The sequence below is a fragment of the Tepidanaerobacter acetatoxydans Re1 genome, from assembly GCF_000328765.2.
Classification (GTDB): Bacteria; Bacillota; Thermosediminibacteria; order Thermosediminibacterales; family Tepidanaerobacteraceae; genus Tepidanaerobacter; species Tepidanaerobacter acetatoxydans.
This window is the reverse complement of record NC_019954.2, coordinates 656,200-713,870: the sequence shown is the minus strand read 5'-3', so window position 1 is coordinate 713,870 and position 57,671 is coordinate 656,200. Positions and strand designations below refer to the sequence as shown.

The 57,671-nt window shown below is 37.9% G+C and carries 51 protein-coding genes and 1 pseudogene (2 of these 52 only partly in view); 1 reads left to right on the top strand and 51 read right to left on the bottom strand.

All coding sequences use genetic code 11. The features are described from left to right. Window positions 1-40 carry the beginning of an alpha/beta hydrolase family protein gene (locus TEPIRE1_RS03330; protein WP_013777768.1) on the bottom strand. Its footprint begins 1,205 nt before the window's first position, so only the first 40 of its 1,245 coding nucleotides appear in the window; its start codon is at window positions 38-40; the stop codon falls past the left edge of the window. A gap of 67 nt (window positions 41-107) precedes the next feature. Beyond that, window positions 108-731, bottom strand: a complete 624-nt coding sequence (locus tag TEPIRE1_RS03325) for a TetR/AcrR family transcriptional regulator (protein ID WP_013777767.1) — start codon at window positions 729-731, stop codon at window positions 108-110. 241 nt (window positions 732-972) lie between these two features. Between TEPIRE1_RS03325 and TEPIRE1_RS03320 the strand changes: the two genes are divergently transcribed. Next, window positions 973-2,328, top strand: a complete 1,356-nt coding sequence (locus TEPIRE1_RS03320) for a phosphomannomutase/phosphoglucomutase (RefSeq protein ID WP_013777766.1) — start codon at window positions 973-975, stop codon at window positions 2,326-2,328. Window positions 2,329-2,436: 108 nt separating this feature from the next. On the opposite strand, the gene TEPIRE1_RS03315 is transcribed toward TEPIRE1_RS03320, so the two are convergent. The 49 genes and pseudogenes from TEPIRE1_RS03315 to lonB all read right to left on the bottom strand — a co-directional run. Then, window positions 2,437-3,243: a sugar phosphate isomerase/epimerase family protein gene (locus TEPIRE1_RS03315; RefSeq protein ID WP_013777765.1), complete on the bottom strand. Its 807-nt coding sequence runs from the start codon at window positions 3,241-3,243 to the stop codon at window positions 2,437-2,439. Window positions 3,244-3,254: 11 nt separating this feature from the next. Next, window positions 3,255-4,262: an inositol 2-dehydrogenase gene (iolG, locus tag TEPIRE1_RS03310; RefSeq protein WP_013777764.1), complete on the bottom strand. Its 1,008-nt coding sequence runs from the start codon at window positions 4,260-4,262 to the stop codon at window positions 3,255-3,257. Window positions 4,263-4,390: 128 nt separating this feature from the next. Beyond that, window positions 4,391-5,512, bottom strand: coding sequence for a 3-dehydro-scyllo-inosose hydrolase (iolN, locus tag TEPIRE1_RS03305; protein ID WP_013777763.1), 1,122 nt, complete (start codon window positions 5,510-5,512; stop codon window positions 4,391-4,393). A gap of 98 nt (window positions 5,513-5,610) precedes the next feature. Next, a pseudogene (iolM, locus tag TEPIRE1_RS14405) lies at window positions 5,611-6,794 on the bottom strand (scyllo-inosose 3-dehydrogenase). 80 nt (window positions 6,795-6,874) lie between these two features. After that, a complete protein-coding gene (locus TEPIRE1_RS03295) occupies window positions 6,875-7,879 on the bottom strand; it encodes an ABC transporter permease (protein WP_013777762.1) in 1,005 nt (334 codons plus the stop codon). A gap of 5 nt (window positions 7,880-7,884) precedes the next feature. Continuing rightward, on the bottom strand, window positions 7,885-9,384 hold the full coding sequence (locus TEPIRE1_RS03290; protein WP_013777761.1) for a sugar ABC transporter ATP-binding protein: 1,500 nt from the start codon (window positions 9,382-9,384) through the stop codon (window positions 7,885-7,887). A gap of 63 nt (window positions 9,385-9,447) precedes the next feature. Next, entirely contained in the window at window positions 9,448-10,455 is a 1,008-nt protein-coding gene (locus tag TEPIRE1_RS03285; protein ID WP_041591417.1) for a sugar ABC transporter substrate-binding protein, read from the bottom strand. 769 nt (window positions 10,456-11,224) lie between these two features. Continuing rightward, window positions 11,225-12,247: a LacI family DNA-binding transcriptional regulator gene (locus TEPIRE1_RS03280; RefSeq protein ID WP_013777759.1), complete on the bottom strand. Its 1,023-nt coding sequence runs from the start codon at window positions 12,245-12,247 to the stop codon at window positions 11,225-11,227. Window positions 12,248-12,685: 438 nt separating this feature from the next. Next, the gene (locus tag TEPIRE1_RS03275) at window positions 12,686-14,068 is read right to left on the bottom strand and encodes a glycine--tRNA ligase (RefSeq protein ID WP_013777758.1); all 1,383 of its coding nucleotides are present in this window, start codon (window positions 14,066-14,068) and stop codon (window positions 12,686-12,688) included. Between the two features lie 287 nt (window positions 14,069-14,355). Next, window positions 14,356-15,756, bottom strand: a complete 1,401-nt coding sequence (locus tag TEPIRE1_RS03270) for an aspartate ammonia-lyase (protein WP_013777757.1) — start codon at window positions 15,754-15,756, stop codon at window positions 14,356-14,358. A 372-nt stretch (window positions 15,757-16,128) separates the two neighbouring features. Beyond that, the gene (lpdA, locus tag TEPIRE1_RS03265; RefSeq protein WP_013777756.1) at window positions 16,129-17,511 is read right to left on the bottom strand and encodes a dihydrolipoyl dehydrogenase; all 1,383 of its coding nucleotides are present in this window, start codon (window positions 17,509-17,511) and stop codon (window positions 16,129-16,131) included. A gap of 13 nt (window positions 17,512-17,524) precedes the next feature. Further along, window positions 17,525-18,844, bottom strand: coding sequence for a dihydrolipoamide acetyltransferase family protein (locus TEPIRE1_RS03260; RefSeq protein WP_013777755.1), 1,320 nt, complete (start codon window positions 18,842-18,844; stop codon window positions 17,525-17,527). Between the two features lie 12 nt (window positions 18,845-18,856). Next, on the bottom strand, window positions 18,857-19,834 hold the full coding sequence (locus TEPIRE1_RS03255; protein ID WP_013777754.1) for an alpha-ketoacid dehydrogenase subunit beta: 978 nt from the start codon (window positions 19,832-19,834) through the stop codon (window positions 18,857-18,859). 36 nt (window positions 19,835-19,870) lie between these two features. Further along, window positions 19,871-20,830 carry a thiamine pyrophosphate-dependent dehydrogenase E1 component subunit alpha gene (locus tag TEPIRE1_RS03250; RefSeq protein ID WP_013777753.1) on the bottom strand — a complete coding sequence of 320 codons (960 nt, stop codon included), beginning with the start codon at window positions 20,828-20,830 and terminating at the stop codon, window positions 19,871-19,873. Between the two features lie 117 nt (window positions 20,831-20,947). Further along, window positions 20,948-22,237: an NAD(P)H-dependent oxidoreductase gene (locus tag TEPIRE1_RS03245; RefSeq protein ID WP_013777752.1), complete on the bottom strand. Its 1,290-nt coding sequence runs from the start codon at window positions 22,235-22,237 to the stop codon at window positions 20,948-20,950. Window positions 22,238-22,279: 42 nt separating this feature from the next. Further along, the gene (locus TEPIRE1_RS03240; RefSeq protein WP_013777751.1) at window positions 22,280-22,645 is read right to left on the bottom strand and encodes a PTS glucitol/sorbitol transporter subunit IIA; all 366 of its coding nucleotides are present in this window, start codon (window positions 22,643-22,645) and stop codon (window positions 22,280-22,282) included. Between the two features lie 78 nt (window positions 22,646-22,723). Beyond that, the gene (srlE, locus tag TEPIRE1_RS03235) at window positions 22,724-23,719 is read right to left on the bottom strand and encodes a PTS glucitol/sorbitol transporter subunit IIB (protein ID WP_013777750.1); all 996 of its coding nucleotides are present in this window, start codon (window positions 23,717-23,719) and stop codon (window positions 22,724-22,726) included. A gap of 16 nt (window positions 23,720-23,735) precedes the next feature. Then, window positions 23,736-24,263 (bottom strand): PTS glucitol/sorbitol transporter subunit IIC, encoded by a 528-nt coding sequence (gene srlA / locus TEPIRE1_RS03230; protein ID WP_013777749.1) that lies wholly within the window; start codon window positions 24,261-24,263, stop codon window positions 23,736-23,738. 52 nt (window positions 24,264-24,315) lie between these two features. Next, complete coding sequence (locus TEPIRE1_RS03225) at window positions 24,316-24,708, bottom strand: transcriptional regulator GutM (protein WP_013777748.1); 393 nt, start codon at window positions 24,706-24,708, stop codon at window positions 24,316-24,318. A 6-nt stretch (window positions 24,709-24,714) separates the two neighbouring features. Continuing rightward, window positions 24,715-25,659, bottom strand: coding sequence for a sugar-binding transcriptional regulator (locus TEPIRE1_RS03220; RefSeq protein WP_013777747.1), 945 nt, complete (start codon window positions 25,657-25,659; stop codon window positions 24,715-24,717). Window positions 25,660-25,967: 308 nt separating this feature from the next. Continuing rightward, the gene (locus tag TEPIRE1_RS03215) at window positions 25,968-27,506 is read right to left on the bottom strand and encodes a coiled-coil domain-containing protein (protein WP_013777746.1); all 1,539 of its coding nucleotides are present in this window, start codon (window positions 27,504-27,506) and stop codon (window positions 25,968-25,970) included. 89 nt (window positions 27,507-27,595) lie between these two features. Then, window positions 27,596-30,373 (bottom strand): Spy0128 family protein, encoded by a 2,778-nt coding sequence (locus TEPIRE1_RS03210; protein WP_013777745.1) that lies wholly within the window; start codon window positions 30,371-30,373, stop codon window positions 27,596-27,598. 49 nt (window positions 30,374-30,422) lie between these two features. Continuing rightward, window positions 30,423-30,980 carry a TadE/TadG family type IV pilus assembly protein gene (locus TEPIRE1_RS03205; protein WP_013777744.1) on the bottom strand — a complete coding sequence of 186 codons (558 nt, stop codon included), beginning with the start codon at window positions 30,978-30,980 and terminating at the stop codon, window positions 30,423-30,425. Between the two features lie 25 nt (window positions 30,981-31,005). Then, a complete protein-coding gene (locus tag TEPIRE1_RS03200; protein ID WP_231848316.1) occupies window positions 31,006-31,557 on the bottom strand; it encodes a TadE/TadG family type IV pilus assembly protein in 552 nt (183 codons plus the stop codon). 25 nt (window positions 31,558-31,582) lie between these two features. After that, complete coding sequence (locus TEPIRE1_RS03195; protein ID WP_013777742.1) at window positions 31,583-32,125, bottom strand: TadE/TadG family type IV pilus assembly protein; 543 nt, start codon at window positions 32,123-32,125, stop codon at window positions 31,583-31,585. Between the two features lie 71 nt (window positions 32,126-32,196). Further along, on the bottom strand, window positions 32,197-32,541 hold the full coding sequence (locus TEPIRE1_RS03190; RefSeq protein ID WP_013777741.1) for a DUF192 domain-containing protein: 345 nt from the start codon (window positions 32,539-32,541) through the stop codon (window positions 32,197-32,199). After that, window positions 32,541-33,464, bottom strand: a complete 924-nt coding sequence (locus TEPIRE1_RS03185) for a type II secretion system F family protein (RefSeq protein ID WP_015294998.1) — start codon at window positions 33,462-33,464, stop codon at window positions 32,541-32,543. The genes TEPIRE1_RS03190 and TEPIRE1_RS03185 overlap by 1 nt, the downstream gene beginning before the upstream one ends. A gap of 34 nt (window positions 33,465-33,498) precedes the next feature. After that, a complete protein-coding gene (locus tag TEPIRE1_RS03180; RefSeq protein WP_081460102.1) occupies window positions 33,499-34,434 on the bottom strand; it encodes a type II secretion system F family protein in 936 nt (311 codons plus the stop codon). Further along, window positions 34,434-35,798: a CpaF family protein gene (locus TEPIRE1_RS03175; protein ID WP_013777738.1), complete on the bottom strand. Its 1,365-nt coding sequence runs from the start codon at window positions 35,796-35,798 to the stop codon at window positions 34,434-34,436. The genes TEPIRE1_RS03180 and TEPIRE1_RS03175 overlap by 1 nt, the downstream gene beginning before the upstream one ends. A gap of 6 nt (window positions 35,799-35,804) precedes the next feature. Beyond that, the gene (locus TEPIRE1_RS03170) at window positions 35,805-36,986 is read right to left on the bottom strand and encodes an AAA family ATPase (RefSeq protein WP_013777737.1); all 1,182 of its coding nucleotides are present in this window, start codon (window positions 36,984-36,986) and stop codon (window positions 35,805-35,807) included. A 37-nt stretch (window positions 36,987-37,023) separates the two neighbouring features. After that, entirely contained in the window at window positions 37,024-37,827 is an 804-nt protein-coding gene (cpaB, locus tag TEPIRE1_RS03165) for a Flp pilus assembly protein CpaB (protein WP_414929843.1), read from the bottom strand. A 204-nt stretch (window positions 37,828-38,031) separates the two neighbouring features. Beyond that, on the bottom strand, window positions 38,032-38,214 hold the full coding sequence (locus tag TEPIRE1_RS03160; RefSeq protein ID WP_013777735.1) for a Flp family type IVb pilin: 183 nt from the start codon (window positions 38,212-38,214) through the stop codon (window positions 38,032-38,034). 80 nt (window positions 38,215-38,294) lie between these two features. Then, window positions 38,295-38,489 (bottom strand): Flp family type IVb pilin, encoded by a 195-nt coding sequence (locus tag TEPIRE1_RS03155; protein WP_015294995.1) that lies wholly within the window; start codon window positions 38,487-38,489, stop codon window positions 38,295-38,297. A 33-nt stretch (window positions 38,490-38,522) separates the two neighbouring features. Next, on the bottom strand, window positions 38,523-39,194 hold the full coding sequence (locus TEPIRE1_RS03150) for a prepilin peptidase (protein ID WP_013777733.1): 672 nt from the start codon (window positions 39,192-39,194) through the stop codon (window positions 38,523-38,525). A gap of 351 nt (window positions 39,195-39,545) precedes the next feature. Beyond that, window positions 39,546-40,142 (bottom strand): recombinase family protein, encoded by a 597-nt coding sequence (locus TEPIRE1_RS03145; RefSeq protein ID WP_013777732.1) that lies wholly within the window; start codon window positions 40,140-40,142, stop codon window positions 39,546-39,548. Window positions 40,143-40,940: 798 nt separating this feature from the next. Beyond that, on the bottom strand, window positions 40,941-41,972 hold the full coding sequence (locus TEPIRE1_RS03140; RefSeq protein WP_013777731.1) for a zinc-binding dehydrogenase: 1,032 nt from the start codon (window positions 41,970-41,972) through the stop codon (window positions 40,941-40,943). A gap of 17 nt (window positions 41,973-41,989) precedes the next feature. Next, window positions 41,990-43,030: a galactitol-1-phosphate 5-dehydrogenase gene (locus TEPIRE1_RS03135; protein ID WP_013777730.1), complete on the bottom strand. Its 1,041-nt coding sequence runs from the start codon at window positions 43,028-43,030 to the stop codon at window positions 41,990-41,992. Window positions 43,031-43,176: 146 nt separating this feature from the next. Continuing rightward, the gene (locus TEPIRE1_RS03130; protein WP_013777729.1) at window positions 43,177-44,526 is read right to left on the bottom strand and encodes a PTS galactitol transporter subunit IIC; all 1,350 of its coding nucleotides are present in this window, start codon (window positions 44,524-44,526) and stop codon (window positions 43,177-43,179) included. Continuing rightward, complete coding sequence (locus TEPIRE1_RS03125) at window positions 44,519-44,842, bottom strand: PTS sugar transporter subunit IIB (RefSeq protein WP_013777728.1); 324 nt, start codon at window positions 44,840-44,842, stop codon at window positions 44,519-44,521. The genes TEPIRE1_RS03130 and TEPIRE1_RS03125 overlap by 8 nt, the downstream gene beginning before the upstream one ends. 23 nt (window positions 44,843-44,865) lie before the next feature. Further along, window positions 44,866-45,339: a PTS sugar transporter subunit IIA gene (locus TEPIRE1_RS03120; RefSeq protein ID WP_013777727.1), complete on the bottom strand. Its 474-nt coding sequence runs from the start codon at window positions 45,337-45,339 to the stop codon at window positions 44,866-44,868. A 141-nt stretch (window positions 45,340-45,480) separates the two neighbouring features. Then, window positions 45,481-48,468 carry a sigma 54-interacting transcriptional regulator gene (locus TEPIRE1_RS03115; protein WP_015294993.1) on the bottom strand — a complete coding sequence of 996 codons (2,988 nt, stop codon included), beginning with the start codon at window positions 48,466-48,468 and terminating at the stop codon, window positions 45,481-45,483. Between the two features lie 545 nt (window positions 48,469-49,013). Then, on the bottom strand, window positions 49,014-49,637 hold the full coding sequence (locus TEPIRE1_RS03110) for a class II aldolase/adducin family protein (protein WP_013777725.1): 624 nt from the start codon (window positions 49,635-49,637) through the stop codon (window positions 49,014-49,016). A gap of 45 nt (window positions 49,638-49,682) precedes the next feature. Further along, complete coding sequence (gene ligA, locus TEPIRE1_RS03105) at window positions 49,683-51,710, bottom strand: NAD-dependent DNA ligase LigA (RefSeq protein ID WP_013777724.1); 2,028 nt, start codon at window positions 51,708-51,710, stop codon at window positions 49,683-49,685. A gap of 212 nt (window positions 51,711-51,922) precedes the next feature. Then, entirely contained in the window at window positions 51,923-54,094 is a 2,172-nt protein-coding gene (gene pcrA, locus TEPIRE1_RS03100) for a DNA helicase PcrA (RefSeq protein WP_013777723.1), read from the bottom strand. A gap of 45 nt (window positions 54,095-54,139) precedes the next feature. Then, on the bottom strand, window positions 54,140-54,442 hold the full coding sequence (locus TEPIRE1_RS03095) for a YerC/YecD family TrpR-related protein (RefSeq protein ID WP_013777722.1): 303 nt from the start codon (window positions 54,440-54,442) through the stop codon (window positions 54,140-54,142). 76 nt (window positions 54,443-54,518) lie between these two features. Continuing rightward, window positions 54,519-55,904, bottom strand: coding sequence for a dipeptidase PepV (gene pepV, locus TEPIRE1_RS03090; protein ID WP_013777721.1), 1,386 nt, complete (start codon window positions 55,902-55,904; stop codon window positions 54,519-54,521). A gap of 186 nt (window positions 55,905-56,090) precedes the next feature. Continuing rightward, window positions 56,091-56,504 (bottom strand): adenine nucleotide alpha hydrolase family protein, encoded by a 414-nt coding sequence (locus TEPIRE1_RS03085; RefSeq protein WP_013777720.1) that lies wholly within the window; start codon window positions 56,502-56,504, stop codon window positions 56,091-56,093. Between the two features lie 199 nt (window positions 56,505-56,703). Further along, window positions 56,704-57,387 (bottom strand): BsuPI-related putative proteinase inhibitor, encoded by a 684-nt coding sequence (locus TEPIRE1_RS03080; RefSeq protein ID WP_013777719.1) that lies wholly within the window; start codon window positions 57,385-57,387, stop codon window positions 56,704-56,706. A 204-nt stretch (window positions 57,388-57,591) separates the two neighbouring features. Then, window positions 57,592-57,671, bottom strand: the end of a protein-coding gene (lonB, locus tag TEPIRE1_RS03075; protein WP_013777718.1) for an ATP-dependent protease LonB. It continues 1,564 nt past the right edge of the window; the window shows 80 of its 1,644 coding nt (coding positions 1,565-1,644); its start codon lies off the right edge, out of view — the gene reads right to left on this strand; it ends in the stop codon at window positions 57,592-57,594.

Below are 57,671 nucleotides of genomic sequence, written 5' to 3'. Positions count from 1 at the left end.
TTTCCTTTATAAGCTCGTCAATTCTTTTATTTACTTTCATTACTAAAACCTCCTCAATTATTTATATAATTTATACTAACTACTTAGTTAGTGATACGCAAAATTTTTTACCACCGCAAATGAGCCTCTAAATGAGCTTTTTTAAAGGCCTGATAAAAGTAATTCTGCAATACTTCTTCGCTCATACCGTATTGATCTTCCCATTGATCTTTGTATAATGCATAGCTTAGGAAAGGAGTCAGACCTGTAAAGAACTCCATCACCAACAGCTCTTGTTTATCTTCGGGAAAATGTAGACCTTTCTTTTCATATTCTTTCCGAAGAGCATCAATCTCTGCATTAATAATTAAATTGCCAAGTTCCATTATAATAGAGCTTGATACATTTGTTTTAGCAGACTCTGCAACAGCTACTTTAATAATTTTTCTTTTTTGAGATACAAACCGGATGTATATATCAAATAGCTTTCTATACCCGTCATTTCCAGATACATCTGGTGTACCTTCCATTGATTTGACAAGCATTCTTCTAGCATCTTCAATAAGGCTTGAAAAGAGCGTTTCCAGTATTTCATTTTTACTTTTAAAATAGTAATAGATTAGCGCCTTATTTACACCGGCTTCCTTGGCAATATCATCTACTCTGGCACCATCAAAGCCAACCTTTGAAAAAATGTCTTCTGCAGCGGATAAAATCCTTGCTTTGGTTTCTATTGCGTCTCGCTTATTCATAAAATCCCCCAAATATAACTAAGTATTTAGTTAAGTATAACATCAAATTTGGATTTGTCAATACATGAAGTAGGTAAAATATAGTTATTCTATGATAATATCATGTTGAATTTATTCTAGTAAAATGTCATCTATGTGAGATGAGATATTTTGCTTCAAAAAAGTTTTATGATATAATTCAGATACATTACAATTACAAAAAATTAAAATAACTTGCCTGGTGCCAAGGAGGAAAGTGTTAATGAAAATAAATCCTTACATATTTCGGCAGTATGACATAAGAGGTGTTGTTGGTGAAGATTTGGATGAAAATTTTGCAAGGAGGCTTGGTCAGGCTTTTGGTACCTATACCTTAAAAAATAACGAAACTTCAGTTATTGTTGGGTGTGATAATCGCATTTCTTCACCATCTTTAAAAAAAGCTGTTACAGAAGGTCTGCTGTCTACCGGATGTAATGTAGTCGACATAGGTACGGTTGTAACTCCTATATTTTATTATGCTAGAATACATTTTAATATAAATCCAGGAATAATGGTAACTGCAAGTCATAATCCCGCACAATTTAATGGTTTTAAAGTGGCATTTGGTCCGGGCACTATATATGGTGACGAAATTCAAAATTTAAGGATTATGATGGAAAAAGGAGATTTCCTGTCAGGTCAAGGTTCGCTTACCTATAAGGACCCTTCAGAGGATTATATTGATATGATTTGCGAAAAAATACACCTTTCAAAAAAGCTCAGAGTCGGAATAGACTGTGGAAATGGCACTGCTTCGCTCTTTGCCGAAAAACTTTTCCGCCGATTGGGTGTTGATGTTTACCCTCTATACTGCGAGTCTGATCCCAAATTTCCAAATCATTTTCCCGACCCGGTCAAGCCTGAAAATCTAACAGACTTGAAAGAATTAGTTTTAAGGGAAAAACTGGATTTAGGAATCGGATTTGATGGTGATGGGGACCGCATTGGCGTAGTTGATGATAAGGGAAATATAATTTATGGCGATATGTTGATGATTCTATATTGGCGCGAGATCATGCCAAAATATCCCGGGGCTGTGGCTATTATTGAAGTTAAGTGCTCACAAGCCCTCGTAGATGAAGTAAAAAAATTAGGCGGTAAACCTATCTTCTATAAAACAGGCCATTCATTAATAAAGGCAAAAATGAGAGAAATCGGTGCCGTATTTACGGGTGAAATGTCAGGCCATATGTTCTTTGCAGACGAATATTATGGTTTCGATGATGCTCTATATGCTGCTGCCCGGCTTTTAAGAATTTTGTCAAATACCGATAAAAAGCTTTCCGAGCTGCTGGCAGATGTGCCCAAATATTATTCTACACCTGAACTTCGCGTGCCGTGCCCGGATGAAGAAAAGTTTGATAAGGTCGAAGCTGTAAAACGCTACTTTCAGGATAAATACCCTATAATAGATGTAGACGGGGCGAGGGTAATCTTCCCCGATGGTTGGGGACTTGTCAGAAGCTCTAACACCGGCCCGGAACTCATCGTTAGATGTGAAGCAACAAGCAAGGACGGCCTTGACAAGATAAAAAATGAGATTCAAAAAGCGCTGCTGCCTTTGAAACTTTTTTGACATAACGCTGTCTGTTTGCCTTTTTGCCCATCCATTGTTGAGACTTTATTTGAAACAACGGATGGGCTTTATTATTTATTGTAGATATTCAATCCATCTGTTTTCTGTTTATAATAAAGGCCTAATGTTTCTTAAGGAATTTCTCGCAGCTTCATCAGGTGTAGGAAGTGGCAGACATTCAAAGGCTATATAGTTATCATAGCTTATGTCCTTTAGTGCTTTAATAATGCTTTTAAAGTCTACATGGCCATGGCCAGGGTACCACCTGTCGCTATCGGCAAAATGGAAATGGCCTAAGGATTTTCCTGCTTTCAATATACTTTTTACCATATCCTGTTCTTCTATATTCATATGAAATGTATCTAAGTGCAGCTTGAGATATGGTGAATTTATTTTCTCAATAAATTCAAGGCTTTCTTCAATATTATTAATGAAGTTGGTTTCATATCGATTTATTGCTTCATTTAGTATAATTACGTTATTTTTTTCTGCAGAGTTCATAATCTTGTCAAAGCATTTAAGTGCATATTCTTCATATTTTTTACGGTCATTTGTATCGGCAATTGTACCTCTCATTGAACCTATTATTACTTTTGCATCAAGTTCTTTAGCAGTGCAAATATGATCGAATATCCTCTTTACAGCCCTGTCTCGAACAGTGCCGTCCGGATCTGTAAAGCTTAACCCGTCAATTCCATAGCCCATTCCTGTTCCGATAGTAGAAACTACAATATTGTTTTCTTCGCAATCCTTTTGTATCTCCTCGATATCCAATGTATTTGGGCCATTTACATGAATTTCTACCGCATCATATCCCATTTTTGCTGCCTTTTTAATGTTTTCAGTATAGCTGCCCCTTAAAACAATCGGTGCATTCTTAGCCGCTTCTTTTGCCATGGTAATGCTGAGCTTCATTTTATAAACACCTATCTTTCTATTTTTATCGGTTTTCCTTCAGCAAGTGATTTTTTTGCAGCAAGGCCGATAATTACCGGTTCAAGGCCGTCTTTGCCTGTTACAAGAGGCTTGATATTATTTAATATGCTATCGCAAAACGCCTTAATTTCAGCTATGTATGCATCTTTGTATCTATCCATGAAAAAGTTCTTGGGATTGTGGCTTATAATTCCGTCTTCATTGCTTAATACAGTATTTGTTAAATGGTCATTATTCACAGCTATGCTTCCTTTTGAGCCAAATACTTCTACTCTTTGATCATAGCCGTAAACGGCCTTTCTACTATTATCTATGACGCCTATGGTGCCGTCTGAAAATTTTAGCGTAACAATGGCAGTATCAATGTCTCCTGCTTTTTTGATTTCCGGATCAACTCTTACTTCTCCGGTAGCAAACACTTCCGCAACTTCACTTCCAATTAAAAATCTTGCCATGTCAAAGTCATGTATAGTCATATCTAAAAAGATGCCACCAGATACTTTAATATATTCTATCGGTGGTGGACTGGGGTCACGTGAAGTAATTTTTAATATGTGAGGTTCGCCTATTTTGCCTGCTCTTATAATATCATGTGCTCGTTTAAAGCTGGGATCGAATCTTCGTTGAAAGCCTATTTGTAATTTAACATTTGCTTTTTCTACCTCATCTAGGGCTTTATGTATTCTATTTAAGTCAAAGTCAATGGGCTTTTCACAAAAAATATGTTTACCTGCTTTTGCCGAATCTATAATTAATTGAGAGTGTGTATCGGTTGATGAGCATATGAGAACCGCATCTATTTCCTTGTCTTCTAATATTTCGTTTGCGTCTTTATAGACATTTTTTATCCCAAGATTTTCTGCCCAATCTTTGATATTTTCAGCAAATATATCTGCAACAGATTTAATCTCTACAAAGTCTACATTAGCTTTGATAGTTTCGGCGTGAAATCTTCCTATTCTTCCTGCTCCAATTAATCCTACTTTAATTTTTTTCACGGTTTACATCTCCTCCATTTAGTATTTTTATTTTATGAGACCATCCTGTAAAGATATTTATTTCTTTACAGGATGGTATACAGGAGGTTTATTGTTTATTATGTCGCTGCCTCGTTTAAGCAAAATGTTTATAATTTATAGAATACTCCCATAGGCGGCAGTTCATAAACAGATTTCCAACCTTCGCTGAAGGGTTCTTTCAAAAACGGCTCCATCTCTTTTTCGGTTCGCAATGTAATTTTTTCTACCGGTGGCACTGTTCCCGCCGGGAAGGCATCTAGAATCTGGTCATGTACTAGAGTCAAGTATTTTAGTATTGCAGCGATAGGACGTTTTGCCTTTTTAACTGAGGCTATGCTTGGTTTACCTACAACTCCCTGAGGTGTAGCGGCCCGTTCTATGGCAGCATGACCTTCGCCTTCAGACCAGCGATGGGGTCTTCCAAAGGGGTCTACTGATTTATCAAAGTGGCCATCTGGAAGGAATGATTCACCTTCGGCATCCTCTACTACACTCATGTCAATCATGTCAGGGAAAAGTAATAGTCCTACTGAAGTCTCGGCTTCGTCTGCGTGGACAAAGTGTGTCTCTAGGCTGTCTTCTCTGTCTGTAGGATAGAAAAACTCTCTAACGGCCCTATGCCAGTCTAATACCTGGAATATTCCCGGAAGTTGGAATCTCTTCATGAATTCTTGTATAGCTGATTCTAGCATCCACAGATGTCCATGATTGTTTACTAAGATTATTTTCCTAAAGCCGTCATTCCACAGTCCTAACATCATATATATGATGGTTTCTTCTACTACCTCTTTTGGCATGATAACTGTGCCAGGCATGCCAAGGTGGTGGTATGGATGGCCGCCGTAGTTTAGCGGTGGGAAAGCAAGGCTTACTTCTCTTCCCTGTTTTGCAGTGTATCGGCGGACACCTTCTAGAATTTGTGTGACCATGAATGTGTCAAGACCAGAATTAGCATGCATGCCATGGTTTTCTGTACATCCTATGGGTACAAATACTATATCATTTTTGCTGCGCTTTTCAATAACTTTTACTCTAGGAGTATTTTGAATATATGTGCCTGCTTTGCCTAGTTCCGGTTCCGATGGGATATCGTATTCTTTTAGTATGGCATCTATCTCTTCTTCACTTGCATCCCATATTTGTTTTTTCAGCCTTCCTACGGTATTGTCTTCAAACTTTATGGCCGGATTGTCAGTCAATATCCATTTTTTGTCCTTTGGTTTTTCCATAGTATATCTCCTCTTCCTTGCTTTGATGTTTTTGCTATGGGGCGAGGTGGTCTTGTATCCGCCCCATAGCAGCTTTTATTTATTTGTTAAAATATTTGTTAGTCCATTACACAGGTTATTTTGCACTCTTTTCTATCTGTTCTTAACATAATTATGTTTTCCGGCACTTCTTCCAAGCTTATTTTCTTGGTTATCATAGGTGTCATATCCATTCCACTTGCCATACATTCTATGACTCTGGGGAAGGTACCATGGCCGGAATGACCCTGTGCTCCGATGATTCTTGCTCTTCTTACTTGTAATACTTCACCGGTAACAGGCATTTTGGCATCAGCTCTTGCAACTACTACTATGGTCGAATTTAATGTCCTGCCTTCCCATATTGCTTTTTCTATTCCTGGATACACTGCAGTGGGTAATCCTGTAGCTTCAAGATATAAGCTTGCCCCATAACCGTCTGTAAGTCGTAGTACTTCTTCAGTAAAGTCTACTTTTGTCGGGTCAATTACGTAATCAGCCCCTAATTTTTTGCCAAGTTCTGCTCGACCGACAGAGGGTTCTGATAGAATTACTTTGGCTGCTCCATGCCTTTTTAGTATGGCACATGCTGCAAGGCCTATGGGACCACCACCGCATATTACCACATTATCTCCTGCCTTATTCCCCCTCCACGCTCAATTACGGCATTATATGCTACAGATGTGGGTTCTACGAGGCTTCCGGCAAGGAAGATGTCTTCTTCTTTGTATCGTGCTTTCAAGGGTTCTAAGCTCCACAGGAGTTTAGCCGGTAAGACAATATACTTTGCAAATGCTCCGTTTACATTAAAGCCTATCTCATCTAATCTCTCACAGTGGTTGGGCCACCCGTCGGCACAGGGTTGGCACTGGCCGCACCACATCATCTCTTCGGCTGTTACTAGTTCGCCACCTTTGTAGGGTTTATTTATTCTTTTGTCAATTGCATCAGGGCCTGCTTCTACTACTACTCCGGAAAGTTCATGGCCTAAGATGGCAGGAAATCCTGTAAGGCCGGGATAGAGTATGTAACCATCTTCATCCGGCTGAGCCATATGGACATCGCTTCCGCAGATTCCACATGCTTTAACTTCTATTAGAACTTCTCCTTTTTGCGGCTTTGGTATGTCGTGCTCTACAATTTCTATACGCGGGTTTCTCCATACTTTACTCCCTAAATAGGTCTGCTTCCCTTCAATATCCTTAGGCCCTAATTTAAATTCGGGACGCGGGTCCCAATCTGCAAACAGTGTAACCGCTTTCATTTTTGACATTATAAAGACTCCCTTCTATAATTTATTGACTTAATGTATTACAAAAAATTATAAAATACTGTTTTTGCTGTTTAACTTTTAACTTGTGCTCTTCTTCTTATAACGTCAACATAAACCGCACCAATAATAACAGCTCCGATGGCAACAGTTTGCCATTCTGCAGAAACGCCTAAAAGATTGAGGCCATTTCTCAAGACCGCCATTATCATAGCACCAATTAATGTTCCCCACACCGTTCCAACGCCACCCATAAAACTTGCTCCTCCAATGATCACAGCGGCAATAGCATCTGTTTCATATGCTAAACCCGCTAGTGGATATGCGGCATTGACTCTTCCGGTTAATATCAAACCTCCCATAGCTGCCATAAGACCACTAAGTGTATATACAGTTATCAGTATTGCATCTACGTTGATGCCTGATAATCTTGCAGCTTCCTTATTACCTCCAACTGCATATATATGTCTGCCGGTGGCAGTACGGGTTAAAAATATATGAAAAACCACATAAATAACAATAACTAATATAAAGCTAACAGGCACTGGTCCTAAAAAAGCAGAGCCCAAATACTGAATAATTGGAGGAAATCCTGAAATAGGAGATGCTTTGGTTGCTATTAATGCTAGACCCCTACATATGTTTTGCATTCCAAGCGTTGATATAAATGGGTGAGGAAGGTGCAGTTTTGTAAGTAACAAACCATTTATAATGCCCAACAAAGATCCCATGGCTAAACAGGCTAAAATACCAATAATAGGACTCATGTTTAACTTCACAACTAGGATGCCCATCACGACAGTAGATAATGCTAAGATTGACCCTACTGAAAGGTCAATTCCTGCAGTTAGTATAGCCATAAGCATTCCCACTGCCACAAGGCTATTAATAGCTGATTGTCTTGCAATGTTCATGAGGTTTTTTACCTCAAAAAAGTGTGGGGTGGCAATTGATAAAAATATGAATAGAACGATTAGCCCAGCCATTGATCCTATTTGCGAAAAAAAACTTGTAACTTTTTCGCTTTGTTGCTGATTTTCTTGAACTACATTTTTTTCTGCTTTAGACTCAACTTTCATAATTCTTACACACCTCCAGTTGCAGCTTTCATGATTATTTCTTGATTGGCATTCTCTCGAGAAAATTCACCTGTTATTCTTCCTTCATGTAATACAATAATCCTATCACTCATACCTAAAATTTCAGGAAGTTCAGAAGATATCATTATAACGCATGCGCCATTAGATACTAGCTCATTCATTATGTTATATACTTCAACTTTCGCACCTACATCAATGCCCCTCGTTGGTTCGTCAAAAATAAAAATTCTTGCATTATAACAAAGCCATTTTGCAATTACCACCTTCTGCTGATTTCCACCGCTTAATTCCATTACTTTTTTGTATAGTGACGGCGTTTTTATATCTAATTCTTCTGATAAACTTTTTGATGCGAGGAATAGTTTTTTTAAATCAATAAAAAATTTTTCCTTGAATCTTGGCAAACTAGGCAGTGTAATATTGGTTACTATATCTTGTTGTAAAATTAAGCCTTGTCCTTTCCTGTCTTCAGTCAAAAGAGCTATTCCTTCCTTCATTGCATCTCTAGGAGATAAAATATTACACTTTTTCCCATAAACATAAATATCACCCTTATCTCTTATATCAGCACCAAAAATACTTCTAGCGATTTCAGTTCTACCTGCGCCTACAAGTCCTGAAATACCTAAAATCTCACCACTATATGCAACAAAGCTTATATCATCAAAAATACCCGCTCGTTTAAGGTTCTCTACTCTTAACGCCTCAGCACCCCGCCTAGTTGGTTTTTTGGGATATTGCTGCTCTAAGCTTCTGCCTACCATATACTTTATAATCTCATCTTTATTAGTTTCCCTAGCTTCTACTGTCACTATTTTCTTACCATCCCTCATGACTGTAATCCTGTCACATATTTCAAAAACTTCTTCCAGTCTATGCGATATAAATATGACAGAAATTCCTTTTCCCCTTAATCTATCAATAGCTTTCAATAATTCTTCAGTTTCATTTAGACTTAAGCTTGAGGTTGGTTCATCCATTATAATAATATTAGCATTTTTTGATAATGCCTTAGCTATTTCTACCATTTGCTGCTGACCTATACCTAATTGCTTTACGGGTATATTAATATCTAAATCCTGACCCAATTCATTTAAAAGACGCATCGCTTCTCTTTTTGTTGCTTTCCAATCAATAAAATTAATAACATTCCCCATTTTTATTTCTTGCCCAAGAAAAATATTCTCTGCAGCTGAAAAATGCGGACTTAAATTCAATTCTTGATATATAGCGACAATTCCCATGTCGATCGCCTGTTTAGGATTTGATATATGTATCTCTTTATTGTCTATATAAATTTGACCCTCATCTTTTTCATAAGCTCCGGTCAATATCTTTATCAGAGTTGATTTTCCAGCACCATTTTCGCCTACAAGACCATGAACCTCGCCTTTAGCAACTTCAAAATTTACCGAATCAAGTGCTATCACACCCGGAAATTGCTTTGAGATGCCCTTCATTTTAAGATAAGGTTTCTTTGTCACTTTTAATCGCCCCTTTATTCCAGGGAGCTTAAAAAGCTCCCTGGAATCAATGCTATTATTAGCCTATTGACCTAAAATTTCTTTTAGTTTTTGTTGTTCTTCTTTTACGTTGTCTTTTGAAATAATTTTGGTCCCAGTGTCTATCCTTTTATCAACTGCTTCTCCTCTCACAGCTTTTACTGCTGCAACAACACCTTGATAACCAATATTGAAAGAATTTTGTGCAACAGATGCAGTTAATTCTCCTTCTTCAATAGATTTTAATGCGTCAGGCGAACCATCAAAACCAACAGTTATTATTTCTTTACCCGCGGCTTGAATCGCTCTGAGGGCACCTAAAGCCATCTCATCATTGGTGGCAAACATCCCTTGGATATCCGAGTGAACCTGAAGCATATTTTCCATTACAGTCATTCCCAAGCCTCTTTCACTGTTGGCTGGTTGAATATCAAGTATTTCCAATCCCTTTTCTTTTAAAACTTCAATAGCACCATTTGACCTTTCATCATGAGTTGGATCCCCTACAGCTCCTCTAAGTATTACAACTTTTCCACCCTTACCTAATTTTTCTGCTATAAATTCTCCTGCTTGCTTACCTCCATTGTAGTTTCCTGTTCCCACAAAGCTAACTTTGTCATCCCATTGAGCATCTGTATCTATTAGCACAACAGGTATTCCGGCAGCTTTAGCTTGGTCAAATACAGGAATTGCCGATGCTGGTTGTGAAGGCGCCACAGCTAAAGCAGATACTCGCTTGGTAATCTGGTCTTCAATCATATCTATTTGCTCTGATACAGCAGTTTCTGCCGATGGTCCCAAAACTTCGACTTCTATACCTAAATCCTTTCCCGCAGCTTTTGCTCCAGCTTCTACTGTTTTCCAAAAATCACTGTTTAATGCTTTGACAACAACTCCGATTTTTATGGGTTCTTCTGCTTCTTGTTGTGGTACCTGCTCACTGTCACTAGGCTGAGATTCTTGCTGCTGGCCGCATCCAGAAATAAGTAAAAAAATTAGCGTAATCCCGACTATCAAACTTAACATTTTAAACCGCTTTGTTTTCAATTTCATTCCCCCTATTAATTTTTTAGTAAAGTTTGCATCCTTTGCACTATAATCCTCTACAATCCCTCCTCTTATGATTATTCATTACAGCCAGTTATATTTTTTGGCCACACCGTATTATCATGCTGAACGGCTAATGCATTGAAGCTCTATAAAAATAGTTTAAAATGTTTTGAATTTAATGGTTAAACTTGAAAACGGATTTTTTAATCAATGTGATACTACGAATCAGGTATGTAGTTAGCTTATTTTTCTAATGCTAATGTTTTTGGATAACAAGCTTTTTGTGAAATGAACCTGTAAGTTCATTTAGTTTGTAATCTTAAGACTTGACATATTGCTATCGAACTTAAAGTATTTCATTACTTGATACTTGTAAAAAAAAATTATTAAGATTATTGTAAGCGGTTACAATTTTGTATAAAAATATAACGTCTATGATGTTCTGATAAATTTTTGTTTTTATTGCTTTGTTTTAGAATAGTTAAGACATCCCCTAATAGTATAATTATTTGTAAGCCCTTACATTTTAAATAACAAAATTAAAAATTAGGTACTTATATTTATTTTATTCTACATAAAATTGATTTGTCCTTCTTTTTTAAAAAAATAATTTAATTAATTTTTTATGATTTAAGTTGCTATATTTTATTTTTTGTTAATTCATTTAATTATTTAATTAAAAAAGGCTGCCGTATACTATGTTTATAAAGCATAAAACAGGTAGCCTTTAAAAAATCTCATCGTCAGATTTTAATATCTTAAATTTAGTATTCTAATTTGTCGAAGGCACTTTGCTTGTCGATTTTCGAACTACAAGATTAATATCTAAAACAACTTTTTTGCCTGCATTTCTCTCACCTTTTATTCTTTTTATAAGAAGCTCTGTTGCTAAATAACCCATTTTCTGCATCTGTTGATTAACGGTAGTTAGCGGCGGGTCTGACATTTCTGCCAAGATTATGTTATCATACCCAACAACCGATACATCTCGTGGCACAGAAAGACCAATTGTCTTTAGTGCTCTCATTACGCCAAGAGCTGTAAGGTCATTGCCGGTAACAAATGCAGTGGGTCTAATCGAACCCTTAAATATTCTAAGTGCTTCTTTATATCCAAATTCAAGTTTGAAATCTCCATGTGTTAGTATTTCTTTATAAACTTTAAGCTTTGCTTCTTTCATAGCTTTTAGGTATCCCTTTTCTCTTTCTAAGTTAACTTTTATCTTTGCCGGTCCCAAAAGGCATGCAATTTTTTCATGGCCTAAATCTATCAAATGTTTCGTAGCAATATACCCACCTTTAATATTATCGGATACTACTGCATCCATGGGATATTCTTCGGAACAGTCGATATCTCTTCCTAAAAGTACCAATGGCACGTTATCTTTTAGCAGTTCAATGATATTCTTGTCATTATAATATGCTGTTGAAATGATAAATCCATCAACACTTTTTTGTTTTAAAAGACTTATATATGTGGCTTCTTTTTCAAGACTATAATCTGTATTGCATATTATAATATTAAATCCAAAATCATTACTGGCATCCTCAACTCCCCTGGCTAACTCAGAAAAAAAGGGGTTTGTGATGTCAGGAATTAAAAGACCCAAAGTTAAAGTTGATTTTTTTGTTAATGCAGATGCTATAAAATTCGGTGCATAGTTTAATTCTTTGATAGCTTCTTCAACTTGCCGCCGAGTTCTATCCGAAACAGCACTGCTTTTATTCAAAACTCTTGATACGGTAGCTATTGAAACTCCGGCTTTCTTTGCTACATCATATATAGTTACAGACATTAGAATCACCGCTCCATAAAAAACTTTAGTTGCCTTTTATTATAGATGCTACTCATTGTGATATATCTCTTGATTTTTTAAGTTCAATACCTTGAAGTCACTTTACATCATTTCTTTACTATAGATTGTAACCGCTTTCTTTTGTATTTGCAAGAAAATTTATTAAACATTTTGGTTTCACGCGACTTATTCAATAACGATTTTTGTGCAGAAACCTTCATTCTTTAATTTAATTTCGATATATAGCATACTTTCTTTATACAAAAAACAACATACGGATATTTTTACAGCAAAACTGACTTTTTACAATGGAATCAATAATTCTATGTTAATTTATAAAAATCCTTCTATAAAGAACACCCGAAATTCTAAATAGAAGGCTGCTACAGGATTTTTATCTCCAATAGCAGCCTTCTATCTTAAAAAAATGTGCTGTAATTAAAATCTGAGTTTCTCCTTGAGATAGTCTCTTACTTGATTGATTTCTATCCTATCCTGCTGCATAGTATCTCTATCCCTTATGGTGACTTTATTATCTTCCAAGCTGTCAAAGTCTATGGTAACGGCAAATGGGGTTCCGATTTCGTCTTGGCGGCGGTAGCGTTTACCTATGCTGCCTGTGTTGTCGTATTCCATGTGGTAATATTTTTTAAGGTCATGGTATACTTTGCATGCCAGTTCTTCCAGTGGTTCTTTTTTGGAAAGTGGTAAAACAGCACATTTTATAGGTGCAATCTCTGGTTTTAAATGCAATACTACACGAGTATCGCCTTGAACCTCCTCTTCATCGTATGCATCGCATAAAACAGCTAGTATTGCTCTGTCCGCACCTAAAGATGGTTCTACTACATATGGCACAATTTGTTTGTTTTCTTTTGGATCAAAATAGGTAAGCGATTTACCCGAATATTCCATATGGCGAGAAAGGTCATAATCGGTTCGGTTAGCAACACCCCACAGCTCACCCCATCCAAAGGGAAATTTATACTCTAAATCTGTAGTACCTTTTGAGTAGTGAGAAAGTTCTTCGGGAGAATGGTCTCTTAATCGTAAGTTTTCCTTTTTTACTCCTAATGATACAAAAAAATCCACCATAAACTGCCGCCAGTATTCAAACCATTCTTGATCATCGCCGGGCTTTACAAAAAACTCTAGTTCCATCTGTTCAAATTCACGAGTTCTAAAGGTAAAGTTGCCGGGAGTTATCTCGTTTCTAAAAGATTTTCCAATTTGAGCAATTCCGAATGGCAACTTCATACGGCATGAATCCAACACGTTTTTGAAATTAACGAATATTCCTTGGGCCGTTTCAGGGCGGAGATAAACTATTGAGCTAGAATCTTCGGTAACACCCTGATAGGTTTTAAACATCAGGTTGAATACTCTGGCTTCGGTCCATGCAACACTACCACAAGTGGGGCATTTAATTTTATTATCATGGATTATTTCTGTAAGTTCCTGTACACTTTTACCCTCCACATGTATATTCAAGGAGTCTTCGATCAGGTGGTCGGCACGGAACCTGGATTTACACTGCTTGCAATCGATTAAGGCATCATTAAAGCCTGCCACATGACCTGAAGCCTCCCAAACCTTAGGATGCATCAAAATTGCACTGTCAAGACCTACCACATCGTCCCTTTCATGGACTACCTTTTTCCACCAGTAATCCTTTACATTCCTTTTAAGCTCTATACCTAAAGGCCCGTAATCCCATGTATTGGCCAGGCCTCCGTATATCTCAGAGCCTTGAAATATGAAGCCTCTTCGTTTGCACAATGAAACTATTTTGTTCATACTTTTTTCAACATTTTCTGACATGATAATTCTTTCCTCCTTTTGCTATTCAAAAATACCAAAAACCCCTAAACCATCATTGATGGTCTAGGGGTCCTTTTATTCAAGGACGGTTCCACCCTAGTTGCAGGCATTATCCTGCCACTTTTTTGGAACTCAATATAAGGTTGATTTCATTTCTGACTTCTGTTCCCAAATCTTTTTTATGCTACGGAGCTTACACTGTCCTCCGTTCGCTTTAAGCAGGGAAAAAAGATTACCAGAATGCTTAAATAAAATATATACTATTGTTTGGCTTAAGTCAAGACTCTTTATCCGCATAAAATTCCGGGTTCAGTCATGGCTTTAGGAGAGAGAACATTATTTATTACATTTTGTGGTAAGAGATTTTTCTTTGCAATTAATTCAGGAACTGTTTCATCACTTGCTGCTATTTCTTTTGCCAACTGAGATGCTTTTTCGTATCCAATATGAGGAATCAGTGCTGTGATTATGCCAACACTTTTTTCTACCATTTCCTGACAGCGCTCACGGTTAGCCGTAATTCCAACGATACATTTTTCTCTAAATGTTTTTATCGCATTAGTTAGGATTTCTATGGATTGTAGCAGGTTATATGTAATAACAGGTTCCATAGCATTTAATTCAAGCTGCCCGGCTTCTACCGCCAAGCTGATAGTATGATCATTGCCTATTACTTGAAATGCCACTTGGTTAACAACCTCGGGAATTACGGGGTTTACCTTGCCAGGCATTATCGAAGATCCTGGTTGCATTGCGGGAAGTTTGATTTCCGCTATTCCTGCACGAGGACCCGATGACATCAATCTTAGGTCATTGGCTATTTTCGATAAATTAATAGCTAATATTTTTAGGGTTGAAGAAAAGGCTGCTAAAACATCTGTATTTTGAGTTGCATCTATTAAGTTTACTGCTTTCCTAAGTGGAATGCCCGATATATTTCTTAGATTTTCAATGGCAAGCTCTATATATTCAACTTTAGCATTAAGGCCCGTCCCAATGGCAGTTGCTCCAAGATTTATTTCATGTAAAGCTTCAAGGGAAGATTTAATTCTAGCCAAGTCCCTGCCTATAGCTTGTGCGTAAGCCTCAAATTCTTGACCTAACCGGATGGGAACAGCATCTTGCAACTGTGTGCGCCCTACTTTGACCACATCATCAAATTCATCGGCCTTTTTTAATAGTGCATTTTTCAAAAGCTCCATCTCGCTCAACAAATTCTTAGCCAATGATATGGTTGCAATGCGTATTGCCGTTGGGTATACGTCATTTGTAGATTGAGACATATTTACATCGGTATTTGGAGAAATAATGTCATAATCTCCTTTTTCACCGCCCAAAATCTCAATAGCGCGATTGGCTATTACTTCATTTACATTCATATTTACCGAAGTCCCTGCTCCACCTTGAATTGCATCAACTACAAACTGATCGGCAAATTTTCCATCTAATATTTCATCGGCGGCCTGTATAATCGCACTGCCTTTTTTTTCGTTCAGTAAGCCCAGCTTCATATTTGACATTGCTGCCGCCTTTTTTACCATTGCAACAGCTAAAATTAATTTACGATGTGAGGGGCATCCGGTTATATTGAAGTTTTCTACTGCCCTTAAGGTTTGTATCCCATAGTAAGCATCTTTAGGCACCTTTTTACTACCAATTAAATCATGTTCCATTCTAAAAGCAGCCATTTTTTACCCTCCTCAATTTTTTCAATATGATAAAATCAAATAATTTTAATGCCTGTATTCTGTACATTGTATACATAGTTTAACATAGAAAAAATATTTTCACAAACAATAATTAAGTCAGTTTTGCACCTCTTACCCCTCTTAACTTAACTAAATGATTGGTTATAACACTTAAATGTCATTTATAAATATTAGAATTTTGATTCAACTATAAAAAATAAATTTTGACTAAATACTAGCATATTGTTCCTGTTTATATAAGTCACACTATATGTTGACCATCAACTTAGGAAAAGAGGGTTCTTACATTTGAATCAATACTGCTTTTAGCTAAAAATCCCCCATAAAAGACGGCCGGCTGCCTTTTTTATCTTACATCTTATGAATCGGTTCTTTCAATAAATCAAATGCCGCTTCCATAACAGCTTCCGAAAGCGTTGGATGGGCATGAATGGTATCTGCTAATTCTTCCGCAGTACACTCAAGCTTTATTGCAAGTACAGCTTCTGCTATGAGTTCCGTTGCACAGGGTCCTATTATGTGAACTCCTAAAATTTCGTTGTATCTTGATTCGGCAATAATTTTTACAAAACCTGATTTTTCACCTATGGCCATGGCTTTGCCATTAGCAGTGTATGGAAACCTTCCTACTTTGATATTATCTTTATAAATCGCTTTTGCTTCTTTTTCACTCATCCCAACGGATGCCGCTTCGGGGTTGGTATAGATACAATAAGGTATGGCTTTATAATCCATCTTATGTTCCTCGCCCATGATATTTTTTATCGCAACTATTCCCTGATGCGATGCCACATGTGCCAGCATGGATTTACCTGTGATATCACCAACAGCATATATATTTTCTATATTTGTTTGAAGATAATCATTTACAAGTATACCTTTTTTATCTATATTACAACTTAATTTTTCAATTGCTGCTGTGTTTGGTGTCCTGCCTACTGCTATAAGGACTTTCTCTGAATCGATAAATTTTATACCTTCCTTAGTTTCAAAAAATGTTTGCAGCGTGTTTTCTTTTTGTTTAATTTCTTTTACTTTTGCATCAGTATATATTTTGATGCCCTGTGTTTTAAGATGTCTAATAAGTTCTTGAGATATGTCGTCATCCAGCTTTGGAAGAATTTCAGGCAGCATTTCTACTATGGTCACTTCAGTACCTAAGGCATTATATATATATCCGATCTCCGTGCCAATCACTCCTGCCCCGATAATCAGCATGGACGAGGGTAATTCTTCTAAGAAAAGAGCTTCATCGCTTGTTATAACATTTTGAAAATCATGTCCCGGAATCGGTAAAATTGTTGGCACGGAACCTGCAGCAATAATTATATTATCAGCGGTAATGGTCATTTGCTCCGTTTTATCCGATATCAATATGGTGTTTTTATCGGCTAGTTTCGCAGTGCCTTTAAAGACCGTAACACTATTGGATTTTAAGAGATTTTCTACACCTTTTGTAAGGGTTTTTACAATACTGACAGTATTTTTCTGCATATCATTCCAATTAATCGTCACATTATCTGCTGCAATACCAAATTTTCCTGCGTTTTTTATATCTTGGAAAAGTCTTGCGCTGTGAATTAAGGCTTTTGTAGGTATACAGCCTCGATTCAGGCATGTGCCGCCTAATTCGCATTTCTCTATTAACGCAACTTTTGCCTTTCTTTTTCCTGCGTAGATGCCTGCCGCATAGCCGCCCGGCCCTCCGCCAATAATAGCTATATCATAATGCATAACATCACTTCCTTTAAAGCAGCATATTCATCGGTTCTTCAAGAATTTGCTTAATGTTCTGCAGGAATTTAGCTCCTGCGGCACCATCTATTGCTCGATGGTCACAGGATAGAGTCAGGTTCATCATTGGCCTTATGGCTATTTCATCATCTTCTGCTACCACCGGTTTTTTCAATATCTTCCCTGCCGCAAGTATTGCCGTCTCCGGCTGGTTAATTATAGCACTAAATTTTTCTATGTCATACATACCGAGATTTGATATGGTAAAAGTTCCTCCATGATAATCATCCGGCATAAGTTTTTTATCTTTTGCCTTTTGGATAAGTTCTGAAGTTTCGCTTGCGATATTTGCAAGACCTTTTCTATCTGCATTTTTTATTACAGGTACAATGAGGCCGCCGTCCAAGGCTACGGCAAGACCAATATTTATCTCCTCTTTTAAGATTATCTCCTCTTCTGAAAAGCTTGAGTTTATTATCGGATTTTGCCTTAAAGCAACTGCTGCAGCTTTTATCAATATATCATTGTATGAAAGCTTTACATTATACTTTTCCTGAATAAATATCGAAAGTTTTTGCCTAAGCTCTATAACTTTTGTCATATCTACTTCTAAAGACAGATATATGTGTGGTGCGATCTTTTTGCTGTAAGCCATTTTTTCGGCAATTATTTTTCTCATTCCTGTAACGGGAATGGCGTATTTTACAGTAAATTCTTCGGTTTCTGGTTTCTGCGTTTCAAACAGGTCTTGCTTTGTTATTCGCTTGCCGGCAGTTTTCTTTAAAGTTTTCAGGTCTATCTGTTTCTCTTCTGCTATTTTTCTAGCTACGGGAGTAGCCGTTACTTTATTTCCCCGGATATATAATATTACATCTTTTTCCACTATCCTACCGTCCGGGCCTGTCGGGGCAACTTCCCATAAATCTACATTATGTTCTCTTGCAGCCCTTTTTGCCGCAGGAGATGCTTTGATTTTACCTGCTGGCTTGCTTTCTTGCGATAATGATTCTTCCTGCTGAAGCATATGTTCGACTTTGTCGTCTTCTTTTTGCAATGTTGCCTTTTGTTCACAAAAATACCCGGATATATCTTCATCTTCATCAGCTATTATGGCTATAGGCTGTCCAATAGGAACGGTTTCACCTTCTTCAACAAGGATTTTTCTAATTACTCCTGAAGCCGGCGCTTCATCTTCAATATTTACTTTATCTGTTTGAATTTCTGCATATATTTCTCCTCTCCGGACGGGGTCACCTTCTTTTTTTAACCATTTTGTAATTGCACCTTCGGCCATGGTAGTGCCGAGTTTGGGCATTTTAACTATGGTAGCCATGGGTATCCTCCTTTATCCTAGCAGTTCTTTTACACCTTCTATGATATCGTCAACTTGGGGAACTGCATGCTTTTCAAGAATTGGGTTGTAGGGAATAGGTATGTCAAGACCTGCCACTCGCTTTATCGGAGCATCTAAATAGTCAAAGGCTTCACTGCCGGCAATCAATGCGGCTATTTCAGCTCCCCAGCCATAGCTTATGGGATCATCCTCCACTATCGCTACTCTGCCGGTTTTTTTGACTGAATTTACGATAGTGGATAAGTCCAACGGCTTTAATGTCCTAGGATCAACCACTTCAACATCTATTCCTTCCTTCTCCAGCTCTTTAGCAGCTTCCAGTGACCTTTGCACCATTATGGAACCGGCAATTATGGTAATGTCTTTACCCTCTCTTTTTACATCAGCTTTGCCTAAAGGAACAATATAGTCTTCTTCCGGCACTTCTCCTTTTGTCCAGTAAAGCAGCTTGTGTTCAGCAAAAACCACGGGATTATCGTCCCTTATGGCAGCTTTTATGAGGCCTTTTACATCATAAGCTGTTGATGGCATAACTACTTTAAGTCCCGGAAAATGGGCAAATACCGCCGGAAAACTCTGTGAATGCTGAGCAGCAGCTCCAGTGCCACAGCCCATCGGCCCTCGAATAACCATCGGAACCTGAGCCTTTCCGCCAAACATGTATCTTATTTTTGCACCTTGATTTACTAACTGATCCATGGCTATTGTAAAAAAGTCAAAAAACATGATTTCTGCTACCGGCCGCATACCACACAAGGCTCCTCCCACAGCAGCACCGGCTATCGCAGCCTCAGATATGGGTGTGTCGATTATTCTGTTTTCACCAAATTCTTCAAAAAGGCCCTTAGTGACTCCAAATGCTCCACCGTAAAGTCCAACATCTTCTCCTAAAATAAAGACATTTTCGTCCCTTAGCATTTCTTCTCGTAGTCCTTCCCTTAGAGCCTCAATATAAAGTTTTTCAGCCACTTATTTCGCCTCCGATTTCATTTTGCTGCATTTTCTTCATGCATATACACCATCCATAATTTCTTCCACCTTAGGCTCAGGACTGTTTTGAGCATATTCTAGGGCCTCCTGTATAATCTTTTCTACCGATTTTTCAATTTCGTCAAGCTCTTCTTCGGTAGCTGTACCCTCGCTAATCAGTTTCTGTCTGTATCTTTTTATAGGACACTTTTGCTTCCATGCCTCTTCTTCTTCCCTTGTCCTATATACCCTTGGATCGCTTTTTGAATGTCCAAGCCAGCGATAGGTTTTGGCTTCTATAATGGAGGGGCCTTCGCCTTCTCTTGCTTTTTCTACGGCTTCTTTTACAATCTCATATACTGCCTCTACATCATTTCCGTCCACTGCAGCACCGGGTATGTTATAAGCTGCTGCCCTATCTGCAACGTTCTTTGCAGCACTAGCTTTTTCAAAAGGCACCGACATGCCATACAGGTTATTTTCACATAAATATACTATCGGCAGCTTTTTAACTGCTCCTAAATTTACGGCTTCATGAAATACCCCCTGATTTGTGGCTCCATCTCCAAAAAAGCACAACGTCACTTTTCCATTATTTTTTAATTTCGACGCCAGCGCAGCACCTGTTGCTATAGGTATTCCTCCACCTACTATGCCGTTTGCACCTAAGTTTCCCATTTCAAGATCGGCTATGTGCATCGAACCGCCTCTGCCGCGACAGTACCCGGTTTCTTTCCCCAAAAGCTCAGCAAACATTTGTGGAAGCTTACCGCCTTTTGCTATACAGTGGCCGTGCCCTCTATGCGTGCTTGTTATCATATCATCCTTCTCTAAGGCAGCCACAGCACCTACTGCAGACGCCTCTTCTCCAACTGAAAGGTGGCATGTGCCCCATATAAGGTTCGCCTTAAACAGCCTATCCACCTCTAGTTCAAAGTTCCTTATTTCGCACATTTTCCGATACATCCATAGCTTCTTGTCTTTGGATAAGGTCATTAAACCAGCTCCTTTTAGTAATAACTCAAGAATTTTACGGTAGATTTATTATTTTTCATTGTGCATTAGTCACCAATATTTATGGAATGTTTCATGTTAACCATAATTACAAGTGATTCATAAGATTTTATCTTGCAGCCTGCGAAGCTGTAAAATGAATGAGTCTTCATCTAATTCTACCATATCATATTTTAGAGTTTCTCCTTTTTTTACATCGGTTTTTAGTTTTATCTTAGGGCCAACTAGACCTATTGGCAATGCATTATCTTTTCTTGCATTTTCAAAGGTATCAATTAACCCGTATACCGTATATCCGCCAATGCCATCAAGGTATTCTCCCGCCTTTAAATCTCTCTTTGCCACTGCAACAGTCTCAGAAATAGGCACACCTTTAGGCGCTATTGTCGGTTCGTGATATATGCACGCCCGCGCTGCAGACAGAGGAGTCTCGATGCTTGTAAGGTGATATGGCCTATACAAAACATAGTTAGGCCCTTCACCCATCGAAAGATAAGCCATTTCTTCCTTTACCGCCGGAAGATCCGTGGTTATTATGACAAAGACACCGGGGGCTATGCCGTTAACAAACTCAACTACATGGTATCTATCAAGAATGCCTCCCTGCTCTTTTAAGCTGAAAAGTTTTGGCAGTTCTTTAACAGTAGATTTAGGACCCATCATACCCTTTTTTGTAGGTAAAAAACCGATAGCATTTGAAACACATGTCATTTCAACCATAGTTTTGGTTCCATCTACAAATGAAGCTAACATTTTAGGATTCATATTGCTGACCTCGGCTTTTTCTCGAACAGTATCAGGATTAGCTCCTGTATCCAGTGGATTATTTTTACCTTTGCCTGCTGCTAGTATTTTAAAGCCCATTGCATCCGCAAAATCATACAGCTCTTTTACAGCCCCCGGCTCATCTCCTGCAGAAACCGTATATACAACACCTGCGCTGTCTGCCATCTTTTTTAATAATGGTCCTACGGTAACATCAGTTTCCACATTTAACATTACGATATTTTTACCATTATAAATAGAATCAAAGGCTATACGGGCTCCTGCATCAGGAACGCCGGTAAGGTCTATAACTACATCAATCGGCAAGGACTTAGTTATTACGTTAAAGTCCTCCGTTATAACATACTTACCCTGTTTTATAGCGGCATCTGCCTCTGAAGTTTTATTTGCAGTTATAATGTCAGCGGCATTTACACCGGCCAGAAGATAAGCCTTTTTTGCCCTTTCTAAATCTAAGTCGGAAATTATCGCCGGCAATATGCCTTTCATGCAAAACATCTGGCTTACCATACCACGTCCCATTTGGCCTGCACCAACTATACCGGCATTTATTTTTTTACCTTGCTCATCAATCTCTTTAAGTTTAGTGTTTAAGTTTAGCATATGTCCATCTCCTATTATTATTTATTTAAAAATTGTAGATTTTTATTTGCTCTTAATTATGATATAGTCACCCTTTTTCAGTGAAAACGGTAGTTCATAACCAGATAAATGAACATCTCCGGGCAATTCCGGTAATTTTCTGCCATCGAATTTAAGGCAAGCATGACCAATATTTCTTAAATTTCTGTTTGAAATTTCTCCGACGGCAGTGATCATATATGTCAAATTCCCTAGAATCACTACATCGCCGGCTTCTATTTCCTCTATAAGATCGCCACCTGTATGGACTAGAGATATTTCCTGAAGTTCTGGTGGTGCGGTTTTGTCAAACAGTATTAATATTCCCTGCCGCAATAGCTCATCTACCATTACCCCTATTTCGATGACCTTTACTTCATATTTTGTCATAACTTCACCCCTTGCAGGCTATAATAAAAGCATGTCTGCCGCAATACGTTATTGTGCTATTGCGGCAGAACTCTTATTTTATCCAGTATATAGACCTATACTAAAAACATAGGCAATTAATACCGCAATCGGTCCGGTTATCAACCGTGAAATAAGTATTGCACCTACGCCAATCTCAACTGTTTCAGGCTTTGCTTCTCCAAGGCTTAAGCCTACGGGAATAAAGTCACATCCAACCTGGGGATTTATGGCAAAAAGTGCCGGCAAAGCAAACTGTGGAGGTATGTTCCCTTTACCGATTTCAACACCGACCAAAACACCTACAACCTGTGCAATTACAGCTCCCGGCCCTAGCAAAGGTGATAATACAGGTATCGCACAAACAAGTGAAATAATCAATAATCCTGGCAAACTTCCTGCAAAAGGTGCAATGGTATTTGCTATCCAGTCACCCACGCCGGATTTTAAAATAATACCTATTAACGTTGCAACAAAAGCTATAAATGGAAGCACATTTTTGATGATTTGGTCAATTGTTTCACGACCTGATTGATAAAAAATCCCAACTACTCCGCCCATGCCTCTGCCAATTCTTTCTATGATTCCTGGCTTTTTAGCATATTCTGTCTTGTATACTGTCGCTTCTTGAGCCTCGCCAAATTCTGGGATTCCTTCCGCTTTAACATAATTCTCAGTCTCCAGTTCGGATACAAAAAATATATTTTCCTGTTTAACACCTGAAACATATATGTCTTCTTCAATATATTTTGCCAGTGGTCCTACCTGCCCCACCGGTGTTAAATTAATGGTGGGAATGCGTTTTTTGGGATAGACACCACACCTGGCTGTTCCGCCACAATCAATAACTACACAGCATATCTGCTCATCTGGCACCGATGTTTTAAAACCGTCGATAGCCTCACCACCGGTCATCTCAGCAATCCTGCGTGCCACAGAATCTATGCCGCCTCCGGTAATTGATACTATCTTATCTTTACCTTCAACGGGCCTTATTACTAAAGGCCCTCCCCATCCTCCCGGACCTTTTTCCACTTTAACTGCCTTATATCTCATTTCTCAGCCCTCCTTATTAAATCGCCAGATCTCTCTGTCTCATCATTCTTAACGTTAACCTCTCAGTGACAATTCCCCTTATTAAAATAACTATAACGCCGACTATAAAATACCTTATTGCCAACTGTCCCAGTGGTAGTCCCAATTGTTCAATACCTTGCGCAATTCCCATATACACAAAAAGCTCAGCAGGATTTGCATGGGGAAACAATCCCACAATGGGATGTACAAATGAAACAGCAGCATCATAAAATGCCGGCTTGTACTTTTCGGGCAAAAATCTTCCAAAAGTGTAAGCCATGGGATTTGTCAGGAAAAAGACCGCCAAAACAGGCATAACCGTATAGCGCAAAATGGTATATTTACCTGCAGTTTGAGCAATTTTGTCAATTTTTTCCTGACCTACAAATTTGATTAGAGCATTAACAGCAGTCATCAAAGTTATAAGAGTGGGTAAAATTCCTCCGGCAAGTCCTAAGAATTGATTGCCGCCTTCTTGAAATAAACCAATAAAAGCTTGGGCAAAATTTGCTAACACATCCATTTACTATTTCCCTCCTACTTAAAATATTTTTTAAACAATTATAAAAAAATATTTACACAGATTCTACAACCTCCTTCTCCAATATTTTTGTGTGTTTTAGAGAGTTTATAGCTTCGATTGCCGCATTTCTTGTACATTTGTTCATACTCTTTGTTATTGCGTTAATATGATTTATATTCTGATTTTTTAATGTATCAAATGGTTTAAATCTGGCAAAAACGGTTATACCCGACATTATTTCTGCATTGACAATAATATCATTGCTATCAACGCCGAGAATCACAATAACACCTCGGCTAAATCGGCCTTTAACTTGTCCTATTCCAAACCTGTGATAATTCTTAAACTCGGCTAATTTAAGTTTAAAGTTTTTAATTTGCGAATAAGACAAAAGTCCTTGGATAACCCATACAATAAAAATAAGCAGTGCAGTTTTAGCCCACATAGCATCTTATCCCCCTATGTTTTCTAATAAAAACTCGGCAGTTTTCTCATCTGTAACTAACACATCAATATGATGGCCTTTGATAGCTGCTAAAATAGCTTTATGCTTTGCTTGGCCGCCAGCCACTCCTACTACAGTCGGGATCTTATTCAAGTCTTCCATTGAAATACCAATTACTCGCTTATTCAGTTCTATTGGACATAAATTTCCCTCTTCATCTAAAAAAATCCACGAAATATCACATACAGCGTTTGCTTCTTTTAGGCTGTTTAATTCTGTTTCAGTATAATAGCCTGTTTGCCGAATAGTTGAACCAGGGTCCACAGGAGAGCCAATGCCGACTACAGCTATGTCTGACTTAGCAGCCAGTTCTAAAATTTGTTTTATGTTTTTATCAGATATGAGAGTCTGTTTCACTGCTATGCTGTCAACAGTAACCGGTGCATGTAAAAGGCGCCCCCTGCCTCCAAAAGCTTCAGCAAAATTTATGGCAATAGCATTAGCATGTATATCAAGTTTAGTTTGTCCTGCTCCGCCAACCAGCGGAACAAATGTCACGTTCTTAATCTTGGTTTTTATATAGCTTGGAATATGTACCAACGTAGTTCCCCATGAAATTCCAACAATATCCCCTTCTTTTATTGTCCTTTCTAAATAACTTGCAGCAGCTTCAGCCAAATACCGTTTTAGCCCATCACCTTCCTCTGTGGGAGTAATTATAACTTCTCGCAAGCCAAAACTTTTTTCCAAAATATTCTCTAACTTTGCATAACTGCCTTCATAGTGAATTTTTATTTCCACTATACCTTCCTGTCTGGCTTTTTGCAGCAATCTCGAAACTGACGGCCGTGATATCCCAAATTTATTCGCAATCTCTTGCTGTGTCATATTCTCATCATAATACATATGTGCTATTTTTGTTAATATTCTCTTCTCGTTATCTGCCATCATTTTCTTCCCCTTCTTGAACATTTGTTCAAGCTGTAATCTTCTGTTCAAGATTAGATTAGCATAGATCTTATTGTTTGTCAAGAGTTGGATATTAATTATTCTGTAATTTGAATTGATTTTGTAATATGAAATTATCTGCACATAATTTTCCTTTCTGCTGTGAAACATATAAAAAGAGTGTCATGAAACTATTTAAAAAAAGTATAATTACGCTCCTTTGCTTGTTTATTGACAAAAAATACCTCACAGGGAAATCCTGTGAGGTATTTTACTGCCGATTATAACATTTCATTTGTCTTGCTTTAATATCACTTTGCTGAAGAATGTACTTCAGCCTGTTTGTCCAAAGTGTAAATCTTGCTTATTTCCTTTGCTTTTTTAACGGCATTAGCTACAAATTCATCTGTGCCGTCTGCAGTAGTTTTCAAGTCAAAAACTTGAGCCTCTTCAAAGTCATCGTCTAAGTCTTCCTGCGTGATGTCAGCATCATTTTTTGAAAAACGAATCATTCTAGTAAGACGTTTACATTCTTGTTCTGCTTTTGATAAATTTGCCGTAAGAACGCTAATCTGATCCAGTAGATCAACATTCTTTATTTGAAGCTGTGTTTTCTCTTGTACTAAATCATGAATTTGAGCTTCACCTTCATGATATTGATCAACAGTATTTTGAAAAAGTTGCATCTGATTTTCCATTTCCTGTAAAAGCAGCTTTATTGCCGCGTCAAATGCAAAGATAGATTTGCGATACTCCTCATTTTGTTTCTGCAATAGCGCATATTTCTGCTCCTTCCTTTGATACTTTTGGAGCAAGTCAGAAAGAGCTTCCTTTTCAGCGGAAAGTGTATCATTTTTTTGAACAGTAGATGTGTAATTGCGGTGTAATGTATCATATTTTTGTTCTAATGCTTCTTGTGCTTTTTGAAGTTCACGATATTTTTCTTCCAAATCATGAATTTGTGTTTGTTTCTGTTCTAGCTGTGATTGTAGAAATTCGAGTTTTTTTGTTGCTTCTTTTGCTGCTTCTTCGGCAACGGCAGCCCTTTGTTGCTCTGCCGCAATCCTTTCGTTAAATTCTGTCTCCTGCTTTTCAAGAGTTGATAACCGCGACATCATTGACTCAAGCTTCATCGTCGCTTCCTTTGCTGTTTTTTCAGCAGCAAAGGCTTTTTCCTGCTCTAAAGCTATCCTGTTATTTAATTCAGACTCTTGTTTTTTAAGTGCTTTGATTTCGGCAGACATTTGTTCTATTTCTTCTGTTCTTTCAATTGCTTTTGAATTTGCATCTTTTTGCTGATTCAATACATTAACCTGTTCTTCCAACATTTTAATCCGCTGCATGCTAGCAGATAATTGTTGAGACAACTCGGATAACTGAGATTCCTTTTCAGCAAGTTCTTTCTCTTTATCAGCTAATTTTGCCTCTAATGAATGATAAAGCTTCTGAGCTTCTTGCGCTTGAGATAATTGAAGGCTCAAGTTATAGTTCTCTGATTTGAGTTGTGATAATTGATTTTCAATTTTTCCTGTATCTTCATTACGAGACTCTAAATAGGCATCCAATTCATGTTTTTGCTGTATAGACTTTTTCTCTGCCTCCGAAAGCTGTTGCCTGAGTATATTGCATTCTTGAGAAAGTGCAGCTTTCTCACCCAGCAAATCCTGAATTTGCTTTTCCAAGCTAACCTTCATTTGTTCCGAAGATTTATATAATTCTTCCACAAACTGTTGAACGCTGCTTTTAGAATAACCGCTGACTAAAGAAGGCTTTAAACGCTCGTTTAGCAAATCTTTCAAGTTTTTATTGAAGTACAATCCTTCATCTTCAGTGGGAAATATGGTATTCATTTTGCACCTCCATTAATAATAATTTGGATTTCCGGAACTACCGTGAAATAATAGCTCTCAGGACAATCCATATATCACTTCACGGCACTTCACCATATTCCTCCTCGAACTTTATAGCTGTTATAGAAAGTCATATCCGAAGAAGATTGTATATTGGCAACAAGCTTTCCGCTGCCGTTATCGGTCACATTCACGGTAATGCGGATATTTTGTTTATCATAGGTCATATAGCGCATCGGTTCTGATGGTATTATTTGCCGTGCCACAAAGGTATATGTTCCAACATTTGTAAAATCAATTGGGAACCGTATTTTCCCATCTGATTGATTGATTGCTGAATAGGTTTTGCCATTACTGTCAGTTAACTCAAATTTAAACATTCCTGTTGACAGCTGCATTCCGGATAAGACTACTTTTAATTCAATATTTGCTTTTATTGGGCTGTAAGCAAACTGATTCGTAAAGGTCGTATCGTTGGAATACTTTACATCTGCCGTCAAATAACCACCGGCATCGGCAACGTTTACAACAATAGGAACGGTTTTTGTATCGTAAATAATATTGGAATTTGCCGGCATTGGTACAATTTCTCGCACCATAAAATTATATGTTCCTACTTTCGTAAATTCAATCGGTGAAAAAACTACCCTGCCATCACTTGTATTTGATACCACCTCAATCGAATCTTCATTGCCGTTAAGTAATCTGAATTGGAAAGCATTTGCCGAAAGGGTGCGACCTGTCAATTTCTTTTTGACTTCAAAGTTTACAGAAACAGGTTTCGGATTATAAACATTAGTAAAGGCCGTCCCATTTGGATAGGTAATCTTTACATCTAAATCACCGCTATTTCTCACAACATTTGCAACAACAGTAAGAGTTTTTGTATCATAGGTCATTCCTTGTTCAGGCACATCTGGAATTATTTCCTTTACCTCATACAAATATTTACCAGGTTTGGTAAAACTGATGGAATTAAATGTAATAAACCCGTCTTTGTCATTTTTTACCGTAGCAATCGGAACAGTTTTGGTTTCTTCTTGATTTTCACCTTGGATCACTTGCCTAATTTCAAATTCAAACATGCCCTCTACAAGGTCTTTTCCTTGCAAAACCTTGCGAAGCTGAATTTCTGCCGGAACAGCATTCGCCTCTACTACTTGAATAACAGGTTTATTATAGTGCTTGACTGCACTACCATTTCCTCCGAAGGAATAACTTAATTCAGCAAGGGTGTTGGAGTAAAATCCGGGTTTGTCTGAACTGGTATTGTTGCCTTCATAGTCCGTATTTGGGTCGCCGATATTCGGATAGCTCTCATACTGCCCATAATAGTCTAAGGCTTCATCACTGGCTCGTACATTGAACGAAAGGGTATATCGGCTGTCAGGTATTGTGCTTTTTAAAAGTTGAATAGACAGTTTATCGGAAACCGATGTTACGGAGTAATCAACTCCTGCTGTTAAGGTTACGGCTTCAGCATCTCCGGTCTTCCTTGATACCTTTAAATCTCCTGCGTAAGAAACATAGGAGGATAATTCATCAGTGATGGTAACATCATAGAGAGAATTGCCGACCTTGGATACAAAACGATTAAAAGCGCTTGTAAGTTGTTCTGCACTAGAAGCCTGTACCATATACTTCTCATTGTTCACTTCTACCATTTGCGTAATAGTTTGGAGAGTCGAGGCACTGCCAGAATCATCTCCGATAAAAACCGAGTAAAATCTATCAACATTTTGAAACTCTTGTGCGGCATGGTAAGCGTAAATCGTGGCAACTTCAGCATAAGCAGCATATCCCATTGCATTGGCCGCAGGGAGTGACGCTGTCGGCTCACCGTCGGACACGAAGAAAATAACTTTTTCATGACTGCCGTTAATACTCCCATTGACAATTTGTGCAGCATGCAGCATAGATTCATAGTAATTTGTTCCGCCGGCAGTTCCGCCAGGCAAAGATAAAGAATTTACACAATTGATTAATTTGGTTCGATCAGTCTCCCTTGTAGTAACTATTTGCGCCCTGGTACCGAATGTAATGATTGAAATACGGTTGCTTGGATTCTGTACTAAAGAATTGACCGCACTTTTCACAGTGTTTTTCAACACATTAAATCTTGTCGTATTACCGAGAGCCGTGTCCATGGAATTGCTGACATCCAAGACAAAGATTATATCTCTATCGGTTTCTGTTTCAGATGCCTCAGTGGTTACATCCAAATAAATGCGGTAATCATTTAAACCATTTGCTGATGTATCTGGATTAGGAATACCGTCTCCGAGATAATCAATAGTCTTCGCATACTCCGGTTCGGGATCTGGATCCGGCTCAACCTCATCAATGTCCGGATTATATCGAAAATGCAGTGTAACCTTTGCTTCACCTTTAGAGCTGTTAATTACTTGAAGCCAGTTATACGAAGTAATAGCCTTCGCCCTTCCGTTATCATCATAAGTATATTGTTTGAGATTTCCATTAGCGTTATATTCAACAGACGCTAAGCTTATATGCGAGTCTGTTTTTGAATTGGCTCCAAACCAAAGTAAGTCACAGTTTGATGAGCCGTTTGATTTATTCCATGAAACCTTTGCGGTCTGCCCATGTTTCCATGAAAATGTTTTTATTGTGCTATTTGACGGATATAATGCAGGATACGTATTATTGCTGGTCATCTCAATAATTCTTTTTGCATCATAATAAAACGATGCATTTTTGAGCCCAGGATATTCATCAATGTTATCAATTACAGTTGTTACCTGCAAATTCAATGCCGGGGCAGCTGCAAAAGCTGCTGAACCTAGTATGGTTAAGCAAGCTGTCAATAGCACAAATACTAAAACTGCTTTTTTTATAATCTTGCCCATTAGCTTTTCATCTCCTTTTTTAACCTGTCATTTTCTATTATGCATTTCTCTACCAATCCGAAGGCAGGTCTGTGCCGTCATATACTACTTGCATATCGCCTATAATACCGGTATAGGCACCATTATAGTTTGAAACAGGAAGTGGGGAATGCCAGATTACATCAGCAGAACCCTCGCCATAGGATTCACCGCCGTCTAAACTTACGTTGAGCGGCACTGTATCAAGACCAAATATCCTTCCAAAGTAGAAAGGACACTCATCTGTTAGTAAAATTCTAACTTGATAACTACGATAGTTCGGTTCTGGGTCTTCTTCATGAAAATAAACTGTTACTATTCCGTCAAATCCATTTTCCGCTGCCGCACTATACGCAATATGATATGTGGTCAGTGCCGGATTATCCGAATAGCGAATAGTATCCTGGTAAGTAAATCGTTCTTCACGAATAATTTGCAATATATTCTGCATGGAGTTGCGCTTAACGTAAATCATGCTGACATCTAGGCATATACCAATGAAAAATGCAATTAAAACCATTGATCCGGCAAAAATGAGCAGTATATTCCCATCCTCTTTTTGTAAGAACTTTTTTGCCATTTTTCCCATATCCACCACCTATTCTTGTTCTGCCTCATTCTGTTCGGCTTTGTGTCCTCACAACTCTGGTTCTGTTCAAATCTTTTTCAAATGAAACCGTATTGCCGAAAAAAAGTTTCCCTACATATGTAATCGGCTGCACATCATATCGAAGTACAGCACTGAGATTCATATAGCGTGTTCTGCTCACAGCCATCACCGGCTCATTAGGTTTTCGTCCCGGTACAGCAAAACTTTCCTCAATATTGTAAAGCACTGCCTGAGCATTCGCTACACTGAGATTATCTGAAGAAATACCCCAGCAGCTATTTTTTAAATCATTACGCAGCGTATCCGCTACAATAGCACCGGTATAAGTGGCTTCCGAAGGAACATCTTCTAAGGAATCAGTATCACCCAAATCCGCCGCCGAAATAGACCAACTTGCCTGTATGTAGCCATATTCAAAAGAGGCTCGCTGATACGCTAACCAACCGAAATCAATAATAAAGAATAAAATCAACAAAAAGAGAGGTAAGACCAGCCCAAACTCTACAATCGATTGTCCTGATTCAGTTGAACTTATCCTTTTTTGGGTATAAAACACCGCAATCACCCCAATCCTGCCTGGTTTACGGCATATAACCGGTTACATATACATCTCTTGAATATACCGGCGTAACGACATCAAAAGAATTGCCTAACAATAAGCTGCCCCAAAAAGTAACTGGTCTTAGGGTATAAGTCATCTGCACCTGCACCTCCATGCATTTATAGCTAGAATTTCGGCTTTCAAATTGATTCCAGAAATTAGTTGGATTTTCAATAGCCTTTTCGCTTGAATAGACATAGTAGGTATAATTTTCCGCAAAAGGAGGGCTTTCATTTAAAAGCGCTATTGTTACTCTGCCCGTGTCAAGCTTATCTCCATAATAATCTTCAACCGTCTGCCTAAGTGCGTTTGCAGTATCTCCGGTGCTGACATCGGCATATGTCAGCTGGCTGATGCTTTCGCTTGCAGCACTCTTGAGAATCATTTTGGCATTTGCATAGCGATAAAGATCCACAGGTATGAGCAGCAAAAGCATTAAAATAGGTAGCAGCAATGCAAACTCCACTATCGACTGTCCGTTCTCCTTTGCAATGCTTGTTTGCTTTTTCTCTGCCAACGCCATTTCACCTCCTTTACCCTGCTTGCCTGCGGATATATAAGCTATACTGTTATCGCCTCGAAACCAAGCCTATCTTACATCTGTCCATGTTCATTTAAAGACAGCAATGCGTCTCCGATCTTTATATTTTCAGCAAATCCTATCGGCCCCTCAAGAACTTTTTTTGTACCTTTGATTCGTCGCCCAAATTTCCATGGATTCATGGTTTCTTTTGCTAATACAATGTTTTTCTCATCTAAATAAACCACATCAATAGGAAATCTCATAAAACATGTATGTATGCTTGAACATGGTGAAAGCAATAGGCCTTGATTCGATGGTAGTTCGGCTCTCAGCATTAACCCTATAAATCTCCTTAAAAAGCTATCTGCAATCTCAATGTCCATCACATTTGACCCTACGATTATTTGCTTTTTCATTAAACTCCCTTAAGCGCAGAAATTACCGAAGGAATAGCAGGACCTAATATTATTATGAAAGTCACCGGCAAAATAAAAAGCACCATAGGCACCATCATCTTTACCGAAAGCTTTTGTGCCTGCTCCTCCACATTTTGTTTGTGTGTAAGTCTGATTGCAGCAGCCTGAGTTTCCATTACATTCTTTATAGATGCCCCCAATTCATCCGCTTGGTTAATTGCCCCCACAAAAATATAAATTTCATCACACTCGCAGCGCGCTGCCAGCCGTTCCAAAGCTTCTTTACGTGGTATTCCCATGGATATTTCCCTTTGAGTTGTATCTAATTCTTGAATCAAAGGACCTTCCATGTGCTCGACAACATAAGACAATGCCTGATCAAAACCGAGCCCGGCCGAAACACTGACACTTAGCAGGTCCAAAGTATCAGGAAGCTGATGATAGATAGCTGTTTTCCGTTTAATAATGTTTCGCTTTAAATCGAACCTGCTTAAAACCAAACCGGCATAAATTCCCAGCATACCAAATAAAATGCGCAAACTTACAGATAACCCGAGCATGGTGCTGTATAGTACCATGCCCACTACACAGACAAAGGTAAACAGCAAAACTGCAGCCTGGTATTCCCTGGCGCCCATTCGGATTTCAGCCTGTTTGAGTTGCTGGTTTAAGCGCTCCTCAGAAGCAGCATTTACTGGAATCAAAACCGCAAAAAAACTGATAATTCGTCCTAAAGTCGGTTTCACAAACCTTTCTTCAAATGGTTTGTTTAATTCATCATTTTCAACCTGTCTATTTCCAGCCTTAGACTTTTCATCTAAACGCTGCTGCATTGTAATTTTTTTACTAAATATGGTTGTAAATGTCATATAAATCAAGCAATATACTAATAGCGCCCCACTCCAAGCAAAAAGTGTATTCATTTGTATTTCACCACCAAATCTAGGGTTTTATGCATCAGTACTTAATGTCTACAATTTTATAAATGGCCAGAAATCCCAGGCACTCCATTATCACTGATATAAATATCATGATGTGCCCGTATGTAGTAGTAAAAAATATACTGGTATAGTCAGGGCTAATAATCGAAATAATAAGAAGCAATGCAATTGGTATAATGCCTACAATTTGGCCGGAAATTCGTCCTTGAGCGGTCAGCGTACGCACAGACCTTTTGATTGCCAAACGGTCGCGTATTGTCTGTGAAATATTGTCCAAAATCTCTGCCAAATTACCGCCAACCTGAAGTTGAATCACAACTGCGGCAGTGAGTAGACGCATATCTTCACTCTTCATTCGATCTGCAATTTTTGACAGTACCGTTTCAATATCCATTCCTAGCAGCAGTTCACGACTTGCTGTACGAAATTCAGAACCAAGAGGATCCGGCATATCTTTAGCCAAACTTTCTATTGCCTGCGTCAGAGAAAACCCCGCCCGCAATCCGTTGGCAAGTATTTGCAATGCATCACCAAGTTGTTTTTCAAACTGTATTTGCTTTTTATTTATAGACATTTTCAGATAAAGCGGCGGTATAATAGCGCCAATTAGAACCAAAGCCATACTTCTAATTACGCTCTCAGTAATGGTGTAAAGCAGGACAGCCGGAACAACTGCCAAAAATATCCAAGTGAGAACAAATTCTTCTGGCCGCATTTTAATCCCAGATAAGCTCATATCATTTTGCAAGCTCTGGGATATATATATATTAAAAAGTTTTGGCTTCTTCTTTACCCATTGCCTGTTTTGCCGATCCTTGGCCATATTGGCTCCAATCTCAGTCAGCCGTTTTTGAACAACCAACGTTTTTTGATTGAACAAAACCAATACCGACCTCACAACACAATACATAAAGACCGAAGCGGGAATCACCAGTAGCCAGCTCACAGCCATCACTCCTTCCTAAACCAGTCCTCTTTACACATAGTCCCGTTATTGCGTATCTTTTCCACTACTCTCGGAACAATCCCTGTTGCTACAAATTTTCCGCTGATTCTGCCAGAATCATCATAGCCCTGAGGATGATATACAAAAACATCCTGCATCGTGATCATGTCACCCTCCATACCAATAACTTCTGAAATATTGATTATTTTTCTACTCCCGTCTCTAAAACGGGCCTGATGCACAATCAAATCCACCGCAGATGCAATCTGCTCTCGAATAGCCTTTGCCGGAAGTTCCATCCCCGACATCATAACCATTGTCTCCAGTCTGGATATCACATCCCTGGGAGAGTTGGCATGCACTGTTGTTAATGAACCTTCATGACCAGTGTTCATGGCCTGCAGCATGTCCAAGGCTTCTGCAGAGCGTACCTCTCCGACAATAATTCGATCAGGCCGCATACGCAGTGCATTACGAACCAGATCACGAATAGTCACTGCACCCTTTCCTTCTATATTACTCGGCCTGGCTTCTAAGGATACTACATGATTTTGTGCTAATTGGAGTTCTGCCACATCCTCAATGGTAACTATTCGTTCTTCATCCAGAATATATCCAGACAGCACATTCAAAAGCGTTGTTTTACCTGAGCCGGTGCCGCCGGAAACTACGACATTGCACCGACCTTTAACACTTGCCTCTAAAAAGTGAGCCATAGCTTGTGATAACGAGTTAAATCCAATCAAATCACCAATTTTAAGAGGTGTGGACGAAAATTTTCGTATAGTTATAGACGGACCGTGAATAGCAATCGGCGGTATCACTGCGTTAATACGCGAACCATCCGATAACCTAGCATCTACCATAGGATTAGACTCATCACAACGTCTTCCCAAAGGAGATACAATACGGTTAATTACTTTAAGTACATGACTATCATCCCGGAAACGTGTCCCTGTTAATTGCAGTCTGCCTGCGCGTTCAATATAAATTTGATTGGCACCGTTAACCATAATTTCCGATATGGTTTCATCTCGCAGTAAGGGTTCTAATGGCCCAAGACCCATAACTTCATCAAAAACTTCCTGTGCTACCTTTGCCTCTTCTGCCCGTGTTAGCGATTGCCCCTGTCGGCTAATAGAGCGATGAATAATATCCATTATGTCCGCTGAATCTGAAGTATGTTCTATGCCGTCTGCAAACTGCCGATTATACTCATCGATTACTTCCCTGTGAACTACTTCACGAAGTGACGCAAATTTATCTATTTTTGCTGCTGGTTCTTTTAATGGTTCAGACGAAACCGGTGATGATAGAGCTGAGTCACCGGTCTTTATCTTTTCTAATCTTTCCAACCAACTACCGCTCATCTAAAATCACCGCCGTTTATACTTATATATCAAAGAGTTCTTTTTTGCCCCTTTTAAATCCATAAGGTTACCACCATCAATTTTCAATGCAAGTTGCTCGAGACCCTTACTTAATTTGCTCATGGGATAGCTTTCTACGACAGGCTTCCCAAGATTAACCGCTTCTGTTGCAGCCCTATAATCATGCGGTATTACCTGCCAAATAGGCCTTGACAGCACTCTTGCAATATCACTTTCTCTAATTTGTCCGTTCAAATCATCGCAAACAACCAGTTTAATTTTTTCAGAATCAGCAAGGGCTTCCACAATTGCCAGACCCTTTTTTGCATTTCTAAGAGAGGCGATATCGCATTTTGTTATAAAAACAATTACGGAAGCACAATCCAAACATACTGTTGTAATGTCATTTAACACAGGAGCAGAATCAATAATAATATAATCGTAATAAACCCTAAGTACTGATATAATTTGTTCCGCTTGCCTGGCAGTGATTGCTGCCCCGTCCTCAGGACTATTTGGAGCCAATAATGCACTGACCCCTGAACTGTGCAGAGCTAGAAATTGGCGAGTTAAATCCGCATTGGGACTTACTTGCTCCTGAACTAGCTCTGAAATGGTACTACGATTGGAAAGCCCTAGCATAGTTCCTACACATCCAAATTGGAAGCTGTAGTCCAAAATTACAACTCTATTTTGTCGTTGTGCAAGTTTTACCGCTAGATTGACGGCAACTGTTGATTTCCCTATACCACCCTTAGTTCCAAATACTAAAACAACCTTGGATTTACTTGGAGACGCAGAACTGTTTTCAAGAGATAAAATTCTGTTCACCTCATTGGTAAAAATCCCTTTTAGCTCGCTAATCAATGCAGCCGGCTCCATTTGCGCCGGAAGAATATAATGAACACCTGTTTCAATGATTTTTTGTAAAGCGTCTAAATCATTTTCTTGTGTAAGTACAACAGGGACAGAACGGGGACGCAGCAGATAAATTTGCTGACAAGCACGAAGAGACATAGGAGATGTATTTGTTACCAAAATTAGATCAGCTGCTGTTTTACTTATTTCTTCAAGAACCCTGTTTTCGTCTGATACAATTCCTACAACGGAAATTTCATCATCCCTAAGATATATTCTTAAGCGCTGGCATTCGCTTTCACTCCCAAGAAGCAAAACCTTTACTTTCATCTCGAGTCCCCTCCCTTGCTTATTTTACTTGCTTATTTTATTTGATCGTATTTTCGAAGACTTCACCTCTTGGTTCTGAAATCATAGTCTTGTCTTCTTGCGGTCTCAGCGACAATCGTATTGTCCCCTCTCCATCGCACATAAGAGCAAGTTGAGCTGCTTGTTCAGGAGTAACTCCTAAAGTCACGCTTTGATAACTTGTCTTGGTATCATCTTTATAAAAAACATTATCCAAAGCAACTACCTTAACATTTTGCAAAGCCGTAACCGCAAAATACTGTCCATAATTATGATAAAGTGTCTGAGAGTTCACAGGGTTTTTGGCACCCGCAGCAGAATTAAGATACGAAGATGCCGTAGTGTCACCGCTTCCTCCATCAACTTTATTGACATAAATGACATCTACATAATTTCCCGCTTTTATTGTTGCGGCAACCCCTTGCTCGACATCTACCGCAATAGTTACAGCGCGCATACCGTTTTCAAGCTGAGTTGCAAGTCCCAAAGAAATGTCCTTTTCTCCGGCAATACGATTGGACGTGATTACTTCTCCTGCATAAATATCTGATTTGCAAATTTTTCCTACTACATCGCCTATTTGAGTAAAATAATTTTGAATTCCATCACTTGCAGTAATATTCTGTGCCGACACCATCTCCGCCGTAATCTTTGTATATGGCGCAATATTCTGCGTAGCAGTAACAACAGTAATTGTTTTTGAATTTAGGGCAATACTCCCGCCCTTTTGCAAATTTGAAACAATCAAATATAAACTTATACATGTTACGAGCGCCGCTATTAGAGCGATAAGACGGATTTTTTTAAGCGACAATATGTTCACCTCTGGCATATATTTATATAGTCATTTAATATGAATAGATACATAATTTTTTTGCAAAGCCCAAAGGCTGAATTTTCTAAAATAATCACAGTTAGGAATAAATCAAAGCGGACATTGCGGACGGTGCAATAATGCCCGCTTTGATATTTATAGGTAACAATCAAATGCCAATTTTTTCAGGTATAAACTTACGGCTGCAAACTATTAAGGAGTTCCTGCAGATTCTTCTAGAGCATCTGTGACTTCTCCAAAAATGCTCTCTAGACCATCAGTCATGCCCTGCAGAGCAACAATCAAAATCACAGCAACCAAGGCAATAATAAGACCATATTCTACCATGCCTTGTCCACTTTCTTCCGAAGTAAACCAATTTAGAAAATTGCGCATACTATCACCGCCTTTTTTATAAAATATGTAGAAAAAATTTTTACATGGCATTTGATTGGGCACCCCAAAGCAAAGAATGATTAAGGAAGCTGAGCTACAACGCCATTGACTGCATCCAAAATCTTACAATATACCTCAGTGCTGATTGCACCGCTCGTTCCTGCCACCGCACCGATAGCCATAATTACAACTACAGCAATAATCAGCGCATACTCGGTAGCGGCTTGTCCACATTCTTTTGAAATACAAGAGAAAGGCTTTTTTATGCACATCATATACATACACCTACCTTATCCTATAAATAGAGGCTAAAATGACGTTATGTAAGGGTAAAAGAGGCCTGTGAGAAATCCAATCATAATATGTGCACACATAGGAAAGCTGCTGTTCCATGTCAACATCCGAAATTTAAGCCCGACAAAGCAATAGAGTATAATAGCCGCTGCAATGCCGGCTAAGAAATAAAAGACTCCAGGATATCCGACAGTAACGGCGATTGCCATCACCAGCTTCAAATCTCCTGCCCCAATGCCTATAGTGCCTTTCCGCCAATAAGTAAAGACTGCAGCACCGCCAAAAATTCCAATTGTGATTAGAAATGCCCATAAAGCGCCAATAAGAGAGGTGATGCCGCCGTCAATAAATCTGTAGACAATACCTGTCATAAGTAGAAATAGGACAATTTCATTTGCAATTATATGAATATGATAGTCAATTATTGCGCTTACAATTGCCACAGTGATAAAGACACAAGTCAATACAGCACTTGTAACCGGCATCAACCAAAACGCCGCTGCATATAGTGCAGCATGCAAAATGAAAAGTATAAGCTTAGTTTGCTGCGATAGTTTGAGCAAAGGCATCTCAATATTTCGCTGATTACATTTGTATCTAAGGATATGACTAACAATTTTCGGCAGGAATAAACCAATTCCTATACCAAGAATTCCTCCTATAGCGGCAAAAATTACGTTTTTCATTCCAACACCCCCTTTTAAAAATAAGAACGACCGGGGTAAGTCCGGTCATTCTTATTACATTCTCATCGGCACTGCCATCAGTTCAAATCACTTAAACCGTGTTGTGCCCGATAATGTAGACATTTTCGAGCGCTTGTGATATGCTTTAGTCATAGAAAATAAAATGATGCAGATGAGAATGTATTATAATGCCTGAGAATAGCGATTCACATGTTTTTAAGTCATATTAAAGACACTATGTAAAATTTCTATCAAAATATAAAAATTTAAGGGTTATGTAATTTTATGGTAAGCACGGAAATGTCTACCTTTTCTTGCAAATTTTGATAAATTTTTTTTTGTTTTTTTATTTTAGTCTCCTCTGACCCATCTTAAGAATGTATCCTGCGATATGCCTAATTGTTTTGCTGCTGCCCTAGAGGCAATTTCTTGCTTTTCCCAAGATTCCTTAAGTGTCCAAAATTCTTTTGGAATTGCTTTACGAGGTCTGCCAAACTGCACCCCACGCAGTCGCGCTGCGGCAATACCTTCCGCCTGACGTTTTCGAATATTTTCTCGCTCAGTTTGTGCCACATAAGAAAGGATTTGCAACACCAGATCGGCTATAAAGGTGCCTGTAAGATCCTTTGTTGCCTTCTGCGTATTTAATAGAGGCATGTCTAAAACTACAATGTCTGCTTTTTTTTCCTTTGTAATAATACGCCATTGATTTTGTATTTCCTCATAGTTGCGTCCTAAGCGATCTATTGAATGAATTACCAACATATCGCCTGGTTTCAAAAGCTGCATCAACCGGCGGTATTGGGGACGATTAAAATCTTTGCCGCTAAGCTTATCAACAAAAATATTTTTGGATGGAACCGGGAAGTTTTGTAAGGCAATCCGCTGGCGATCTTCGCATTGATCTTTTGAGGATACACGAATATAGCCGTAAACTCTTGCTTTCATAAAACAGCCTCCTTGTATAATGTGTTTTTATCCTAATACTAATTGAACTATGGATAAAACTAATCCTTCAAATGCTACATCAACATTTCTTTGCAAGATATGGCAGAATTCATGCAAACCTGGCGAAGTGCTCCGTTTTTAGCACTTCAAATACTTCCCCTTCGATAGGACATATTTAATTGTCAGTATTTAACATATTAGTGATTTAATTACAAAAACCTCCTTTTTTTAATTTTAAAATCAATATATAGTATTCCTTTTTATGATTAAAAATCTTATACAGTTATTTCTAAAACATCATCAAGGAAAAGACAGAAAATAAAGGCTTAGTAGATAGTTAATAAGATTGGTTATTGATGAAAAGCAATAAAAAGTCTTATATGAAACAATGCTCCCCCAAGATATGCAGATTAAATAGTAAAAATCCATTTACCAAAAAGAAAGCATTATTATGTCTAAAAGAAGCCTATTCGCTGCATTCTTATAATAAGATAGTTTTTATCAAATATTTTGATTTTAATGGCTTATTTTAATAATTCTATATAACCTCATAAAAATCCTTCTATATGAATACAATAAGTTCCAAGAAGTTCCAAATAAAAAGCTGCTACGAGATTATTTATCTCTAATAGCAGCCTTTTTATGTTGAAACATGTATTATCTTGCTTTTTATAATTTGCTCACTACTTCATATTGCCTTTGTAATGCTAAATAACTTTTTGTAAATATCATATTAGGTCATCTTCGTATGCATTAAACTATGGAATATAAACCGCAATTATCTTTGTAGCTTTGTAGTTATGGTTTTAAGACAACCTTGAGTCCTTCCCCATTAATTACCTTTTCAAATGCTTCTTTCCAATCATCAAGATCATAGACATTACTTATTATTGCCTTTGTATTAACTTTTCCAGTTTGCATTAAATATAAAGCTAATTCCCAAGAACTTGGTTTTTGGCTTCTGCATCCAGAATAGCATATTTCTTTTTGAATTATTTCTTCCAGTCCTATTTCATTATAGGGTTTCGTAAAAATTCCAACCTGGATTATTTCTCCTTTTTTTCTTATAAGGGAAATTCCTGTATCTAAGGCCTTCACAGATCCAGAGCACTCAAATATTTTATCTGCGCCATACCCATTGGTAAGACTTCTTACTATACTTCCTAAGTCTTCTTTTTCTATATTTACAGTTCTATCTATTCCTAACTCATCGGCTACTTTTAGTCTCTCTTCATCATTTGTTAGTCCTGAAAGAATAACATACCCTCCCCTTGCTTTAACAATTTGAGAAGTTAGTAGCCCTATAGGACCAGGCCCACAAACAAGGACAATGTCTCCTAATTCTACGTTTGTTTTCTCTAACACAGCATGGGCAGCACAAGCTAATGGTTCTGTGATAGAAGCCGATAATAGATCTACATTATCGGGTAAAATGTGAACACTTTCTTTTCTTGCGACAACATACTCGGCAAAACTTCCGTTTACCTGTGTCCCTAAACCTTTTCTATTAGAACATAAGTTGTAATCTCTGTTTATACAGTAATCGCAATCTTCGCAAATATAAAATGTGGTTTCACTTGTTACTTTATCTCCAATGCTTATTCCTTTTACGCCTTTGCCAACTTGAACAACGATTCCCGAAAATTCATGACCTAGAACAACCGGAGGTCGTAAGTTATTATATTCTCCCTTATAAGAATGAATATCCGAACCGCAAATACCTGAAAAGGCTACTTTTATTTTTATTTGATCATCTTTTGTTATTGGTTCTTCAATTTCTACAAGTTCCATATCGCCATATTTGTTTGTCTTTTTTAAAAGAGCTTTCACTTAGATCCACCTCCTGATTATTTGGGTAAAATCATTATCTTGTTATAATCTTCTTTCTCGCTTATAACCAAATCAACTGCCTCCCTAATTTTACTTAATTCAAAGCGATGGGAAATCAATGATTCCAAATTAATTAAGTCATTCTTTAGAAAATCAATACTTCTATACCATTCTTGGCCTGGAAAAGGTGCTGAATAGGAATTCCAAAAGCCTTTTAGCGTTAATTCTTTTCTAAAAATGCTTTCAAAAGCTTTTTCCGAAAGAAGAATGTCCGAATAAGCTATACCTAGATAGCTGACCTTACCTTTTTTCCTAGTTACTAATAAGGATTGCTCTTGAGTTACTGTAGAACCAGCACATTCAAAAGTTATATCAACACCCTTTTCCCTAGTAAGTTTTGAAATTTCCTCTACAGGGTCTTTTTCTTTAGCATTAATGCAAGCTTTAGCGCCCAGTGACTTTGCCTTATTAAGTTTATCGGTTGAAATATCAACAGCTATTATGTTATAAATACCTCCAATTTTTAACCATTGCATAACAAGCTGCCCTAGTGTTCCGCTCCCCATCACCGCAACAGTGTCACCAATATTCGGTTTGATTCCTAAAATTCCATGTAAGGCTACCGCCAGGGGCTCAATCATCGCGGCGCTTTCAAAATCAATATTTCCAATTTTAATTACATTAGTTGAAGGTACTCTGACATATTCTGCAAAACCACCGTACAAATCAGCTCCTAGCATTTTATAGTTATCACATAATGAAAAGTTTCCCGCCAAGCAGTTATCACATCTATTACAAGATACTAACGGAACAGCTACTACTCTATCTCCCATATTAACATTCTGAGCTTTTTCTCCCTTTGCCACAATTACTCCTGAAAATTCATGACCAGGAATAGCTGGTAAGTTATATTTCCATTTTTTTAATATTCTAGGATAATCCGAGCCACAGATTCCACAGGCTTTTACTTTTATAATTACATCATTTTCTCCACACACAGGATCATCAAAATCTGTATATCTAATATCATTTACTCCGTACAAAACGCCTGCTTTCATACATCATTATCTCCTTTCGATAAAATCTTTAAAGCAGTTACCTCCTGCACCTTTTAATCGGAAGTCAGGAGGTAACCTCTCTAATTCATTATTTTTTATTATTTATTCTTAATATGAGGCAAGATTCGAATAATAATTAATGATATTTATTGTCCTACAGTGCTTTTGTTTATCTTTGAAAAATAATGAATTAATCCAATTATTGCTATTACTACTAATATAATCCATCCCCAAGATACTTGAAACATTTTTATAATAAGCCAGTTTAGCAAATTTCCTCCTTCGTCTAGGCTTGAAATCATAGATGTACCTGCCGGAATAGCAAATTTAGCCTGCTTTGCCATTATAGTGTGTAGTGGTGCAAGATCAGTTGCCATATATAATGCTGTAGTCATTAATATTACACCAGTGATAACAGAATGAACTATATTTCCATTTGTAGCTCCTACGATAAATGCAATGTAGAATACTATTGTTGCGAGATCGCCAAAAGGCAATACTTTATTTCCAGGTAGAATAACTGCTAGAAAGATTGTTATAGGAATTAAAATTAGAGCGGTAGCTATTACTGAAGGGTGACCGACTACAACTGCCGCGTCTAATCCAATATAAATATCGTCAGCATTTTTAAATCTTTTTTGCAAAAACTCCCTTACTGATTCTGAAAAAGGTATCAATCCTTCCATCAGAATCCTAACCATCCGTGGCATTAAGAGCATAACAGCAGCCATTGATATACCAATTTGTGCTACACTAGCAAAATCGTAACCAGCAAGAATACCTAATAATAATCCTAGAATCAATCCCATCATCATGGGTTCTCCAAAAATACCAAATCTTTTTTGAATTGTCTCCGGATCAGCTTTTATATCCTTTAGCACAGGAATCTTTCCTATGATTTTCCCCAATGGAATCCCTAATACTGCATAAGCAACTGTTGAACCCGTTGGTAAAGATATACCTTCCAGATTGAAAAAATTCTGAACCATAGGAGCAGTCCAATCTGCTATTTTCAGTACAATTATTTCTCTGAGAATTGCAGCTATGAGTGCGAACATCACATTTCCTCCAGTTACAACATATACAAAAGCTCCTGTCGCTGCAAAATGCCAATAGTTCCAAATATCTATATCCATAGTTTTGGTAGTCCCAGTAAGAAGCATTATAAGATTTACTATTAATGCTAAGGGTATAATAAAAGCAGCAATCGGTGATGCCCAGCTTATAGCCGCAGCTGCTGGCCAGCCTACATCTATTACCTGCAATTGCAATCCAAATCTTTCTACCATAGCTTGTGCTGCCGGGCCTAAGTTACTCACAAGTAAGTCAATTACAAGATTTATACCCACAAAACCGATACCTATAGTAATGCCTGACCTGAATGCCTTGCTAAAACCTTGCCCAAAGCATATACCAATAATTGTCAACGCGAGCGGTAACATTACACTAGGGCCCAGGTCTAAAATGTATTGGACAATATTTAATAAATTATCCATTACTCTTTTTCACCTCCGAGTTTTTTAAGGTTAGATAGTCTAAAATTTGTTGATCTAACTTTTCAACCCCCATTCCTGTTAAATATCCCATTGCATTAACTACAGGAATTTTATAAGTTTTTGGTAAGATTGAGGTTGTAACCAATAAATCTGCTTCATTTTCTCTTGATGCTACTTCAGACATTTTACATTGAACAACATCTGCGTTAATCGCATTTTCTTCTATTATTTTTTTTACTCTTTCTGCGACAACCGTAGAAGTGGCAATTCCTGTACCACACGCTACTAGTACAACCCTTTTGCCGTTACTTCTCATGTTACCTCTTCTCCTTTTTAGCATTACTTTTTCATTTTTAAGCAATCTTTTATAACCCTTACTATCTCATCACCACCTTCTGCTTCTAAAATTTTTTGCAGAAAAGTATTATTTTGAAAGAGGCTTACTAACTGCTGAAGCATGTTAACTTGAGCATGTGGCGAGTTTAGCGCTAGCATGAATACTATATTTACAGGTAAGTCTTCAATGGGATTGGCCATATTTTTAAAAATTACTGGTTTTTCTAGAGTAGCTAATGCAATAGCTGGTTTTATTACATGTTCAGCATCTGTATGCGGTATTGCAATATTATTACTTCCAAGAAATAATCCTGTAGGAAAAACTTTTTCTCTATTCATAATTCCAACTAAAAAGCTTTTCCTTACATATCCATTATTTAGTAATTTTTTAAATAACATTTCAAATATCTCTTTTTGGCTTGTTACCTTTGCATTTACGATAATTAATTCTTCGTTAATGAGCTCTGAAATTTCCACTGAATGTAACCTCCTTCAACCTTTAGAACCACTTTTACAATGAAATTAAGTAATGTCAGCAATTTCCGCTAATTTTAATTAATTATTTCGTTATGTAATTATTGCAAGTTCCATTCCAACACTTCTGGTAGGTTTTGTTTCTTAAAACAAAAGCTCCAAAATTATATTTTTTGCTTCCTTTGAACTGCGGGAAACCTGCAGGCTTGGTACAAATTTAGGATTCTGAAATAATTTATATAAATTTAAAACAATATCTTTCGATTGCTCATTTACCGCCAGCATGAAAACTAAATCAACCGCATTTCCTTCCAACCATTCTACGGGTTCTTTTAATATAGCTATGGCTATAGCAGGTTTTATGACATTTTCGGGGTTTCCGTGGGGTATAGCATATTTCCCTTCTATTAATGTAGGACCCATAATCTCTCTCTTATACACGTCAAGCAGGAAGCCTTCTTTTACATATCCGCCTTTGACTAAAATCTTGGCAAGTCCATCTAATGCTTCGTTCTTAGTCTTGTAATCAGGCTCAATCTCTATAAGTTCTTCATGAATTGCAGAAGCTAAGGGTAACTTAACAATAGGATCATTTATTGGGCTTTCTTGAGGTAATACATTTCCAATTATATTTTTTAATTTTCCTACTGCGTTTCCATTTACTATTTCCTCCACCGGGATAAAGGGTATAAAATCATCTTGGGGATTAATGCTACCGACAATTGCTGCCACATCATATTCTGATTTGAGCCTCTCTATTTTTTTTGATATATCTTCATCTCCCGCAATCCCTACAGGAATAATTTCTACTTCTTTTTCAATACCTGGCAACATCTTTTCTATAAGTCTTTTTATTTTTACAGCAGTTCCTTCTCCTGTGATGCACAAGGTTATGATAGCCCGTTTATCTTTTGCAGCGATATCAGAAGGTATAAATCTTCCAAGGCCTATTTTATCCTTATCAATGATTTCCACAATTTCGTCCAGCTGAGAATCCGGTAAAATCGCCCTCCTTACTGCCTCCAACACCATAACTGTATCGACTCTGCCGACGGTTTTTGTAGGAATGCCTGTTTTTTTAGTAATTATCTCATCAAAGGTTATCAGCGAGCCCATGTCTACCAGCAGTAGAACGCCTTTGCCTTCATCAACTTTTTTTACTGCTTCAATGGTTCGTTGAAGAGCTGATTCAGGTTTTTCGTCTAAAGACATTTCTATTCCAACGGCATGGTTTACGCCTAGCAGACGGTTTGCAACATCTGCCATTCCTTGAGCCACCCTACCGTGAGAAAGGACAACAACCCCTACTCTTCCCTTTTTAATATCAATAGGTTTTGTAATCGTTCTAAGATACATGGCTATAAATCCAATCTCATCAGGAGGCAATTTATATCCTGATAATGCTTCAATATGTCTTACCATTTCACCAGCTATACTGTATTCCAACTTATATTCACTTTTGATTCTATCCAGTCGAGGGTTAACAATAGGTTTCCCAAGCTCAATTCTTTCAAGGGTTGCACTCAAGTGTATGGCAAGACAGTAAAATAGTTGATCGTCCGTTTTTCCTAACCGCCTCTCGGCTATTCTTGTGACTTTTTCAGCCATCTCAACGACATTTTGCCCCACTATACCTACCAAGTCCTGTTTTGCAAGAGTTTGATGGCTGGTTTCCACTTGCCTTATTAATTGCTGAAATTTAATTTCTAGTTCTCCACCAATCACCCTGTTTATTACATCCTGTTTTAAGCCCTGTTTTTCAAGTTCTTGAAATCTTTCCTCAATATACTGGTAAATTTCACGAGGTAATGCATAAAGGTTTTCTTTAGGCCCGACTTTAATATCTATTTGGCCAGGTATTGCCAATAAATCCCCTTTTAGAAAATTTTCAGCCTCGGGCTTGCGATTTTCTATTTTAAGAAGGCCTCTTCGGACATGAGCCGGTAAATCTGTTAAATCAACTTCTATATAATCTTTTTGGCCGCCTACATAAGTTAGAAAGCTTCGTGCACACGCAACTTGAACATCGCTTCTCAATTGCCCTATATTTCCCGGGCAGTCATACAGCAGTAAAGCCCTTAGCGCCTCTTGGGTTACTTTAACTTTAACTCCTATTCTATTGGCTTCTTCATTGAAAAAATTCCGTAATATACTGTATCTTTCATCAAGAGGCCTTCCGGAAAGTGGAGGAAGCTCAATAGTCATCGGTATCCTTCGGCGAAAGGTTAAAAGAAGTGCAGATTCTATATCTTCGGTAGTAGCTGCAATGATTAAGACATTTGCGGTACGTTCCGCTTCAGTTTCTCCCATGCGTCGAAATTTCCCCTTATCCATCAAGTAGTACAGCAGCTCCTGGCCTTCAGGAGGCAGCCTGTGGACTTCATCCAAAAACAGAATACCTCCATCGGCTTTTTCAACCAATCCCTCTTTTGCCTCAGCAGCTCCGGTATAGGATCCCTTTGCATGGCCAAAGAGCTGTGATAAGAGAAGCTGCGGATTTTCTGCGTAATCTGCACAATTAAAAATAACAAAAGGTGCTTTATCTGGGAGAACTCCGACTTCAATAGCATAATCATACATAGCCTCAGCCAGATTGCTCTTGCCGACTCCAGTAGCCCCTAAAATTAGAGTGTGAAGGCCGCGTGGTGGGTATAATATGGCAGCCTTAGCTTGCTGAATCTGTGGTTTTAAGCTTCCATCAAAACCGACTATGCTTCTGAAAGCAGTTAGTTCCTCAGGGCATTTTGGCATATTTTGAAAATTTCTGTTTATCTTTTGTCTTACATCATCCGAATATTGAGCTCGGCCAATTTCTTTCGGAGCAGTTTCAGCCGCATCCCTTTCAATCTCATCCCTTGTTTGAGATACAAGAAATCTTGATACATCAAAACCCCTATCTTGGATTATCTTTGTAAGCTGCCTGTTGGATATATTGCTGCTTTTTGAGAGTATTTCCTTTATTTCTTGAGTAAGATAGGGTTTCCGTCGCTCTCTCGAGTCCGGGATATTTAGTTCGCCCCTTAAAACAGTGACTGCATCCCTTCGTAAATTTAAAATTTCAGCTAATTGTTCATCGGTATATGGATTTTTCTTGTCTTCGGTTTTAATAAGATTTTTAAGTTTCTCTTTCACAAATTCATCACCTTTCAAAAAGCTTATTAAAGCTACTCCTTTTTAGTTTGATTAATGCATCAGATATTTTGTTTCAGTTGTTGACATTTGCTAGTTGGACTTTAATAATCGTAATCTTATTTCTATACACAATTTATGCAACATTCATGCCGAAATGTTTGAAGATTTTGTAGTTAGTTACTGCAGTCAGCTTTGAGATTATTCAGCATACTTCTATCTAACATTATATGCCGCAAAATCTACCACTCGTATTATTTGCCGAGTAATTAATTTGATGCGAACAATTGCTAACTTTTGAGCAAGCTTTTTTGTCTTTAAACGAGTTTTAGAACATCAGATACTTTATATAGAGACATCAAAGTTTCATTTTGACTTTAATCTTTCCGTTGAAAATAAAAAAAACCTCACATAGAGGTTCTTTCTAAGAAACTTAATATGTAAGGCATAGATATTATATTTAATTTAACAGACGCAGTATCAAGGCTTTTATGCATTTAAAATAACTTAAATTGGTTTAATCCTAAAATCATCTTATTTTAGTGTTATCAACCATTTTTTAGGCTTGTAAGCAGCTCCTGTGGCATGAACTGGGTTTGGTTTATTGCCAATAAGTGGTAATATAGAAATGCTACTTCTTCCACATATATTGCATTGAGCAATGCTTTTTCCACGCTTTCACCGGCAGCCAATACACCATGATATTTCAAAAGGCACACATCCGAATCCTTTAAGGCATGGACTATGCTTTCGGCAAGTTCTTGACTGCCGGGTGGCGCATATTCAGCCACTTTTACGGCATTTCCACCATAATGAATCGCTTCAACCGTCACCGGCAATATTTCTTTCCCCATACATGCAAATAAAGTTGCATACCTTGAATGGGAGTGAGCTATACCAAGAGCTTCAGGTTTTATATTGTAAGTATTTATATGCATTGAAACCTCTATAGAAGGTTTATAAGGAGCATCCACAATGTTGCCATTCATATCTACCACCGCTATCATATCCGCCGTAAGTTCTTCTCTGGATATGCCTGATGGAGTAATGTAAACCAAGTCATTATTTCGATCGATTGTGCTAAAATTACCGGACTTGTATTGGCATAAACCCATCTGTTCGGCTTTTTTAGCTGTGCGAACAACTTCTTGTTTGAATTCTCTGTCCTTCAATTTTTCTCCTCCATTTTTGAGTATTTTCGCACTGAAAATTAATTTTTAGATGCTCGTTTCTGCTTGAGCATTTGAAATCATTTCTTCAAATTGTTGTTCATCTAAAATTTTTACACCTAACTCTAGTGCTTTATTGTATTTAGAGCCCGGATCTTTTCCTACCACTACATAATCCGTCTTTTTACTGACACTGCCGGTAACTTTGCCGCCTAAATTTTCAATAAGCTCTTGGGCCTTGGAGCGACTGTATTTTTCTAAAGCTCCTGTCAAGACAAACGTGAGATTTTCCAAGGGTTTAGGACCGATTTCTTCTTTTGCATATAGCATATTTACTCCGGCTTCTTTTAATCGCGTTATTAATGCTTTTGTTTGTTCCTGTTTGAAAAAGGCGATTATGCTTTCTGCCATCTTATCCCCGATTTCAGGTATTTTTATGAGTTCCTCATAAGTGGCATTCTGCAGTCTGTCCATGCTTTTAAACTCTTGAGCAAGAGTCAGGCTGGCTTTAGAACCGATAAGCGGTATGCCCAACGCATATACTAATCTGTTTAGTGGCTGTTTTTTGCTGTTTTCGATTGCTTTGATAAGATTATTTGCTGATTTTTCGCCCATTCTTTCCAGTGGTATCAATGCTTCTTTTTTAAGAAAATATATATCTGAAACATCCTTAATAAGGTTTTCCGATAAAAGCAGGGATACAATCGCAGGCCCTAATCCCCTTATATCCATGGCATCTCTTGAGGCAAAGTGGATTATCCTCCGTCTTATTTGTGCAGGACATGACACTCCGGTACAGCGATATGCCACTTCGCCTGGAAGTCTGATAACTTCAGAGCCGCATTCCGGGCAGCGATGAGGCATCTTAAATTCTTTTTCATTACCTGTCCGCTTTTCTTTAATCACTGCAACAACTTCCGGAATAATATCTCCTGCTTTTTGTACAATGACGCTGTCGCCAATATGAATATCTTTTTCTTTTATATAATCCTCGTTGTGAAGTGTCGCTCTGCTAACGGTAGAACCTGCTATCTGAACAGGAGTTAAAACGGCATTTGGAGTTAAAACCCCTGTTCTTCCCACACTTACAACTATGTCTTCGATAACTGAAATTTTTTGTTCTGCAGGAAATTTATAAGCAATAGCCCAGCGAGGGGTTTTGGCAGTAGAACCCAATATTTTTTGAAAATGAAGTGAATTTACCTTTATTACCATTCCGTCAATTTCATAGGGCAGTGAGTGCCTTTTTTCTTTCCAGCTCATGCAATAATCTATCACATCATCAAAGTTATTAAATGACTTTATATGTGGATTTACCTTAAATCCGCAAGCTTTATAAAATTCGAGCACTTCTAAATGTGTATTAAACTCAATTCCTTCTACATACCCCAATGCATACATAAAGGTAGACAGAGGTCTTTTTGCAGTAATTTTCGAGTCAAGCTGTCTTATAGAGCCGGCAGCAGCATTGCGCGGGTTTGCAAATGTAGGAAGTCCCATTTCCTCCCGCTCTTCATTTAGCTTTTTAAATCCTTCCTTAGACAGATATATTTCTCCGCGAACCTCTATTACCATGGGAATCTTATCCTTTTGTATATTCAAGCGCAGTGGAACACTTTTAATTGTTTTTACATTTTGGGTTACATCTTCACCTACTACACCATCACCTCGTGTAGCAGCCGTAACCAATAAACCATTTTCATAAGTGAGTGAAACAGCCAGGCCATCAATTTTAAGTTCTACGACGTATTCTACCTGATTCCCAACATTTTCTGTAACACGGCGGTTAAAATCTCTGAGTTCTTCCTCACTAAAAGCATCGGCAAGGCTTATCATGGGTTCTCGATGAGTAACCTTTTTAAAGGCTTCCAGCGGTTCGCCGCCTACACGTTGGGAAGGTGAGTCAGGTGTTATAAGCTGTGGGAACTGACTTTCAAGGGAAATCAATTCTCTCATCAATTTATCATATTCAGCATCTGTAATTTCCGGGTTATCCAGCACATAGTAGCGATAATTATGGTAATCAATTGATTCTCTCAGTTCTTTTATGCGGTTTTCGGCCTGAACTATGTCCAAAAGTCTCACCCTTTCATTTTCACATTTTGTTTTTTATTATTTTGGAATTGTTATTGTTAAAATTTCTGTAAAAATGCTTTGCTAAATTGCATTTGATTCTGCCATAGAAACCTTATTCATTAAATTTATGGTCAGTATAAGTTGCACTTTATTATAATTTGAACAGTATGCTGTTATTTTTAGGTGAAAATTGACTTTTTAAAATATGAAAATTATATTTTTACTATGGGAGCGTACTTTAATATCAGATGCTTTTCACCTACTGAAGGGAAGTTTATGGATATTTGAGCATCCTCATCAATGCCGTCTATATCTGTAACAATACCTTCGCCCCACTTAGAGTGTTTTATATGGTCACCGGGCCTAATGGGGCCAATTTGTTCGTTATTCTCCGGGGGAGATTCTGTATTGTCTTTAAGAACTTTAGTTTCGGATGATCGAGTATTTATATTATTTTTTGTATCACCTGATGATTCTATTAGATATTCTGGAGAAATCTCATTTAAGAACCTTGAAGACATATAATATGATGTATTTCCATAAAGGCTTCTTTGCCAGGCTCTTGTAAGATAAAGTTTTTTTCGAGCCCTTGTAATGCCTACATAACACAGTCTTCGCTCTTCCTCCAACTGATTATCATCTAAAAGCGACCTGGAATGCGGAAAAATACCCTCATCCATCCCCGATAGAAATACTATCGGAAATTCCAATCCTTTGGCGCTGTGCAAAGTCATCAATACAACGGCCTGTTCCATTTCTTGCATGTCATCCACATCCGATACCAAAGCCAATTCCGTAAGAAAATCTTCAAGTCCCAGGTCTGATGACCTTTGTTCAAATTCTTTAGCCGCACCTATCATTTCCTGAAGGTTCTCTATTCGGCTCAAAGCCTCGGTTGTATTTTCGTTTACCAATTCATCCATATACCCGGTTTCTTCAAGAATATGATTCATTAAGTCCGGTATAGCTATTGTCTTTGACATACGTATAAAATCTTCCATCATTAGGCGAAACTTTTGCAGTTTGTTTTTAAGTGATGGGGAAAGTGATAGCTGGTCTATATTTGTTATTATGTCAAAAACGCTTTTATTCCCTTCTTCAGCTGCTGCCTTCAGCTTGTTTACCGTAGCATCCCCTATGCCTCTTCTCGGAACATTTATTATTCTCATAAGGCTTACATCATCAGACGGATTAGCTATAACTCGTACATAAGCCAAAATATCCTTTATTTCCTTGCGCTGGTAAAACCTTAGACCTCCAATTATCTTATATGGAATACCAGTTTTTACCATAGCTTCTTCCAATGCTCTTGACTGTGCATTAGTCCTGTAGAGTACAGCCACATCTCCATAGTTTATACCCTCTCTGAAGACTAATTCATTAATTTCCCGGGCAATAAAATACGCTTCCTGATGTTCATCCTCCAGAGTAACCAAAGTTATTTTATCACCTTGTCCATTATTAGTCCAAAGCGTCTTCTTCTTACGGCCAAAATTATGGTCAATAACTTCATTGGCGGCGTTTAATATGGTTTGAGTTGAGCGGTAATTTTGCTCAAGACGTATTACCGTAGCATCAGGAAAATCTTTTTCAAACTCTAATATATTTCGAATGTCAGCACCTCTGAAACTATATATACTTTGATCATCATCACCTACTACACATAAATTTCGGTGTTTTGCCGCCATCATTCGTATAAGCTCATACTGGGCTATATTAGTATCTTGATACTCATCTACAAGAATATATGGAAAACGATTTTGGTAGTAAGAAAGCACAGAAGGAAATGTCTTGAACAGTTCTACAGTCTTCATGATAATATCATCAAAATCCAATGCATTATTTTCCTTTAAGCGCTTTTGATATAGAGCATAGATTTGTGCCATAGTCTTTTCGCGAACATCTTTAGCATTGTCAAGACATTTTTCAGGCACAAGAAGACGGTCTTTTGCCCTGCCTATATAGTTTAAAACTGCAGTCGGAGCAAACTTTTTGTCATCAATATTTAAGGTTTTAAGGCAATCTTTCATTAGAACCTGTTGGTCTTGCGTATCAAATATTATAAAATTTCTATTGTAACCCAATTTGTCAATATCCATGCGTAAAAATCTTACACAAGCAGAATGGAATGTGCTGACAAACATGTCCTCGATTTCGGGAAGCAATTGCTTTATTCTGTCTTTCATCTCTCGTGCTGCTTTATTGGTAAAAGTAATTGCTATTATATTTTTAGGGTTTACATTTTTGTCTCTTATCAAATAGGCAATGCGGTATGTCAGAACTCGAGTTTTGCCGCTGCCTGCCCCTGCAAGTACAAGCAGCGGACCGGATGGATGTGTGACAGCTTTTTTCTGCTGTGGATTTAAATCATCTAAAAAATTCATTGAAAACCTCCCTGACACAAAAGAAGCGTGGAGACCACGCTAATCTTATTGTTGCTTTGTCTTTTCAAGTCTCTCTAAAATTATATTATAGCCATTTGAGCCATAATGTAAAAACCTCTTTACTCTACTTATTGTAGCAGTACTGGCTCCCGTAGCTTGAGCAATATCGGTATACGTCCGACCTTCTTTTAACATCTCGGCCACCTGCAACCGTTGAGCCATTGCCTGCACTTCTCCTATAGTACATATGTCTTCAAAAAAACGATAGCACTCTTCTCTGTTCTCCAAAAGTAATATGGCATCAAAAAGTCTCTCTATATAAGGGTCTTTTATTTTTTTAAGTTCCATGCCGCATACCTCCTTGCACAAGCTGCACTTATCCTGCTTGCTTTTAAGCGCTAATACCCATATTTCGTACTATCGGCTATTGGGCTAATTCTTTTAAAACATAGGTATAAATTCTCAAATTCTTTAAGAGATTATCTATTTCGATATACTCATCTTTTTGATGAGCCAAATCCGGGTCACCCGGAAAATTGGGGCCAAAAGCTACGCAATTATCAAACATTCTCGCATAAGTGCCGCCTCCAATAGACAAACAATAAGCTTTCTCTCCGGTGATTTTTTCGTAAGCCAATTTAAGCTTTTGTATCAAGATATTATCTTCCGGAACATAATGGGGTTTATTGTCATAAATATCTACAATATCTATATAATCAGGGGTATTCTTCCTAATTTGGCTTATGACCTGATCACTGCTATATCTGATGGGATAACGTATATTTACGGTAACGATAGCTCTGTTTTGATCAAACTCCACAATACCTACATTGAGACTAAGAAGACCTGATATATCGTCCTCGAAATCAATGCCAAAAGCTTTTCCAGTATTATCCAAGCCAATCATGCTATTTAAAAATTCAATAAACTTATATTGAGTACCAATGAGTTTTATCTTCCCAAGAAACTTTACCAGCAGCATAGCTGCATTTTTACCCTTTTGGGGTCTACTGGCATGTGCAGATACTCCATATGACTTTACTATGATTTCATTATCATGCTGCTCTATCTTAAAATCTCCCGGTATTTCATCTTTATAATTTTCAGCTATACTTTTAATTTCCCCTATATCACCTAAAAGATGTGCTTCTGCATAATCGGGAACCATATTGGGACGATGCCCACCTTTAAATGATACTATTTTCACACCGCTTTTTCCTTCTTCGTTCGCAAATGAATTAGTAAATGAAAATGTAAGTATTCCTTTCTCACCATTGATAATTGGATAATTAGCATCGGGTGAAAAACCCATGGTCAACCTTTCATCATGTTTTAGATAATATTTCATGCATTCACAGCCGCTCTCTTCATCAGTGCCAAAAATAACTCGAACTCTCTTGTTTAACTTAATTCCTGAATCTTTTAAAGATTTTAGTGCAAATAATGCTGCCATGGCAGGACCTTTGTCATCTATCGCACCTCTTCCGTATATTTTACCATCATGAATTTCACCACCATAAGGCGGATAAGTCCAGCCACTGCCTTCAGGAACTACATCAAGATGTACTAAAATCCCAATTAGCTCATCACCCTCCCCCCACTCTGCCCAGCCTGCATAATTTTCCAGATTTTTTGTTTTAAGGCCAAAACTTTCAGCTAGATTTAAAGCATATTGCAAAGCCATGGCAGGACCTCCCCCGAAAGGCATGCCTGGTAAGGGAGAACTCTTAACGCTCTTGATTTTTAAAATCTCACGCGTAGCTTCCAGTAAATCATTCTCATTGGATTTAATGAACTTCTCTATATCCATATTTATATGTTCCTCCAATTCTCAAATAGGATATTCATTTAAAATATTATATTCAACTTTTAAATCTCAAATCCTTTTTTCCTGGTGAATAATTGGGGGCGGTTCCAAGATATTCATTCACGAATATTTTGGAACCGCCCCCACAATCTTTCAGTCCTTCTACAGTCCCTAATTATTCACCAGTTTTTAATCAACGACTTCAACTGTTATACCGTTTTTTTCTACTGCGTTTATCAAAGGATTTATAACTTCACCGCTTTTTTGAATTTCAAAAGCCGAACGTAAAGATTTCCCAACTATTATATGAGTAATTTTATTATTCTTAGAAAAGTCTGCAAGGGTATCATAGACCTCTTCTCCTGAAAGTATAGAAACAGTCCCTCCCAAGTTTTTAGCTAACTCAAACAGCTCCAGTAAAATCTTGTGTTCTTTTAACTCCCTATTTAGAGCCTGTTTTTTATTTACATATATTACTACAAACTGGCCGTCTATCTCTCTTGCCCTAGCAGCACCTCTTTTTATCAATCTCTCGCAACTTTTTTGGGGTGTTACACAGACCATAATTCTGTGCTGCACTTCAGGGTCAAAAACGACCATCATGGCAAATCTCCTCTCTTGTCTTTGTGACTATTCTTTTTTATTATATATGAAATAATAGGTTTTCGCAATGCAAGTTGATTGCAATATGCATTTTTATACTATTCTATGTTTGAATATCTGCACTTTATTCGTCAAATTAAGATAGGGGCGATTAATCAAATCTTCAAATTCGCCCCTAATAACTACTATTACTTCATATTTACTTATATGCTTCTATTTCAAAATCTAGAATAAGCCTTATACCAGGTGTCGCTAAATTCCATCCTGTTATTCTATATAGTCCAGGCCTGACAATCATGCTATCCACCCTTTGGTCCCACACCTCACGATAAATCTTTTCCTCACCAGGTTGCATTCTGTCGTTAGTAACAACCTGCATAAAAACTTTATCTTTTGACCACTGCCATATTAATCTATCTCCACTAGTTACCCTAAAGTCGACTTTTTGTGATGTCCTGTAAGTAAGAGTCAGCGGAACCGTTAATATGTTTTTCTTCTTAAGACGTATTACAATTGGCTCTTTAATTTTATATATGCTTTTATTAAGTGAAAATGTAAATTCAATTCCATCAAAAGTTCGCTTAACAACCGGCCTTTCAGTTGGTGGAGTGGGTATTGGTGGAGTGGGTATTGGTGGAGTTGGCGTTGGTGGTGTTGGTGTTGGTGGACAAGGTGGGCACGGTGGGCATGGCGGGCATGATGGATACTCTGGTGGTGTAGATGGGGCAGTTGAACCTGATACCGGAATTAATAATACTTGCCCAACAATGATTAAATCAGGATCCACTAAATTATTTGCTGTCATAATAGCTTCTACTGTGGTGCCATATCTGGCGGCCAATAATGTCAGCGTATCTCCCTTACGCACTATATATCTAATCACGATTGCATCCCTCCTAACATATAATAGGCACAATGGTAGAACTAATAAGTAATCTAATATATGCTATGTATAAAGTTTTATAATTGTGAAATTTTTTATTGTGTTTTAGGTTTACTTAAGCGAAAAGAGGCTACTATATAGCAGCCTCTTGCAAGTAAGAAAGGTTTTTTCTGCAATTGCGGTTTACATTCTTCGATATGTGATTTAGACAGTGTTGCTTTTAACTTCATGTTTGAAGGAGAACAGTGCATGCTCTATAACTTCTTCAATGCGATCAACAGCAA

Bases quoted from the DNA above. Each gene is read 5' to 3' on its own strand.
- TEPIRE1_RS03245 (WP_013777752.1), bottom strand. From the start codon at position 22,237: ATGCTAAACTTAAACACTAAACTTAAAGAGATTGATGAGCAAGGTAAA.
- TEPIRE1_RS03315 (WP_013777765.1), bottom strand. From the start codon at position 3,243: ATGAAGCTCAGCATTACCATGGCAAAAGAAGCGGCTAAGAATGCACCG.
- TEPIRE1_RS03260 (WP_013777755.1), bottom strand. From the start codon at position 18,844: ATGGCTACCATAGTTAAAATGCCCAAACTCGGCACTACCATGGCCGAA.
- TEPIRE1_RS03155 (WP_015294995.1), bottom strand. From the start codon at position 38,489: ATGATGTGCATAAAAAAGCCTTTCTCTTGTATTTCAAAAGAATGTGGA.
- TEPIRE1_RS03085 (WP_013777720.1), bottom strand. From the start codon at position 56,504: ATGATGGTCGTTTTTGACCCTGAAGTGCAGCACAGAATTATGGTCTGT.
- TEPIRE1_RS03295 (WP_013777762.1), bottom strand. From the start codon at position 7,879: ATGAAAGTTGAGTCTAAAGCAGAAAAAAATGTAGTTCAAGAAAATCAG.
- srlA (WP_013777749.1), bottom strand. From the start codon at position 24,263: ATGGATGTGTTAGCAAATTTTGCCCAAGCTTTTATTGGTTTATTTCAA.
- TEPIRE1_RS03225 (WP_013777748.1), bottom strand. From the start codon at position 24,708: ATGTGGGCTAAAACTGCACTGCTTATTTTTATTGTATGGGTTATCCAA.
- TEPIRE1_RS03275 (WP_013777758.1), bottom strand. From the start codon at position 14,068: ATGTCAGAAAATGTTGAAAAAAGTATGAACAAAATAGTTTCATTGTGC.
- TEPIRE1_RS03325 (WP_013777767.1), bottom strand. From the start codon at position 731: ATGAATAAGCGAGACGCAATAGAAACCAAAGCAAGGATTTTATCCGCT.
- TEPIRE1_RS03125 (WP_013777728.1), bottom strand. From the start codon at position 44,842: ATGAGAAGTAACGGCAAAAGGGTTGTACTAGTAGCGTGTGGTACAGGA.
- TEPIRE1_RS03215 (WP_013777746.1), bottom strand. From the start codon at position 27,506: ATGAATACCATATTTCCCACTGAAGATGAAGGATTGTACTTCAATAAA.
- TEPIRE1_RS03175 (WP_013777738.1), bottom strand. From the start codon at position 35,798: ATGAGCGGTAGTTGGTTGGAAAGATTAGAAAAGATAAAGACCGGTGAC.
- TEPIRE1_RS03190 (WP_013777741.1), bottom strand. From the start codon at position 32,541: ATGAAAAAGCAAATAATCGTAGGGTCAAATGTGATGGACATTGAGATT.
- lpdA (WP_013777756.1), bottom strand. From the start codon at position 17,511: ATGCATTATGATATAGCTATTATTGGCGGAGGGCCGGGCGGCTATGCG.
- TEPIRE1_RS03195 (WP_013777742.1), bottom strand. From the start codon at position 32,125: ATGGCGTTGGCAGAGAAAAAGCAAACAAGCATTGCAAAGGAGAACGGA.
- TEPIRE1_RS03095 (WP_013777722.1), bottom strand. From the start codon at position 54,442: ATGGAACTTAAAAAAATAAAAGACCCTTATATAGAGAGACTTTTTGAT.
- TEPIRE1_RS03320 (WP_013777766.1), top strand. From the start codon at position 973: ATGAAAATAAATCCTTACATATTTCGGCAGTATGACATAAGAGGTGTT.
- TEPIRE1_RS03205 (WP_013777744.1), bottom strand. From the start codon at position 30,980: ATGGGAAAAATGGCAAAAAAGTTCTTACAAAAAGAGGATGGGAATATA.
- TEPIRE1_RS03250 (WP_013777753.1), bottom strand. From the start codon at position 20,830: ATGACCTTATCCAAAGACAAGAAGCTATGGATGTATCGGAAAATGTGC.
- pcrA (WP_013777723.1), bottom strand. From the start codon at position 54,094: ATGAATTTTTTAGATGATTTAAATCCACAGCAGAAAAAAGCTGTCACA.
- TEPIRE1_RS03160 (WP_013777735.1), bottom strand. From the start codon at position 38,214: ATGCGCAATTTTCTAAATTGGTTTACTTCGGAAGAAAGTGGACAAGGC.
- TEPIRE1_RS03145 (WP_013777732.1), bottom strand. From the start codon at position 40,142: ATGAAAGCAAGAGTTTACGGCTATATTCGTGTATCCTCAAAAGATCAA.
- pepV (WP_013777721.1), bottom strand. From the start codon at position 55,904: ATGGATATAGAGAAGTTCATTAAATCCAATGAGAATGATTTACTGGAA.
- TEPIRE1_RS03150 (WP_013777733.1), bottom strand. From the start codon at position 39,194: ATGAAAAACGTAATTTTTGCCGCTATAGGAGGAATTCTTGGTATAGGA.
- TEPIRE1_RS03185 (WP_015294998.1), bottom strand. From the start codon at position 33,464: ATGAATACACTTTTTGCTTGGAGTGGGGCGCTATTAGTATATTGCTTG.
- TEPIRE1_RS03135 (WP_013777730.1), bottom strand. From the start codon at position 43,030: ATGAAAGCAGGCGTTTTGTACGGAGTAAATGATATTAGATATACAGAT.
- TEPIRE1_RS03285 (WP_041591417.1), bottom strand. From the start codon at position 10,455: ATGAAATTGAAAACAAAGCGGTTTAAAATGTTAAGTTTGATAGTCGGG.
- TEPIRE1_RS03270 (WP_013777757.1), bottom strand. From the start codon at position 15,756: ATGGCTGCTTTTAGAATGGAACATGATTTAATTGGTAGTAAAAAGGTG.
- TEPIRE1_RS03210 (WP_013777745.1), bottom strand. From the start codon at position 30,373: ATGGGCAAGATTATAAAAAAAGCAGTTTTAGTATTTGTGCTATTGACA.
- TEPIRE1_RS03220 (WP_013777747.1), bottom strand. From the start codon at position 25,659: ATGATGGCAGATAACGAGAAGAGAATATTAACAAAAATAGCACATATG.
- TEPIRE1_RS03240 (WP_013777751.1), bottom strand. From the start codon at position 22,645: ATGACAAAATATGAAGTAAAGGTCATCGAAATAGGGGTAATGGTAGAT.
- srlE (WP_013777750.1), bottom strand. From the start codon at position 23,719: ATGAGATATAAGGCAGTTAAAGTGGAAAAAGGTCCGGGAGGATGGGGA.
- iolN (WP_013777763.1), bottom strand. From the start codon at position 5,512: ATGGAAAAACCAAAGGACAAAAAATGGATATTGACTGACAATCCGGCC.
- TEPIRE1_RS03280 (WP_013777759.1), bottom strand. From the start codon at position 12,247: ATGTCTGTAACTATATATGATGTAGCAAAGAAAGCCGGAGTTTCAATA.
- TEPIRE1_RS03170 (WP_013777737.1), bottom strand. From the start codon at position 36,986: ATGAAAGTAAAGGTTTTGCTTCTTGGGAGTGAAAGCGAATGCCAGCGC.
- TEPIRE1_RS03180 (WP_081460102.1), bottom strand. From the start codon at position 34,434: ATGGCTGTGAGCTGGCTACTGGTGATTCCCGCTTCGGTCTTTATGTAT.
- TEPIRE1_RS03130 (WP_013777729.1), bottom strand. From the start codon at position 44,526: ATGGATAATTTATTAAATATTGTCCAATACATTTTAGACCTGGGCCCT.